Below are 57,671 nucleotides of genomic sequence, written 5' to 3' on the forward strand. Positions count from 1 at the left end.
CGGCGCCGGCCAGGTCGGCGGATCCCTGGCAGAAAGCCTGGCCTCGGAACGCAACGACATCGTTCTGGTGGACAGCGACGAGAAAACCCTGCGTGAACTGCGCGACCGCATTGACATAGGCGTGGTCACCGGCCACGCCTCGCACCCGGACATCCTGCAGGAAGCCGGCATCGAAGACGCCGACATCTTGGTAGCCGTCACCAACAACGACGAAACCAACATGGCCGCCTGCCAGATCGCCCACTCCCTGTTCCGCGTCACCACCAAAATCGCCCGCGTGCGCGCCTCCGCCTACCTCCAGTACCCGGAACTGTTCTCCACCGAATCGATTCCTATCGACGTCCTCATCAGCCCCGAGCAGATTGTCTCCGAATACATCGCGCGACTGATCGAACACCCCGGCGCCCTGCAGGTCCTCGATTTTGCCGACGGCCGCGTGCAGCTCGTCGCCGTGCGTGCCGTACAGGGCGGGCCACTGGTAGGCCACCAGTTGCGCTACCTGCGCGAACACATGCCCAAGGTGGATACCCGGGTCGCCGCCATCTACCGGCGCAACAGCCCCATCATTCCCCAGGGCTCCACCGTCATCGAGGCTGGTGACGAAGTCTTCTTTATCGCCGCCAAGCAGGACATCCGCGCCGTGATGAGCGAACTGCGCCGGCTCGAGCAGGGCTACAAGCGTATTACCATTGCCGGGGGCGGCAATATTGGCCTGCGCCTTGCGCACAAACTGGAAAATCGATACTCCGTCAAAATCATCGAACAGGACCACGACCGCTGTATCTTCCTCTCCGAAGAACTCAGCAACAGCATCGTGCTCCACGGCAGCGCCTCCGACCAGGACCTGCTGCTGGAAGAGAATATCGAGGACACTGACGTGTTCCTCGCCCTCACCAATGACGACGAAGCCAACATCATGTCGTCCCTGCTGGCCAAACGCCTCGGCACCCGCAAGGTAATGAGCCTGATCAACAACCGCGCCTACGTCGACCTGGTACAGGGGGGCGAAATCGACATCGCCATCTCTCCCCAGCAGAACACCATCGGCAGCCTGCTCACCCACGTGCGTCGCGGCGACATGGTCAATGTGCACCAGCTGCGCCGCGGCGCTGCCGAAGCCATTGAAGTCATCGCCCACGGCGACAAACGCACTTCAAAGGTTGTCGGGAGAAAAATCGAAGATATCGACCTGCCGGAAGGTGCAGCGATCGGTGCCATCGTGCGCGAACGGGATGGCGAGAGCCAGGTACTCATCGCCCACGACAATATCGTTGTCGAGTCCGACGATCACGTCATCGTGTTCCTGGTCGACCGCCGCCACACCCGCCACGTGGAACAGCTGTTCCAGGTCGGCTTCAGCTTTTTCTGACGGCGGGAAGCGAATAAATGCGATTTGCGGTCATAGCGCGGGTATTCGGCATACTGTTGACGGTGTTCAGCCTTACACTGCTGCCCCCCATCGGCGTATCCCTGTGGTACGAAGACGGTACTCACGTTGCGTTTACCGTGGCCTTCGGTATCACCCTGCTCACCGGCCTGTTTATGTGGCTGCCGGTACACGACCTCAAGCAGGACCTGCGCACCCGCGACGGCTTCGTGGTGACCTCCCTGTTCTGGCTGATTCTCGGCAGTTTCGGTGCCCTGCCACTGATTATTTCCACCCAGCCGGACCTGACCATAGTCAACGCCATTTTCGAGTCCATCTCCGGACTCACCACCACCGGCGCCACCACCATTGTCGGGCTGGATACCCTGCCCCCGGCGATACTGTATTACCGCCAGCAGTTACAGTGGTTTGGTGGTATCGGGGTAATTGTCATCGCACTCGCCATTTTGCCGATGCTGGGTATCGGGGGGATGCAGCTGTACAAGGCGGAAATGCCCGGCCCGGTCAAAGACACCAAGCTCACCCCGCGTATCGCAGAAACGGCGCGCGCCCTGTTCGTGATTTATATCGTGCTCACGATTCTGTGCGGTATCGGTTACTGGTGGGCCGGCATGAGTGTGTTCGACGCGGTGGGCCACGCCTTTTCCACCGTGGCCAACGGGGGCTTCTCCACCCACGACGCCAGTATGGGGTTTTACGCCCACAACAACGCGATCATGGCGATCGCCATCATTTTCATGCTGACCGCGGCAATCAACTTCGGCCTGCACTTTTACGCGCTCAGCAACAGGACCGTGCACCACTATTGGAAAGACTCTGAATTCCGCTTTTATGTACTGGTTACCCTTGGAGCCAGTGCCATCATCATCGGCTACCTGTACATGTCCGGCACTTTTGATATGCGCGGCAGCATGCTGCACGGTGCTTTTCAGGTAGTGTCGATCGGTACTACTGCCGGCTTCGGCTCGGAAAGCTTTGCCCTGTGGCCGGCGTTCCTGCCGTATATTCTTTTATTGCTGGGTATTATGGGCGCCTGTGCGGGTTCCACTTCCGGTGGTATCAAGGCGGTGCGGGTAATGCTGATTGTAAAATCCGGCCTGCGGGAATTGAACCGTCTGGTACACCCCAATGCCGTGGTGCCAATCAAGGTAAACCGCAAAATCGTCCCCGCGCGGGTTACCGATGCCGTGTGGGGATTTTTTGCGATTTATATCCTGTCGTTCTTCCTGCTCACCATTGTGGTGATGGCGACGGGCGAAGACTTTGTAACCTCGTTTTCCACCGTCGCCTCCTGCCTTAGCAATATCGGCCCCGCCCTGGGGGATGCCGCGGCGCACTACGGGGAGGTCAACGAAGTGGCCAAGTGCTTCCTGATTCTCGCGATGCTGATGGGACGACTGGAAATTTTCACTCTGCTGGTCCTGCTGACACCCGCGTTCTGGCGTCACTGAATTTTATTCAAGCAGGTCTTTCTCACCGCGGATGATATGCCAGTAGCGCGGAACGAATCTCACCAGCACCCAGATTTCCAGTAGTGCCCCTAACAGGGTCAACGCATCCAGTGTCTGCTCGAAAATCTTCTCCGCCCCGGATGTCTCTGGAAAGTACTCGATGGCAACCTGTTCCGCAAACCCCATCCCCAGCACCAGAAATGCGAGCGCCATGGCCGCTTTGGACAGCAATCCCGGCGCGATCATCACCTCTTTCTTCAACCACCAGAACAACACCGGCACCACACTCAGCTGGATTGAGAAACGGACAATTACCAGGGTGGTGTAGACCCCGCTGATCGATCCGTAGCTCCACAACAGAGGAATCAGGCACAGGATAAAAAGACGGTCTGCCACCGGGTCCAGCAGCGAGCCGAAATGGGTATGCCAGTGAAACCTGTGCGCCAACCAGCCGTCCAGCAAGTCACTCAACGCTGCCACGCAAAACACTATCAGCGCCATCAGGTTGTGGCCGGACAGGGACAACCAGAACATCACCGGTATCAGGATCACCCTGAACAGGGAAATCCCATTGGGCAAATGCCGCCACGGAGAGTTTACTCCGCCAGCCGGTGCAGGTTTTATCTTGTACTTTCTTCGGCTCATGGTACGTCGGTATCAATCCACGTACGTATGAGCTTAATAGATATTTGGCGGCACGACCGAACCGTGGCATTGGCCGCCACGGTGCTCGGTACCTTTGGTCGGTGCGCCCTATGGCGCCGGTCCAGCTGTGGCCCAAGACTCTGATCTGCGCAGTAAGACTGCAGCTACCCTAAAGATCACGAGTCATGAAATTGACTGCAAAGGTCGATAATTTTTTAACTTTTACGGCTACTTTCGTCTCAGCGTTTTTTGTATATGCGGCTCTTCCCATCGGGAATTTTTCGGAACCGTTTGTATTCCCACTGATACTGTTCCGGCGCTTCAGCAATGCAGGATTCGACACCGCGATTGAGAGCCGCGAGCGAAACTTTTACTTCTTCGCTGTAAATCGCCTGCTCCGCGGGTAACAGCACCAGCTCAAAGCCATCTGACACGCGTTTGGCAAAACCGAATACGACCTTGCAGCCGGTGCGCTGGATCAGGTTGTAGGCAAGGGTCATGGTGAGGGTGGGATGGCCAAAAAACGGGGCAAAGTCCCCCCCGGAAAGGTCCGGTTCCTGGTCCGGCAAGACACCGACGATGCCGCCGTCGCGCAGGGCTTTGAGCAGCGCGCGCACGCCGCGCACGTTGGTGGGCACCAGCTTCGCGCCGGTTTTCTCGCGGCCATCGCGGATGACAGGGTCCAGTGCTTCGATTTTTGGTGGCGCATACAGGCTGGTGGTGGGACCGACGGTGGCCAGAAACTGACCGAAAATTTCCCAGTTGCCGATATGGGGTGCGAGTACCAGTACTCCCTTACCCTCTTCTACCCCGTCCGTCAGCAGCTGCTGGTTGCGCACCCGCGCAATATGATCTTCGGCGTGACTCCAGGGCCTGCGCCACAGGGTCGCCATTTCGAAACCGGTGGTTACCGTACTGATGACGCTGGTGCGCGCCAGCTTTTCGCGTTCTTCAGCGGTCATTTCCGGGTAGCAATGCGCGATATTGATACGGCTCACGCGTAGCCCGTCTCCGCGGGCCCACACGGTGCCATATCCAGCCCACTTGCCCAGCCGGCGCGACCAGCTCAACGGCAGGCTACCAATCAGTTTCAGGGTGCCCGCAGCCAATTGCCCTTTGATATCCAAGCGTTACATCCTTCTCTGTGGGGCTGTTGCCCCGGAAACTCACTGTGAGCTCCAAATTCTTAGCAGATTGGCCGTTTTCTGGCCATCTATTTACCTTCAATGCCCGGTGCGCTGTTTAGCGTGCAACCCGCTGCCGCTATAATTGCGCCCCTTGTCTTTTCACCCAGCTGAAACCGGAGATTGTGGTGTCCGAGCAACAAACCAGCAGTTCTGCCCCCGCGCAGGACCTGAGCACCTTTCAGGGACTGATTTTTACCCTGCAAGAATACTGGGCGCGCCAAGGGTGCGTCATTCTACAGCCTCTGGATATGGAAGTGGGCGCCGGCACCTTTCATCCCGCCACCTTCCTGCGCGCCATCGGCCCGGAAACCTGGAATGCGGCCTATGTGCAGCCCTGCCGCCGCCCCACCGACGGTCGCTACGGTGAGAACCCCAACCGTCTGCAGCACTACTACCAGTACCAGGTGGTAATGAAGCCCTCCCCCAGCAATATCCAGGATTTGTACCTCGACAGCCTGCGCGCACTGGGGATTGATCCCGCGGTGCACGATATCCGCTTTGTAGAGGACAACTGGGAATCCCCGACCCTGGGTGCCTGGGGCCTCGGCTGGGAGGTGTGGCTGAACGGTATGGAAGTGACCCAGTTCACCTACTTCCAGCAGGTCGGCGGTATCGAGTGCTACCCGGTCACCGGTGAGATCACTTACGGTATTGAGCGTATCGCCATGTACCTGCAGGGCGTCGAATCCATCTACGACCTGGTGTGGACCCGCAATGCGGACGGCACCCCGGTCACCTACGGCGATGTCTTCCACCAGAATGAAGTGGAGATGTCCCACTACAATTTCGAACACGCCGATGTGGAGTTCCTGTTCGCCACCTTTGACCACTGCGAACGCGACAGCCAGCGACTCATCGATCTCGGCCTGCCCCTGCCCGCCTACGAGCAGGTAATGAAAGCTTCCCACGCCTTCAACCTGCTGGACGCGCGCCACGCAATTTCCGTCACCGAGCGCCAGCGTTTCATTCTGCGCGTACGCACTCTGGCGCGCGCAGTGGCTCAGGCCTATTTCGATGCGCGCAAGGCGCTCGGTTTCCCGCTTGCCGATGAGAAGGTTCGCAACGAAGTGCTGGCCCAGGCTGAAAAAGCCGAAAGCAAAGGCAAAGCGAAGAAGGAGAAGAAGTAATGGCTCAGGATTTTCTGGTTGAACTGGGCACCGAAGAGCTGCCCCCGAAAGCCCTGCATACACTGATGCAGGCCTTTGCCGACGGTATTGAAAAAGGCCTGAAAGACGCCGAACTGGATTTCGGTGCAGTCAAAGCGTACGCCAGCCCCCGCCGCCTCGCAGTTGCGGTCAGTGATCTGGCAGAGCAGCAGCAGGACAAGCAGGTCGAGAAACACGGCCCGGCCGTAGCCGCTGCCTTTGATAAGGACGGCAACCCCACCAAAGCAGCACAGGGTTTTGCCCGCGGCGCCGGCGTCAGCGTTGAAGAGCTGGCACGGGTACAGACCGACAAGGGCGAACGCCTGGCATTTATCAGCGAGCAGAAAGGCGAAGCGACCAAAAACCTGCTGGGTGATATTGTGGCCGGTTCCCTGGCGCAACTGCCGATTCCCAAGCGTATGCGCTGGGGCGCGCGCAAAGAGGAGTTTGTGCGTCCGGTGCACTGGCTGCTGATGCTGCTGGGCAATGAAGTTGTAGATGCAGAAGTCCTCGGCCTGAAGTCCGGCAACACCACGCGCGGACACCGCTTCCACTGCAACCAGGAATTGCCGGTTGTCTCCGCCAAAGATTACGTGCAGAAGCTGCGCGACCCCGGTTACGTCGTGGTCGATTTTGCCGAGCGCCGCGAAATGATTCGCGAACAGGTTCAGGCCGAGGCCAATAACGTCAACGGCGAAGCCGTGATCGACAACGATCTGCTGGACGAAGTAACCGCGCTGGTAGAGTGGCCGGTAGCACTGACCGGACGCTTCGAAAAGCGCTTCCTGGACGTGCCCGCCGAAGCACTGATCTCCTCCATGAAGGAGCACCAGAAATATTTCCACGTGGTGAATGAAGACGGCAACTTGCTGCCGTTCTTTGTCACTGTATCGAATATCGAAAGCACCGATGCCAAGCAGGTGATCGAGGGCAATGAGCGGGTAATCCGCCCGCGTCTGTCTGATGCCGCCTTCTTCTTTGATACCGACAAGAAAACCAGCCTCGAAGCGCGTCGCGAAAAGCTCAAGTCCATCGTATTCCAGCAGAAGCTGGGGACCGTGTACGACAAGACCGAACGCCTGGCAAAACTCGCCGCTGCAATTGCGGAAAAAATTGGCGGCGATACGGCACTGGCGCAACGCGCGGCGCAGCTGTGCAAATCCGACCTGGTCACCGAAATGGTGTTCGAGTTCGCGGATATGCAGGGCATCGCCGGCTACTACTACGCCGAGAACGATGGCGAGCCGCTGGACGTGGCCAAAGCGATGTACGAGCAGTACATGCCGAAGTTTGCCGGCGACCAGCTGCCGGTCAGTGAAACAGGCACTATCGTGGCCCTGGCCGATCGTATCGACACCCTGGTGGGTATCTTCGGTATCGGCCAGCCGCCCAGTGGTTCCCGCGATCCGTTTGCACTGCGTCGCGCCAGCCTGGGTGTATTGCGTATTCTGGTGGAGAAGAATATCGACCTGGATCTGCGCGAACTGCTCACCCTCGCCCGCGATGGCTACCCGCGCACCGCGCTGGCAGAACACGACACTGTGGTCGGCCAGACACTCGCGTACATGATCGAGCGTTTCCGCGCCCGCTACGAAGATGCCGGTATCAAGGCGGAAGTCTTCCTCGCGGTTTCCGCGCGCAAGCTGTCCCGTCCGCTGGATATCGACAACCGTGTGAAGGCCGTACACAGCTTCAGTCAACTGCCGGAGGCAGAAGCGCTCGCCGCCGCCAACAAGCGGGTATCCAATATTCTCGCGAAACTCGATGGCGATACGCCGAGCGAAGTCGACCAGGCGCTGCTGCAGGAAGATGCAGAAAAAGCCTTGTACCTGGCGATCCGCGATGCGGAGGAAGCGGTTGCACCGCTGTACGCCGAAGCGCGCTTTGAAGAAGGTCTTGCCGGCCTCTCCGGCCTGCGCGAAACCGTGGACAACTTCTTCGATGGTGTGATGGTAATGGCCGAAGACGAACAGCTGCGCAACAATCGCCTGGCATTGCTGGCACAGCTGCGCGCCCTGTTCCTCGAAGCCGCGGATATCTCCCTGCTGGCCCCCGCGAAGTAGTAGCTAACGCCATGGCCATCATCATTCTCGACCGCGACGGCGTCATCAATCACCAGTCCGGTGACCACGTGACCAGTGTCGACGAATGGACTCCTATCGCCGGGAGTATCGAGGCCATGGCGCGCCTCAGTCAGGCGGGCCACCAGTTGGTGATCGCCACCAATCAGAGTGGCCTCGCCCTGGGGCTGTTCGATCTCGACGACCTTGAAGCCATGCACGCAAAACTGCGTGCACTGGTGGAGGATGCCGGCGGCGAAGTGGCGGGAATTTTTTACTGCCCACACAGCGATGCAGATCACTGTCGCTGCCGCAAACCAAATACCGGCCTGCTGGATGCCATCGAGGCGGAATTCGATACCAGCCTGCACGACTGTTATTTCGTGGGTGACCAGCGCAAGGATCTGGAGTGCGCTGTCGCCAAAGGGTGTAAGCCCGCACTGGTACAGAGTGGACGCGGTGAGCAGACCCTGGCTTCACTGCTGGAAGACCCGGACCCCGGATTGGCCGCAACCGCAGTATTTGCAGACCTCTCTCAATTTGCGGACTTTGTGCTGCAATAGATCTACAGCTTTCTCCATTTTCGATTTGTTTCCTGTCATCGCGCGCACTTCATATTCGCCGGTGGCGCCCCCTTTTCTTTCCGGAGTTCCACCGTGCAACAACTGATTCTTAACCCCCGCGCCGAGCGTCGTCTCAAACTCGGGCACCTGTGGATTTACAGCAATGAAGTGGACACAGCGCGCAGCCCGCTCAAAGGTCTCGAGCCGGGCAGCCAGTGTGAGATTCTCGACAGCAAGGAGAAGAGCCTCGGCTATGCGCTGGTTAATCCCAACCAGCTGATCTGCGCGCGACTGGTTTCCCGCAAAGGGCCGTTTACCGGCAAGATGCTGAAGCGTCGCCTGGAAAGTGCGCTCGCCATGCGCGAGCGCTACTTCCCGCATCCCAGTTACCGGATGGTGTACGGGGATTCCGATGGCCTGCCCGGATTGGTGGTGGATCGGTTCGGCGATTATCTGGTGGTGCAGATCAGCAGCTGGGGCATGGAAAACCTGGTGCAGGAGATTGTCGATGCGCTGGTGACGCTGGTTAACCCTAAAGGCATTTTGCTGCGCAACGATCACCAGGGGCGCAAGGTGGAAGAGTTGCCTGACCTGTGTGAAGTGGCCCACGGCGAGGTACCAAAGATGGCGCCGTTCGAGGAAAACGGTGTGCCGTTGCTGGCACCGGTAAACGAGGGACAGAAGACCGGCTGGTTCTACGATCACCGCGAGAATCGCGCGCGCTTGAATCAATGGGTAAAGGGTCAGCGCGTGCTGGACCTGTTTTCCTATGCGGGCGGCTGGGGTGTGCAGGCACTCGCTCACGGCGCCCGGGAAGTCACCTGTGTGGATGCTTCTGGCCAGGCTCTGGACTGGTGCGACGAGAATGCGGCACTGAACAATCGCCAGGCTGACCTGATTACCATCCAGGGCAAAGCCGTGGATGCGATGAAGGAACTGATTACCGCCGGCGAGCGCTACGATGCCATCGTGCTGGACCCGCCCGCATTTATCAAACGTCGCAAAGACCAGAAATCCGGTGAGGCCGCCTATCGTCACATCAACGAGCTGGCACTGCGTCTGCTGGAAAAGAATGGCTTACTGGTGAGCGCTTCCTGCTCCATGCATCTGGAATCGGATACGCTGCTGGAGATCCTGCGCGGTGCGGGTCGCCATCTGGACAAGTCCATCAGTATTATTGGCAGCGGCGGCCAGGGCGCTGACCACCCGATACACCCCTCCATACCGGAAACCCGCTATCTGAAGGCGCATTTCGCACACCTCTCGGGGACGGTTACCGTTTAAAGAAGCCTGTTTGATATAGGCACAAAAAAAACCCGGCAATGCCGGGTTTTTTATTTTTGCGCGGTGGGGAAACCGATCAGAAGCGATAGGTCATACCGACCGAGGCAGTGCGCGGGCGGTTGGCACGGGCACCGTCCGGGGCGCGATTCACAATGGCCTGCTTGTCCAGCAGATTGTCGATCTTCAGGTAGCCAACAAAGTCGTCGGTGAAATCATAATGGGCGGCCGCATCCAGCACCCACAGGGATTCGGTGTAATCGGAACGGCTGGTCGCAGCGCGGTTACAACTGTTGTTTACACACATCTCATCCTGATAAGCCGCGGTCAGGTTGACCCGCCAGGCGGCGCCACTGTCGATTCCGGTAGTCAGGGCAAATACCTGTTCAGGCAGATAGGCAAAGTTGTCGCCCGCTGCGAGGCCACTTTGGCCGTCGCTTTCCAGGTATTCGTCGCTGTCCTTGCTGATTTCGGCGTCGGTCCAGGTATAACTCGCTGTCAGCGGAAGGGTCCAGCCGTTAGCAAGTACCCACTCCGACCCCAGGGAGGCCTCCAGGCCACGGATCTCGGATTCACCCAGGGCATAGTTACCACTCTCAGCACCGTTGGCACAGGGAGCCGCCACGGAGCAGTTCTGCACCGAGCTTTCGTAATCACTGAAGAAGGCGATCACTTCACCGCGCAGGGTGCCGCCTGTGAAACGCGCGCCCCACTCATAGTTGGTGGAGAGGTCGCCGGCTTCGCCGTCGCTGGAACCGCCACCGGGAGGCGCAAAGCCACGGTGAACACCAGCGAGCAGGGTCCAGTCGCCATTCAGCTGATAGGTCAGGCCCAGGCCCGGCAGCCACTCGCTCACCGAGTTGGATTTGCTGCTGCCCTTTTCGGTACGGTCGACGTCGTTGTAGCGCTGCTGTGCGGTGTTCACGTCCTCATATCGCAGGGTGGCGGTCACGGCCAGGGCATCGCTCATCTGTATCTGGTCGTAGATGAACAGGGATTTGGCGCTCGCATCCTCGATGCGGTTATTACTGGAACTTGGATCGACCACTTCCTTGAATACCAGCGTGCCGTTCACCTGGCTGTAGTTTTCCACCGGCTGGAAGCGATCAACCTCGTCCCAGTGGCGGCGCACACCGAATTCGAGCTCGTGCGCAATATCGCCGGTCTGCAGCGCCCAGTCGGCGCTCACCTGTACACCGCGGGATACGTAATTGCGGTTGTTGTGCTTGATACCGAAGTCGTAATCCTGAGTACCGTTGAGCACCGCCTGGGCATCGCTGTCGCCGTCGTTGGCGTCATTGATCAAACCACCGAGGCTGGTCTTGAACCAGTCGCGCTTGAACTTGTTGTAGTAAGCCTGGGTGTTTACGTTGAAGCTGTCACTGAGCGCAATGCTGTGGTTCAGCTGCACGGTACTGTGACGGTTCTGCATCTCATCCAGGGCACTGATACCGTAGCGACGGTTGGGATCCGCGGCGAAGTCCGCATCGGTGAGGCCCAGATAACTCATGCCGGACTCCTCTTCGGAGTACTGCAGCTTGATATCCAGTTGCTGGGCATATTCGGCGCCCTCGGCGGACTTCAGGCGCCCTTTTACCAGGTAATCTTCCTTGGCAATGTCGGCGCTGTCGGCGCGGTCGATATCGCGGAAGCCATCGGCCTGCTGTTGGTGGGTTTCAACCAGCCAGCCTGTGGTTTCGGTACTGCTGCCGTAATAGGTGTGCAGGCGGTTTTCACCGTACTGACCCGCTTCCAGCTGCACGCTACCGGCGCTGGCTTCGGGAATCGGGGTGCTCAGCATGTTGACCGCACCACCGACGGTGAAGGGGCCGTATTTCAGGGTGCCCGGGCCCTTGAGGACTTCGATACTGTTCAGGCGACCAGCGGTGGGGAAGTAATAGGCTTCCGGTGCAGAGTACGGAGCGGGAGCTACCAGCACGCCGTCTTCCATCAGTGAGATCTTGCTAGAGCGACCGCCGTCGGCACCGCGGATACCGATATTCGGACGCAGGCCATAGCCGTCTTCCTCGCGCAGATAGACACCCGGCACGCTGCGCATCATGCGGTTGATATCCACAAACTCGAATTTCTCGAGCTCTTCCGCGCTCACCAGGTGCGCGGAGCCCGGCAGTTTGTGCAGGGTCTGGGTATTCCCGAGTACGGATACGGTTTCCAGGGTATCTGCACTTTGGGTTGTGCTCTCTTGCGCCGCAAGCGCAGGGCTGGTCATCGCTATGGCCAGAGACAGGGAAATTGGGTGCAGTGCAAAACGGCGCACAAGGCTCTCCTTAGTCCGGGTAGTGTTGTTATGGAGGTTGTTAATGAGATTGATTATATTTCTTTATACAGATCGTGTCATGATCTGTAGTTGGTTTTTTCAGGTACGTCTGTGCCGTTTGGAGGGCTATTGCGTCGAGCCTAGGATTACCAGTTACATCTATCTGGTAGGTGGAGAATCTATGCTGAGACCGCTTCAGGAATCCGATATAGAGCGTCTGTCGCAACTCTGGTTGCACCTCGCATGCAGCAGTCACCCAAGCGTGCCGGTTAAATTCTGGATGGCGGAAGCGCGGGCACTGCGCAGACAGTTAACTACCCAGTATCGCGCCAGCCAGTCGTCTTCGACAGGCGTCAGTCACTGGGTCTATACCCGGCCGGGTAGTGATATTGCAGAGGGGCTTGTGACCATCACCGACAACCTGCACGTAGAAACCATCTTCGTATCCCCCGGAGAACAGGGGCGCGGTGTGGGCAGCGAGCTGATGGCACAGGCAAAATTTGGTCGCATACAGCTCGAGACACGGGTGCTGGAGGAAAACCTGCGGGGACGCTACTTCCTGCAACAACACGGCTTCGCTGAGACCGATCGAGCGTTCAACCAGGCCGCGAACCAGGATGAGATCGTGATGAATTGCCGTGTTGCCTGACGAAGCTCCCAGAAAGAAAAAAGCCCGATCAGTGAAAACTGATCGGGCTATCTATACGAGATAGATGTGAGCGCTTACATACTGCTTACCCTATCTCTCAACCGGGCTTGAAGTCTTAGACGTCCAGGTTTTCCACCGCCAGTGCATTGCTCTCGATGAATTCCCGACGGGGCTCCACCTGGTCTCCCATCAGGGTGGTGAAGATCTGGTCGGCAGCGATCGCATCTTCCACAGTAACCTGAAGCATGCGACGGCTTTCCGGATTCATAGTGGTCTCCCACAGCTGCTCCGGGTTCATCTCACCCAACCCCTTATAGCGCTGGATGCTGTAGCCGCGGCGACTTTCGTTCATCAGCCAGGCCAGTGCTTCCGGGAAGCTGCTTACCGGCTGACGTTTTTCACCGCGCTGGATAAAGGCACCCTCTTCCAGCAGATCCTGCATCTTTTCGCCCAGCTGACAGATAGAGCGGTACTCTGCAGATTCGAAGAATTCGTGGCTGACCGTGTAGCGACTGCTCACACCGTGAGCCACGATGTCGATGGTTGGCAGGAACAGGTTGCGCTCAGAATCTTCCGAGACGGTGACCGCATGGCGGCGGCCACCGCCCTCGCCTTCACTTTCCAGTAGCTCGTGCAGCTTCTGCGTCCATTCGCGCATATGCGCTTCCGACTGCAGCTCTTCCGGCTTCAGGCTCGGCAGATAGACCATACTCTGCAGTACTTCTTCCGGGTACAGACGGGACAGGCGGTCGATGGTAGCCATCACCCCGCGGTATTCCTTCACCAGGGATTCCAGCGCAGTGCCAGACAGTCCCGGTGCTTCCGGATTTACGTACAGGGTGGCGCTTTCCAGGGCGGCATTGGTCAGGAACTGGGTAAGTGCCGCCTCATCCTTCAGGTACTGCTCCTGCTTGCCCTTGCCGATTTTGTACAGTGGCGGCTGGGCAATAAACACGTGCCCGCGCTCGATCAGTTCCGGCATCTGGCGGAAGAAGAAGGTCAGTAGCAGGGTTCGGATATGTGCACCATCCACATCGGCGTCGGTCATGATGATGATGGAGTGATAGCGCAGCTTGTCCGGATTGAATTCGCTCTTGCCGATACCGCAACCCAGCGCGGTAATCAGGGTGCCGACTTCGGCACTGGACAACATCTTGTCGAAGCGGGCTTTTTCGACGTTCAGGATCTTACCCTTCAGTGGCAGGATCGCCTGGGTGCGGCGATCGCGCCCCTGCTTGGCAGAACCACCTGCGGAATCACCCTCCACCAGGTACAGTTCGGAAAGCGCGGGGTCTTTCTGCTGACAGTCCGCCAGCTTGCCGGGCAGGCCGGCGATATCCAGTGCGCCCTTGCGGCGGGTCATTTCCCGCGCCTTGCGCGCCGCTTCCCGGGCGCGTGCGGCGTCGATCATCTTGCCCACCACCGCCTTGGCTTCCTGCGGATTTTCCAACAGATAATCGTTGAAGGACTGCCCCATCTCCTGCTCAACCGCGGGCTTAACTTCCGAGGAGACCAGCTTGTCTTTGGTCTGGGAGGAGAATTTCGGATCCGGTACTTTTACCGAAATGATCGCGGTGAGCCCCTCGCGGGCGTCGTCACCGGTGGTGCTTACCTTGTCCTTTTTACCTACACCTTCTTTTTCGATGTAGTTATTCAGTCCACGGGTCAAAGCCGCGCGGAAACCAGCCAGGTGGGTACCACCATCGCGCTGGGGAATATTGTTGGTGTAGCAGTAGATATTTTCCTGGAAGGAGTCGTTCCACTGCAGCGCCACTTCGACTGCGATCCCGTCTTCGCGCTGGTTCTGGAAGTGCAGTACCTTGTTGATCGGGGTTTTGTTCTGGTTGAGGAATTCCACAAAGGCGCGCAGACCGCCTTCGTACTCGTAGACTTCCTCTTTACCGCTGCGTTCGTCGCGCAACACGATACGTACGCCGGAGTTCAGGAACGACAGTTCGCGCAGGCGCTTGGCCAGCTGTTCGAAGTGGAATTCGATATTGGTAAAGGTGTCTGCCGAGGGCTTGAAGTGCACCGTGGTACCGGTGGTATCGGAATCTCCAACAACGGCCAGAGGCGCTTCAGGAACACCGTGGCGGTAAACCTGCTCATGGATCTTGCCTCCGCGACGGATGGTGAGCTTTAACTCCGCCGACAGTGCGTTCACCACGGAAACCCCCACACCGTGCAGGCCGCCGGATACCTTGTAGGTATTGTCATCGAACTTACCGCCCGCGTGGAGTACGGTCATGATCACTTCGGCCGCGGAAACGCCCTCTTCCGGGTGCATTTCGGTGGGAATACCACGACCGTTATCGGAAACACTGACGGATTCGTCCGGGTGAATGATCACACGAATCTCGTCGCAATGCCCCGCCAGTGCTTCGTCGATGGAGTTATCCACCACCTCGAATACCATGTGGTGCAGGCCGGTGCCGTCATCGGTATCACCAATATACATCCCGGGGCGCTTGCGCACTGCATCAAGGCCCTTGAGCACCTTGATGCTACTGGAATCGTAGTTATTCTCTTCCGACATTCTGTTGCTCCGTTCACGCCCGGCGTGGTTGCCCGGCACTCTGAGTTTGAAATTCTTTTCAGTCTGACAATCGTTCTTTGCGCATACACATCGCACGCCCTGTCCGGCCTTACTCGCCTGCCCGACAGTGTTTAATTTTCCGCTGCAGTTACGACCCCATGTTCCACGTGGAACATCTTCGGCGCATTCCACGGCTCCGGCAGTTGTAGCCAGGGCCGCGCTGTGACGGAGTGTTCAATTCCCGTAACCAGAACCTGACTGGCACAGGCGCTTACCCAGTGGGCAAATAGCGCCTGATTCCCCTCATCAAGCTCTGACGGAAGATCATCTACCAGAAACACCGCCTTCTGCGCACCCTCGACCACCGAAGCCATTGCCGTACGCAACGCACAGACAGCCATCTTCTGCTGCCCCCGAGAGAGAACGGCATGGGCAGGCTGGCCGTGGATAACAAAGCGCAAATCCGCTCTGTGGGGGCCAACCCGGGTAAAACCCTGGGCAAGATCACCCTCTCGTGAAGCCTGCAAGGCCTCCCCCAGGCTCAACTCCTTCTTCCAGCCGCCTCTGTAGTGAAGCTGTAGCGCCCCGAACACTGACTCGGGTAGATCCAGCAACCGACGCTGGAACTGGACATTCAACCGCGAGAAAACCTCTCGGCGAAGCATGTCTACCGCCTCACCACTTTTGACCAGCTGTTGTTCCCATGGATCCAGGGATTTGGAGTCGATTTTACCACGACGAAGCAGTGCATTGCGCTGCTTCAATGCAGTCTGATAGACCTTCCACTGCAGAGCAAAGCCATGTTCCACGTGGAACACTGTCCAATCCAATAATTGCCGCCTAACCCCTGGACCACCGTCCAGCGCGGCAAAGCTTTCGCTGTTAATTACCTGTAACGGCAGGCAGGACGCCAGCTGGGAACTACTTTCCGCCGGCGATTGATTGATACGAATCCGGCCCTGCCCATCCCGACGCTTCTCAACACCCAGCGTTGTGCCACCAGCCAGGCGCGCAAAAACCGCCAATACATCGGCTTCGTGACGAATCACTGTCTGACTCTGCCGGGAGCGGAAAGAGCGGCCACTGGCGAGCATATGCACCGCCTCGAGCAGCGAGGTCTTGCCACTGCCATTGGCACCACAAAACAGGTTCACTGCCGGTGCCAGCTGCAAATCCACAGACACGATGTTTCGAAAGTTACTCAGGACCAATCTGTTCAGCGCCACAGCACGACTCCGCTGAAAAACACCGACAGACACATACGAAAAGACCGCCACCCTGTCTGGGTGGCGGTCTTTTGCGACAAACGGGATAACTTAAGGCAGAAGATCAAAATGATAAACCGACAAGCCCCTGGGTCAGCGACTGGATCAAAGCCGCATCGGCATAATCACGTACACAGAGTCGCCCTGCTCCGGCTGCTGCAGCAGCGCACTGCTGTTGGCATCTCCAAGGCCGATACGGATCTGATCGCTGTGAATCGCTGCAGTGACATCCAGCAGATAGCCCACATTGAATCCGATCTCCAGCGGATCCCCATGGTAATCAACCATCAGCTGCTCTTCCGCCTCTTCCTGTTCGGGGTTGTTGGCAACAATCTGCAACAGCCCTTCGGACAACTGCAGACGCACACCGCGGTACTTTTCATTGGACAGGATCGCGGCGCGCTGGAAGGCCTGGCGCAGCATCAGACGATCGGCAAATACTTCATTCCCGGTACCGCGCGGCAATACACGTTCGTAGTCCGGGAATTTGCCGTCCACCAGCTTGGATGTGAAAGTGAACGGACCGCTGTTAACGCGAATATGGTTGTTGCCGAGCACCACATCGGCACTCACATCGGTATCTTCCAGCAGTCGGGCCAGCTCAAGCACGCCCTTGCGCGGCACGATTGCCTGGATCGGCGCCTCAACGTTGAGACCCGGTGCATCCCGGTCACACAGCGCCAGGCGGTGACCGTCGGTAGCCACTGCGCGTAGCTGCTGCGGGCGACACTCCAGCAGCAGGCCATTCAGGTAATAGCGAACGTCCTGCTGCGCCATGGCAAAGCCGGTGGCTTCAATCAGGCGGCGGATCTCACGCTGGGAAATACTGAACCGGCTCTGCGCGGTGGTCTCTTCCTGATTCGGGAAATCACTGGCGGGCAGCGTGGACAGCTGAAAACGGCTGCGGCCGCTGCGCAGTACCAGGCGCTCACCGTCGCGCTCGAATTTGAGCTCGGAGCCGTCCGGCAGAGAGCGACAGATATCCAACAACTTGCGCGCGGGAACGGTAACCTCGCCCTCCATCTCGGCGGGCTGGTCCAACTGAAGTCGGCCAACGATCTCTACTTCCAGATCGGTACCGGTGAGCGAAAGCTCCTGCCCCTGCAGCTGCAGAAGCACATTGGCCAAAACCGGCAGGGTCTGACGTTTTTCAACCACACCCGCAACCAGTTGCAGCGGCTTTACCAGGGCATCGCGGCTAACGCTGAATTTCATAATTATTGCCTTGATCTTTGTTAGGTCATTTTTGTAATTCCGCTCCCCGCGCGGGGATCTGGAAAAATTCTAAATATATCAATAACTTCAGGTTGTCAGGGAACGGGTCAGCAGGCGCACATCCTCGCGGATATCGCCGTCAGACTCCTGCAGCTGCTTGATCTTCCGACACGCGTGCAACACCGTGGTGTGGTCGCGTCCGCCAAACGCATCACCAATTTCCGGCAGACTGTGGTTCGTCAGTTCCTTGGCGAGTGACATAGCCACTTGCCGTGGACGCGCTACAGAGCGACTGCGGCGCTTGGAAAGCAGATCCGCAACCTTGATCTTGTAGTATTCGGCAACCACACGCTGGATATTATCGATGCTGACCAGGCGATCCTGCAGCGCCAACAGGTCCTTCAACGCCTCGCGCACCAGAATATCGTCAATGGCGCGGCCGGTGAACTGCGCATTGGCAATCACTCGCCGCAATGCACCCTCGAGCTCTCGGACGTTGGAACGGATGCGCTGGGCGATAAAAAACGCAGAGTCATGCGGTAGGTCGACACCCACCTGCTCGGCCTTTTTCATCAAGATGGCAACGCGGGTTTCAAGCTCCGGCGGCTCCACCGCCACCGTCAATCCCCAGCCAAAACGCGACTTGAGGCGCTCCTCAAGGCCATCGATTTCCTTCGGGTAACGATCGCAGGTAAGAATGATCTGCTGGCCGCCCTCAAGCAGCGCATTGAAGGTATGGAAGAACTCCTCCTGGGAGCGCTCCTTGCCAGCGAAGAACTGGATATCGTCAATCAGCAGCGCGTCCACAGATCGGTAGTAACGCTTGAAATCACTGATCGCATTGAGCTGCAGCGCCTTCACCATATCGGCCACAAACCGCTCGGAGTGCAGGTATACCACCTTCGCATTGGGATTGCGGTCAACCAGCGCGTTACCCACGGCGTGCATAAGGTGGGTCTTGCCGAGGCCGACACCACCATAAATAAACAGCGGATTATAGGCGCCACCCGGGTTGTCAGAAATCTGCTGGGCAGCCGCCAGACCCAACTGGTTGGACTTACCCTCTACAAAAGACGCAAAGGTAAAACCGCGGTTAAGTGAACTGCCGTGCTTGATCGCACCTTCCACTTCCACCTTGCGCTGGCCGCCGCCCGTGTTCTGCGCCGGCGGAACAACTACTTCACTACCGGAATGCAGGTCTGCGGGCAAACGCTCCGCTGCGGTCAATGCGTCAGCACCCGCCTCCTCGGCCGCGAGATTGCGGGCGTCCGGGGAAACACCAGGTGCTCCGGCAGAGCCGCTGCGGGCAGAAGGTAGAGAGGAGCGGTGGTTGCGATCACCGTACCCGGAAGTGTGGCGCTCGGCGCTCTCGCCGCCGGTATTGCCGAACGCAAAACCCGGCGTACGCCCCGGCGGCACGCCGTCGTTGTGTTGAGTGCCACCGTGCGCGTTTCCACCGCCAAAAGATGATGCCCGCGCAACCGGCGGCGCTGCCGCAGGCTGGGGCTGATGATATCCCTGATGCTGCGGTGCATCCGCACCACCCAGGTTACGCCGGAAACGCGCGGTGCGGCGCTCCATGGCGACCACTTCTACAGGCAGGGAACGACCCGCAAACTGCTGCACGAGCTCGCGAATGCGATCGAGAAACTTGTCGCTTACCCAGTTGATAATAAAGCGATTGGGCGCCACCAGACGCAGCTCCCCCTCGGAACAGTCGTCACTGACGCGCAGCGGCCGAATCCAGGTATTGAATTGCTGTGGTGGCAATTCATCCTGCAAACAAGCAGCACACTGCTTCCAAACGGAATCAGACAAGGAACCCCCTAAAACACGGATCGAGGTGCGACTGCGCCCAAAAAGTGCCAGCAGAAAGCTGCCCCCGAAAACACCGGGCAGCACCTCAAAAGAAGGCGGGTAGTATATCGGTTGCTCCGCAGGTTATCCACAAATAACCGGAAAATGGGGACAACTTTTCGTACGGAAAGCCCTGTAATATCAAAGGCTTGAGCACAAAATAACCGGACAACGAGTCATAACGGAATCTAGTTATCCACAGCTATCTGTGGATAGCTTGGGGTAAACCGGTGAACTTCCACGAATACTGCAACCAATACAACAGCTTGTGAAAATAGCGTGCTTTTCTACCCGAGCTTGCACCCGCCTTCGACCGGAAAATGCCCCCCGAGTTTCCACTTCCTTCCTTATAATGGTGCCTCGCTGGATTGTACCGACACCACAGCCAAACGGTGCACAGATGGAAACAGCCCCTCCTGAGACGAACCGAACCCCGGTCGAGGAATTTCCTGCACAGGAATCCCCCAATTCCGTTGCTTTAGCTGGCTTGTTTCTATACAATCCGCCGCCTTCGCAGCGCATAGCCCGCTCCGAAGTCGGCCCATCAGGGCGTGCCGCAACGGGCTATTGCCGCAAGCGGCCCAGAATTACGCAAACTTCCAGGACATAACTCCGGGACATAACTCCAGGTAGTAACACCATGAAACGCACATTTCAGCCCAGCAACTTGAAGCGCAAGCGCAACCACGGTTTCCGTGCCCGTATGGCCACCAAGAACGGCCGCAAAGTACTGGCTCGTCGTCGCGCCAAAGGCCGCAAGGTTCTGTGCGCATAAGATTGCCGCTCTGCGAGCAACCTTATATTTGCCACTGAATCATCATGCAGTGCCCACGCAGCGACTTCGCATTCGCCAAGCCGCTGCGGCTGCTCAATGCGGCGCAGTATCGCGCCGTTTTTGATTCTGCGCCGGTTCGCGCCGCGCAGCCTCAATTCCTGATCCTCGCCCGCCCGAACGAGCTGGAGCATCCCAGGCTCGGCCTCGTCATTGCCAAAAAACACGTCCGCAACGCTACCGACCGCAATCGCATCAAGCGTATCGCTCGTGAAACTTTCCGCCTGCGCCAACACGACCTGTTCCCACTGGATGCCGTGATCCTCGCGCGCGCCGGTGCCGGTGAACTGGACAACGCGGCATTACACAAGATATTCGGCAAACTGTGGCGCAAGCTGGACCAGCGAGCGCGCAATCCGCAGCCGGATAATGGCGGATCCAACCGACCGCGCAACCAGCGCAGCGGTAAGAAACGCGGGGGGAGCGGCGGCAAGGCGCGTGCAACATCCTCACCGGGAGATCAACCGTGAAATGGCTGGCCATCAAGCTGATCCATTTATACCGTCTGATCGCCAGCCCCTGGGTGGGTAACCAGTGTCGCTTCTACCCCACCTGCTCCCGTTATGCTGAAGATGCATTAAAAACCCACGGATTCTGCAAAGGGGGTTATTTAACCCTGCGCCGCCTTATAAAATGCCACCCTTGGCATCCCGGCGGTCTGGACCATGTCCCCCCCGCTTCCAAAGAATCAAAAACTCCGGCGGCCGAATAATTTCCGCCACCGCAACAAGGCTATCGAAATAATGGATTGGCAACGCTACACGCTGGTCGGCGGCATCGCCGCGGTCCTCCTGGCCCTGATTTACCAATGGAACGCTTTCCAGGAGCAGCACACCCCCGCCCTCGACCAGAAAACCGTGGTGCACTCCCAGGCCCAGGGTTCCGAGACCCTGCCCAGCAGCCAGGCGCAAGCTGGTAGCAACGATGGCGAACTGCCCGACGGCGCCATTCCGGAAGTGGGATCCACCAGCCAGCCAAAACTGATCAGCGTCAATACTGACACCCTGAGCCTGCTGATCGATCCCAATGGCGGCGATATCGTCAAAGTCGCGCTGCGCAAATACTACGAAGAGATCGATACGCCGGACCGCCCCCTGATCCTGCTCAACCAGACCCGCAGCCACACCTATGTAGCTAAAAGCGGTCTGGTCGGCGGTAAGGGTAATTGCTCCGCAGGCCGTCCGGCGTTTACCAGTGACGCCAGCGAATACGCCCTGCAGGAGGGGAAAGACACCCTCACCGTCGATCTGAAGCAGACCCAGAACGGTATCGGCTTCACCAAGCGCTTTACCTTCAACCGCGGCGACTACCTGATCAAGGTTTCCTACCTGGTCGACAACGGCCGCGACAAGCCGCTGCTGGCCGGTATGTGCGGCGAGATCGTGCGCGACAGCCTGGAGCCCCCGGTGGATGTGGGCATCGGCATGTCCCCCTTCCTCGGCGCAGCACTGCACACCAGTGAGGAAAACTATTACAAGCAGGACTTTGAAGACATCAGCAAAAAGCCGACCACTGAAACCATTCAGGGCGGCTGGGTTGCCATGGTCCAGCACTACTTCCTGAGCGCCTGGGTACCCAATCAGCAGGAAAACAACACCTTTGCCCTGCAGCCCATCGGCAACGGCCTCTACAGCATGGGCTTTACCAGCCCGCAGTTGCGTATTGAGCCCGGTAAGCAGGGTACCGTGGAAGCTTCCTTCTACGCCGGCCCGAAAGACGTTTACCGCCTGGAAGAAATCTCTCCCTATCTGGACCTGACCGTGGACTACGGCTGGCTGTGGTGGCTGGCGAAACCCATGTTCCGGGTACTGAACTGGATCCACGATCACATCGTGGACAACTGGGGCTGGTCCATCATCCTGCTCACGGTGTTCATCAAGGCACTGCTGTTCCCGCTGTCTGCCGCCGGCCTCAAGTCCATGGCGCGCATGCGCAAGTTCGCGCCGCAGATGAAGAAACTGCAGGAGCAATACAAGGACAATCGCCAGAAGTTGGCGGAAGAGACCATGAAGCTGTACCGCCGGGAGAAGATCAACCCGGTGGGTGGCTGTCTGCCGATCCTGCTGCAGATGCCGGTATTTATCGGTCTCTACTGGATGCTGATGGAAACCGTCGAACTGCGCCATGCGCCGTGGATCGGCTGGATTCACGACCTGTCGGTGAAGGACCCCTATTTCATCCTGCCGGTGATCATGGGACTGTCCATGTGGTTTATGCAGAAGCTGAACCCGCAGCCCACGGACCCAACCCAGGCCAAGATCATGCAGCTGATGCCGGTGATGATGACCTTCTTCTTCCTGTGGTTCCCCGCCGGCATGGTCATCTACTGGATCGCGAACAACCTGATCACCATTGCCCAGACCTGGTTTATCAATAAGCAGGTCGAAGCGGCGGGCAAGTAGGACCGCAAATCTACCGAGGCAGAACGCCCCGGAAGTCACAAGAAAGTTAAGGGCCGCATTGCGCGGCCCTTCTTTTATCTGCAACAAATTTGAGAATTCTGGATAAACTCAGAGCATGTCCCAGCAAAGCCTCAGCAAAGAGACCATCGCCGCCGTCGCCACGCCTCCCGGACGCGGGGGAATCGGTGTGATTCGCCTGTCCGGTGCCCGAGCCCGGGAAATCGGTGAACAGCTCGCCGGTAAACCCTTCAAACCGCGCTTTGCCCACTATTGCGATTTTGCCCGCGGCGACCAGTTACTGGATCAGGGGCTGGCACTGTTCTTCCCCGGACCCAACTCATTTACCGGCGAAGACGTGGTAGAACTCCAGGGTCACGGCGGACCGGTGATCCTCGATACGCTGATGTCTGCGCTGATCGAAATGGGGGCGCGCCAGGCGCGGCCTGGAGAGTTCTCCGAGCGCGCTTTTCTCAATGACAAGATGGATCTGGCGCAAGCCGAGGCGGTGGCCGACCTGATTGACGCGGGAAGTGCACAGGCCGCACAGAATGCGCTGCGCTCCCTACAGGGTGTTTTCTCCGAAAAAATCGAAGAGTTATCCACCCAATTGACCGCTTTACGTATCTATGTCGAAGCATCGATCGATTTTCCGGAAGAAGAAATCGATTTTCTCGCCGATGGCAAGGTTGCCGCAGATATTGATGCCCTGCTGACGCAACTGGACACGGTCGATGCCCAGGCGCGCCAGGGCACCATCATGCGCGAGGGGATGCAGGTGGCAATCGCCGGTAAACCCAATGCCGGAAAGTCGAGCCTGCTCAATGCACTGGCGGGAAAAGACACGGCGATAGTGACCGACATCGCCGGCACCACCCGCGATGTGCTGCGCGAGCACATTCATATCGACGGTATGCCACTGCATATCGCGGACACAGCCGGCTTGAGGGAATCACCGGACCAGGTGGAGCAGATCGGGATGCAGCGGGCGTGGGATGAGATCCGCAGTGCCGACCGCGTACTGCTGGTGGTCGACGCCCGCGAACTCAACTCACTGGATCCGGAACAGGCCTGGCCGGACTTTACCCGCCAGCTGCCAGATGCGGAAAAGCTCACCCTGGTGGTCAACAAAATCGACCTCACCGAGTACAGCGCCGGTTTACAGGCACATAGCGACGGCATACCGATCATCGCGATCAGCGCCAAAACAGGCGCCGGTATCGAAGACCTGAAGCATCACCTGAAACAGTGCATGGGCTACCAGTCCGGCAACGAGGGGGCATTCAGCGCACGCCGGCGACACCTGGATGCCCTGGCGCGCGCGCGGGGGTTTATTCTCGAAGGCCGCGCGCAGCTCACTGCCAGCGGCGCCGGGGAACTGCTGGCGGAAGACCTGCGACAGGCACAACAGGCGCTGGGGGAGATTACCGGCGCCATGACTGCCGACGAACTACTCGGCAAAATCTTCGGCAGCTTCTGTATCGGCAAATAAACCCTGCCCCCCCCTTCCCTACCTGAAAAAAGACTGCGGGCAGCACCAAACCTGCCCGTACCCCCCGTCTAGCCCCCCGTCTAGCCCCCCGTCTAGCCCCCCGTCTAGCCCCCCGAATACCCATCAACGTCAGCAGAACCACTCAGTCGGCTGCCGACCGCAGCTGCCAATTTTGGCAATCCAGTTGTCCACATCAGGAATTTAGGTCGCGGCCCAGATTCCGACAACAGCCCTTCCCCGTACAAACCACAGGAGTTGCTCACAGCAATCCACAAGGTTATCCAGATGGACCACCTATCCAAGATCCCAACACAGCAAATTATCCCGTAAACCCACAGACTTATTCACAACCAAGAGAAATCAGCATGGTGTTTCGGTCGGTTGTGGACGAATCACTGGGAAAGTGGTCACAAAAAACGGTACGAATCCGGGGATAACCTGCAGAGTAGATCTAAAGTGGCAAAGTTATCCCGCCTGTCCACACCCGCGTACATGGGTTGTACCCCCGCAAAAGCAGGGGTTTAAGGGGTAGTTATCATTGATGTAAGTCACTGTTTTAAATACACTTTTTGAACCTATACAGCAAATCCACCCCCTCTAATAATTACATTAAATATAAACACGTACTTATACGTAAGGTATGTATAACTTTATTTATGTATTAAAGAGAAAGCAGAAAAGTAAATTTGCCGTGCCGCTTTTTTGCACAGCTGAAGGTGCCTATAATGTGCGGCCGAATTTTTGCCTGCCCCGGTGCAGTGCCCACAGGATTCACCCCCTACTGCGTGCCACAGGCCGCCAGAGCTCGACCCTATGGATTACCCCACACAATATGATGTGATCGTGATTGGCGGCGGACACGCCGGTACCGAAGCTTCCCTCGCCGCTGCGCGTATGGGCAGCCGTACCCTGCTGCTGACCCACAACATCGAGACCCTCGGTCAGATGTCGTGTAATCCCGCCATCGGTGGTATCGGCAAGAGCCACCTGGTGAAAGAAGTGGATGCCCTGGGGGGCGCCATGGCCACGGCCACAGACCTGGGCGGTATCCAGTTTCGCGTGCTCAATGCACGCAAAGGCCCGGCGGTGCGCGCCACCCGCGCCCAGGCTGACCGCGCCCTGTACCGCGCGGCGATCCGCAGCATCCTGGAGAATCAGCCCAACCTGGATATCTTCCAGCAGGCTGCCGACGATCTGATCGTGGAGAACGACCGTGTTACCGGGGTCGTGACCAATGCCGGCCTGCGCTTCCGCGGGAAATCGGTAGTGATCACCGCGGGAACCTTTCTCGGCGGTCGCATCCATATCGGACTCGACAACCACGCGGGTGGTCGGGCCGGAGATCCCCCCTCCATCGCCCTGGCGGAGCGCCTGCGCGCGCTGCCGTTCCGTGTGGAGCGTCTGAAGACAGGCACGCCGCCGCGTATCGATGCGCGCTCGGTGGACTTCTCCGGCCTCGAGGAGCAGTGGGGCGACGAGCCGCTGCCGGTGATGTCTTACCTCGGTCGCCGCGAGCAGCACCCGCGCCAGGTCTGCTGCTGGATTACCCATACCAACGAGCGCACGCACGAGATCATTCACGGCGGCCTCGACCGCTCCCCGATGTATTCCGGGGTGATCGAGGGCATCGGCCCGCGCTACTGCCCCTCCATCGAGGACAAGGTGCACCGCTTTGCCGACAAGAACAGCCACCAGATCTTTATCGAGCCCGAGGGATTGACCACCAACGAGCTGTATCCCAACGGCATCTCAACCAGCCTGCCGTTCGATGTGCAGATGGATCTGGTGCGTTCGATCAAGGGGTTCGAAAACGCACATATCACCCGCCCGGGCTACGCCATCGAATACGATTTCTTCGATCCGCGGGACCTGCGACCGTCGCTGGAAACCAAATTTATCCACGGCCTGTTCTTCGCCGGCCAGATCAATGGCACTACCGGCTACGAAGAAGCCGCAGCCCAGGGGCTGCTCGCGGGGGCCAATGCCGCACTGCTGGCCCAGGACAAAGACGCCTGGGCGCCGCGCCGCGACGAGGCCTATCTGGGGGTACTGGTGGACGACCTGATCACCAGTGGCACCAAGGAGCCCTATCGCATGTTCACCAGCCGCGCGGAGTACCGCCTGCTGCTGCGTGAAGACAACGCGGATCTGCGCCTTACCGAAAAGGGTCGCGAACTGGGGTTGGTGGACGACGTCCGCTGGCAGGCGTTCTGTGAAAAGCGCGAGTCCATGGAGCGCGAACAGCAGCGCCTCAAGGAGACCTGGATCCAGCCGGGCAGCGATGCCGCCAAGATTGTGGAGCAGAAGCTGCCGCAACCTCTGGCACGGGAGTACAGCCTGCAGGACCTACTGCGCCGCCCGGAACTGAACTACGGCGATGTGGCTGCGCTCAAGGGCGAGCCGGTTACGGATGAAAAAGTGGCCGAACAGGTGGAAATCGCGGCCAAGTACGCGGGTTATATCGATCGTCAGCGGGATGAGATCGAGCGCCTGCAAGCCTACGAAGACACGCCACTACCGGCGGATTTCGACTACGCGGCAGTTTCCGGGCTGTCCAACGAAGTGATCCAGAAACTGAGCGATGCGCGCCCGGATACCCTCGCCCGCGCGGGCCGGGTTCCCGGGGTGACCCCGGCCGCGGTGTCGCTGTTGCTGATTCAGCTGAAGAAGCGCGGCCTGTTGAGCCGCAAGAAGGCGGTCTGACGGTATGGAACAGTTTCGCCCCCGCCTGCAGCAGGCGGCAGAACAGTTAGCGCTGTCACTGACCACCGAGCAGCAGGACAAACTGCTGGCCTATCTGGATCTGTTTGCGCGCTGGAATGCGGCGTATAACCTCTCCGCGGTGCGGGATCCGTCGGAGATGCTCGAGCGCCATATCATCGACAGCCTGAGCGTGGTCAATCTGTGTGGTGTGAGCTCCGATGACTGTTCACCGCTGATCGATGTGGGCTCCGGTGGCGGCCTGCCGGGCATCCCACTGGCCATTATCCATCCGGAGCGTCCGATCAGCCTGCTCGACAGCAACGGCAAAAAGTCCCGCTTCCAGTTTCAGGTTGCCAGCCAGCTCAAGCTTGCCAATATCAACGTGGTGAACCAGCGGGTTGAGGCTTACCAGCCCGGGGAGGCCTATGCCGGAGTGGTATCGCGGGCATTTGCTTCGCTGCAGGACATGGTGGCCGGTAGTGAGCATTTACTAGCTCCGGGTGGCCGATTCTATGCGATGAAGGGCAAGATCCCGGAAGATGAGTTGAGTGCATTGCCAAAAGGCATTAAGGTCGAACAGCTGCACGCCCTGCAGGTGCCCGGCTGCGATGCCGAGCGCCATCTGATCGTCCTCGTACGCGAGGGTTGAGGCGGCGATTCGACGGAATCGCCACTGCAAACAATGTCTGGCGTGGCCAGATATCCGAATGAAATTCGACACCTGCGCACCGGGCCGATGTTCGCGAGTGCGCTTTTGCTGCCGCGCCTTCCGGTGACCCCGGCCCAGCGGCGAGCCCGGCCGGCCACAGGATACCGAGCCACCGGGAACAACAGGACCAGAACCTTGAGCAAGATTTTTGCGGTAGCCAACCAGAAAGGTGGCGTGGGTAAAACCACCACCTGCGTCAACCTGTCAGCCTCTCTCGTTGCCAGCAAGCGACGTGTGCTGCTGATCGACCTCGATCCCCAGGGCAATGCCACCATGGGCAGCGGTGTCGACAAGAGCGAGCTGCAGCTTTCCAGTTACGATGTGCTCGCCAGCCTGCTGCCGCCGCGCAAGGCGATCGTGACCACCTCCAGCGGGTTCGACCTGATGCCGGCAAATATCGACCTGTCTGCCGCCGAGGTGGAGCTGCTGGAAATGGATGGCCGCGAGTCACGCCTGCGCCAGGCGCTGGCGGAGATCAGCAACGACTACGACTACATCATCATCGACTGCCCGCCATCCCTGAACATGCTCACGGTCAACGCGCTGTGTGCCGCTGGTGGTGTGCTGATCCCGATGCAGTGCGAGTACTACGCACTGGAGGGACTCTCCTCCCTGATTGATACCATCACCCAGGTGCAGCAGGCCGCCAATCCGGACCTGCGCATCGAGGGTATCCTGCGCACCATGTACGATCCGCGCAACAGCCTCACCGGGGATGTTTCGGATCAGCTCAACGAATACTTTGGCGATCGCCTGTACCGCACCTGCATTCCGCGCAATGTGCGTCTGGCGGAAGCCCCCAGCTTCGGCAAGCCGGCGCTGGAATACGATCGCAACTCCAAGGGCGCCATCGCCTACCTGGCGCTCGCCGGCGAGATCACTCGTCGCCATGCCGCAGCTAACCAGAACAACAGCAATTCAAACAGTGGACCCCGTCCGGTAGCGGAAGCGGTATAAGACTGAGGTAGAAGACTTATGGCCGCGAAACGCAAAGGCCTCGGGAAAGGGCTTTCCCATCTGATCAGCAACAATGCCAGCGAGGCGATCGCCGTCGCCACTGGTGAGCGCAATGGCGATATCGTCGAGCGCGTCGACGGCGAGCTCAAAGAGCTGCCCATCGAATTTTTGCAGCGCGGCCGCTATCAGCCGCGCCGCGACTTCCCACAGGAATCCCTGCAGGAACTGGCTGACTCCATCCGCGCCCAGGGCATCATGCAGCCCATCGTCGTGCGCCCGATCGGCGAGCACAAGTACGAGATCATCGCCGGTGAGCGCCGCTGGCGCGCAGCCCAGCTGGCCGAACTGGACAAGGTTCCGGCATTGATCCGCGATGTGGCTGACGAAGCTGCCATCGCCATGGCGCTGATCGAAAACATCCAGCGCGAAGATCTCAACCCGGTCGAGGAGGCGGTTGCCCTCAAGCGCCTGCAGGACGAATTCGAGCTCACCCAGCAGCAGGTGGCGGAAGCGGTGGGCAAATCCCGCACCGCAGTGACCAACCTGTTGCGCCTGTTGAGCCTGACCGACGAAGTGCGTACCTTCCTCGAGCGCGGTGATATTGAAACCGGCCACGCCAAGGCTCTGTTGGGCTTGTCCGGTGATGGTCAGCGCGAAGCCGCCCGCCAGGTGGTGGATCGCGGCCTGACCGTACGCCAGACAGAGGCGCTGGTACGCCGTATCCAGGAGCAGGCCGGCAAGCCGAAGGCGAAGAAACCGGAAGTGGATCCGAATATTCGACGCCTCAGCGAGCGCCTGGCTGAAAAAATTGGCGTGCCGGTTGCCATCGATCACGGTGAAAAAGGCGCCGGCAAGCTGGTGCTCAAATACACCAGTCTCGATGAGCTGGACGGTATCCTCGCCCATCTGGGATACAGCGAGGACTGATTCGCCCGCTCTGCAACCGTTACAATTGCAACGGTTGCAGAATTTGTGCGCCAAGCTGGTGCGCTCACATGTCGCACAACCGATCCTCCCAAGGCGGACATTCCTGTAAATAGGTGAGTGTTCACTATCGCTTCGGGGGGTGACAAAAGAACGCGAAAGCCATACCAACTGACGATATTTGCCAGTTGAATCGGCTGGCCTGTTCCGACATAATTCGCACGCCCAAAATTTGGGCGGAGATCAAAATCCGGCCGGCCAGTTCCCGCCTATGCGTAATCCCCCGGTAGTAAAGATTTCGCTGATCCAGCTGGCAGCTGTTTTGCTGGCTGCGCTGGCGCTCGAACTGACGCTGGGGCGAGTGATTGCGCTCTCCGCCCTGCTCGGCGGCACCCTGTGTGTGCTGCCCAATCTGTATTTTGGATTGCGCGCCTTTGAGCTATTGAGCCCGGGCGGACGCAAATTGCGTGGAGCTCGCGCAAGTCAGCGCACGGTGGCGAGCTTCTACCGCGCTGAGACCGGCAAGTTTGTAATGACCCTGGCCGGGTTCGCGGCAGTGTTCGCCGCGGTAAAACCGCTGAACGCAGCGGTGCTGTTTATCAGCTACAGCTTGTGTGTGATTTTGCAATGGATTCTAGTGGCCCGCCTGCATGCAACGAGGCATTAAATAGCCGGCGGCCCGGAACCCCGAAGAGTGACTGCGCCAAAGATAGATGGCTGGCGCAGGCAGGGGTTCCTGAAAAAAGTTTTTTATCTTAAAACGTGTTGAGGAACTATGGCTGCCGAACAAACCGCGACGGGTTATATCCAGCACCACCTGCAAAATCTTGCTTACGGTAAACTTCCCGCGGGTTACACCCGTGCTGACGGGAGCGTACTCACTGAATCCACCTGGACTGTTGCGCACAGCAGTCAGGAAGCAGCCGACATGGGCTTCTGGGCGGTCCACCTGGACACGCTCGGATGGTCCATCGGTCTGGGCATGCTTTTCTGCTTCCTGTTCGCGCGCGCCGCAAAGAAAGCTACCGCCGGCGTACCGAGCGGTTTCCAGAGCTTTGTCGAGCTGATCGTCGATTTCGTCGACAAGGTCGTCAAGGACACCTTCCCTCACCGCAACAGCATGGTCGCGCCGATGGCCCTGACCATTTTCACCTGGGTGTTCCTGATGAACCTCATGGACCTGGTGCCGGTAGACTGGTTGCCGCTGGCCTTTGCCCACGGTACTTCTGCCATTACCGGTGTGGATCCGCATCACGTCTACTTCAAGGTAGTGCCGACTACCGATCTCAACGCCACTCTGGGTATGGCTCTGGCCGTATTCGCGCTGATGATTTTCTTCAGTGTGCGTGAGAAGGGCCTGATGGGCTTCGTCAAAGAGCTCACCCTGCACCCCTTCCACTCCGGCAAGTGGTACATCGATATTTTCCTGATCCCGTTCAACTTCCTGCTGGAAGCGGTGTCCCTGATTGCCAAGCCGGTCTCCCTGGGCCTGCGTTTGTTCGGCAACCTCTACGCCGGTGAAATGATCTTTATCCTGATCGCCATCGTGTTTGGTGTAGGTGTTCTCGGCTTTATCGGTGCCGGCCTGCTGCAGATGGGCTGGGCCATTTTCCACATCCTGGTGATTACCCTGCAGGCCTTCGTATTCATGGTGCTGACCACTGTGTACATGGCGATGGCGCACGACCGGGAAGAAGAGCACGCGCACGACCAGTAATGGTCGTGCCGGATGTAACGGTTTTGTCGGTTTACTGACTTTTTTCACTCACTTTTAACTTCAACAACTCTTTAACTTTACTTTGGAGAAAACAATGGAAGCATTAGGTCTGGTATACGTAGCTGCTGCACTGCTGATCGGTCTGGGCGCACTGGGTACTGCTATCGGTTTCGGCACCCTGGGTGGCAAACTGCTGGAAGGCTCTGCTCGTCAGCCGGAACAGGCCCCCGCTCTGCAGGGCAAAATGTTCCTGATGGCTGGTCTGCTCGACGCCGTACCGATGATCGGTGTTGGTATCGCTATGTACCTGATTTTCGCGGTTGCTCCTGGTCTGGCTGGTTAATTCCATCGTTCCAATTGCCCTTTAACCCATTTTTGAAAGAGCAAGAGGTGTCGGTGTGAATATCAACCTGACTCTGATCGGCCAGTCGATCACCTTTCTCGCCTTCGTATGGTTCTGCTGGAAGTTTGTCTGGCCGGCCCTGCTGGGTGTTATGCAAGAGCGTGAGCAAAAGATTGCTACCGGTCTGCAAGAAGCCGAGCGCGCGGAGAAAGATCTCGAACTGGCTCAGCGCAAAGCTGCCGAGCAACTGAAAGAAGCCAAGGCCCAGGCTGCAGAAATCATCGATGGCGCTAACAAGCGCGCCAATCAGATCGTTGATGAAGCCAAAGAAGCCGCGCGCAGCGAAGGCGATCGCCTGAAAGCTGCCGCCCAGGCGGAAATCGAGCAGGAAGTGAACCGTGCGAAAGAACAGCTTCGTTCGCGTGTCGCTAGCCTGTCTGTTGCCGGCGCCGAGAAAATTCTCTCGGTCAACATCGATGCCAAGGCACACGATGACCTGATCGAGAAACTGGCAGCCGAGCTGTAAGCGAGGAACCCATGGCGGAACTCAGCACTCTGGCCCGGCCCTACGCGAAAGCGGCCTTTGCCCACGCACAGCAAGCCTCCAACCTTTCCGGTTGGAGCGTTGCGTTGGCAACCGCAGCGGCGGTCAGCCAGAACGAAAAAGTTGGCGAGCTGTTGGATAACCCACAGCTGACCAGTGAAGTGCGCGCGGAAAAATTCCTGTCTGTTTGTGGCGACTTCGATGCGTCCCTGCAGAACTTCATCAAGCTGCTGGCGGAAAACCACCGCCTGCCGCTGCTGCCGGAAATTTCCGAACTGTTCGAAGACCTGAAGGCCCAGGCAGAAGCCACTCTCGAAGTGGAAGTTATTTCTGCCCGCCCGCTCAGCGACGAACAGTCCCAGCGCCTCACCCAGGCTCTCAGCAAGAAGTTTTCCCGCGAGGTGCACCTGCACAACGCGGTGGATGAAAACCTGCTGGGCGGCGCAATCATTCGCGCTGGTGACACGGTGATCGACGGTACCGTGCGCGGTCGACTGGCCAAACTCGCCGAGGCGATGAACTCCTAAATTATCGTCCCCTCTACCGTACGCGGTGGAGGGGAATTCGAGGAACAGAGCATGCAGCAACTGAATCCCTCTGAGATCAGTGAAATTATCAAGAGCCGCATCGACAATCTCGATGTGAGCACCGAGGCCCAGAACGAGGGCACCATTGTTTCCGTATCCGACGGTATCATCCGCATCCACGGCCTGGCCGACGTGATGTACGGTGAAATGATCGAGTTCGAGGGCGGCGTCACCGGTATGGCGCTGAACCTGGAGCGTGATTCCGTTGGTGCCATCGTACTGGGTGACTACAAGTCCCTGGCGGAAGGCCAGAAGTGCCGTTGCACCGGCCGCATCCTGGAGGCACCGGTTGGTCCGGAGCTGCTGGGTCGCGTGGTTGACGCACTGGGTAATCCGATCGACGGTAAAGGTCCGCTGAACAACAAGCTGACCGACGCGGTTGAGAAAGTAGCCCCCGGCGTAATTGCCCGTCAGTCCGTAGATCAGCCGGTACAGACCGGTCTGAAAGCGGTAGACACCATGATCCCGATCGGTCGTGGCCAGCGTGAGCTGATCATCGGCGACCGTCAGATCGGTAAAACTGCGGTTGCGATCGATGCGATCATCAACCAGAAAGGCACCGGCATTAAGTGTATCTACGTTGCCGTAGGCCAGAAGCAGTCTTCTATTGCCAACGTTGTGCGCAAGCTGGAAGAGCACGGCGCTATGGATCACACCATCGTGGTTGCCGCCGGCGCTGCCGACCCGGCTGCGATGCAGTTCCTGGCACCGTACGTAGGCTGCACCATGGGTGAGTACTTCCGCGACCGCGGTGAAGACGCCCTGATCATTTACGATGACCTGACCAAGCAGGCCTGGGCCTACCGTCAGATCTCCCTGCTGCTGAAGCGTCCTCCGGGCCGTGAAGCATACCCGGGTGACGTTTTCTACTTGCACTCCCGTCTGCTGGAGCGCGCCGCGCGTGTAAACGCCGAGTACGTAGAAAAGTTCACCAACGGTGAAGTGAAAGGCAAGACCGGCTCCCTGACCGCACTGCCGATCATCGAAACCCAGGCGGGTGACGTTTCCGCATTCGTACCGACCAACGTAATCTCCATTACCGATGGTCAGATCTTCCTGGAAACCGACCTGTTCAACTCCGGTGTACGTCCGGCAATCAACCCGGGTATCTCCGTATCCCGTGTTGGTGGTTCTGCCCAGACCAAGATCATCAAGAAGCTGTCCGGTGGTATCCGTACCGCGCTGGCTCAGTACCGCGAACTCGCGGCCTTCTCCCAGTTCGCTTCCGACCTGGACGAGGCTACCAAGGCCCAGCTGGACCACGGTGAGCGCGTTACCGAGCTGATGAAGCAGAAGCAGTACTCTCCGCTGTCTATCGCGGACATGGCTGTTTCCGTTTATGCCGCGGACAAGGGTTACCTGAACGACGTAGAAGTTAACAAGGTGCTGGACTTCGAATCCGCCCTGCTCGCTTACATGAACAGCGAACACGCAGAGCTGATGCAGCAAGTAAACAGCACCGGTAACTACAACGACGAAATCGACAGCGCCTTTAAGGCCGCGATCGAGAAATTCGTCGCTACTGGTAGCTGGTAAGTACCCGTGCGTAGAAGCCGGCCCGCAAGCCGGCTTCTACTGGTTAACTTCCGGCAAAAAGGTAACTGACTATGGCAGGCGGAAAAGAAGTACGCACAAAAATTGCCAGCATCAAGAGCACGCAAAAGATCACCTCGGCCATGGAAATGGTTGCGGCGAGCAAGATGCGCAAGGCTCAGGATCGCATGGCACTGGGGCGCCCTTACGCAAGCCGCATTCGCGCGGTGATTGGCCACGTGGCCAACGCCAACGCGGAATACCAGCACATCTACCTGCAGGAGCGCGAAGTTAAGCGCGTGGGGTACATCCTGGTATCCACCGACCGCGGTCTCTGTGGCGGCCTGAACATCAACGTGTTCAAGGCGGCTATCCGCGATATGCAGTCCTGGGATCAACAGGGCGTGGGCGTGGACATCTGCGCAGTTGGCAACAAAGCGGCCAGCTTCTTCAACAACATCGGCGGTAACGTCGTAGCAGCGGTGCGCGACCTGGGCGACCAGCCCCAGGCCAAGCAGCTGATCGGCTCCGTCAAGGTAATGCTCGATCGTTTCGCCAGTGGCGACATCGACCGTCTTTTCCTGGTGTCCAACGAATTCGTGAACACCATGACCCAGAAGCCGCAGATTCAGCAGCTGCTTCCGTTGAAAAAAGACGAAGACGAGCAACTGCAGCACGAGTGGGACTACCTGTACGAGCCGGAGCCGGTCGAGCTTCTCGACGGCCTGCTGACTCGCTACATCGAATCCCAGGTGTACCAGGCAGTAGTTGAAAACAAGGCCTGTGAACAGGCTGCACGTATGATTGCGATGAAGAGCGCCACCGACAACGCCGGTGAGCTGATCGACGCACTGCAGCTGGTTTACAACAAGGCGCGCCAGGCAGCGATTACCCAAGAGCTGTCTGAGATTGTTGGCGGCGCCGCGGCAGTCTGACCCTCGTCAGACACCCGCAGAAAGATTTGAACTTTGAGGATCGGGAAATGAGTAACGGGCAAATTGTGCAAGTTATCGGCGCGGTCATCGACGTGGAATTCCCGCGCGACGCCGTACCGAATGTATACGATGCACTCGTGGTAGAGGACAAGAACCTCACCATGGAAGTGCAGCAGCAGCTGGGCGACGGCATCGTGCGTGCCATCGCCATGGGTTCTTCCGAGGGTATCTCCCGCGGTCTGCCAGTAAAGAACACCGGTGCGCCGGTTTCCGTACCGGTAGGTACCGAGACCCTGGGCCGGATCATGGACGTACTGGGCAACCCTATCGACGAGTGTGGCCCTATCGGTGAGAAAGAGCGCGCCTCTATCCACCGCGCTGCGCCGACCTATGAAGAGCAGTCCAGCTCCACTGAACTGCTGGAGACCGGCATCAAGGTAATCGACCTGGTATGTCCGTTCGCCAAGGGTGGTAAAGTTGGTCTGTTCGGTGGTGCCGGTGTAGGTAAAACCGTAAACATGATGGAGCTCATCAACAACATCGCCACCGAGCACAGCGGTCTGTCCGTGTTCGCGGGTGTGGGTGAGCGTACTCGTGAAGGTAACGACTTCTACCACGAGATGCAGGAAGCCGGCGTTGTAAACGTCGAAGAGTTTTCCAAGTCCAAGGTAGCGATGGTTTACGGCCAGATGAATGAGCCGCCCGGCAACCGTCTGCGTGTAGCCCTGACCGGCCTGACCATGGCCGAGAAGTTCCGTGACGAAGGTCGTGACGTACTGCTGTTCGTCGATAACATCTACCGTTACACCCTGGCCGGTACCGAAGTATCCGCACTGCTCGGCCGTATGCCGTCTGCGGTAGGTTACCAGCCGACCCTGGCGGAAGAGATGGGCGTTCTGCAGGAGCGTATTACCTCCACCAAGACCGGCTCCATCACCTCTATCCAGGCGGTATACGTACCGGCGGATGACTTGACTGACCCGTCTCCGGCGACCACCTTCGCGCACCTGGACTCCACTGTAGTACTGAGTCGTGATATCGCTGCCAAGGGTATCTACCCGGCCGTTGACCCGCTGGATTCCACCTCCCGTCAGCTGGATCCGCTGGTAATCGGTCAGGAGCACTACGAGTGTGCCCGTGGCGTACAGAGCGTTCTGCAGCGCTACAAGGAGCTGAAGGACATCATCGCGATTCTGGGTATGGACGAGCTGTCTGAAGAAGACAAGCAGATCGTAGCCCGCGCGCGTAAGATCGAGCGCTTCCTGTCTCAGCCGTTCCACGTTGCGGAAGTATTTACCGGTGCACCGGGCAAATACGTTTCCCTGAAAGAAACCATCCGCGGTTTCCAGGGCATCCTGAACGGTGATTACGACCACCTGCCGGAGCAGGCCTTCTACATGGTCGGCACCATCGACGAAGCCGTCGAGAAAGCCAACAAGAAGTAAGGCACGCGTGTAGCGCCCAAATTTTTGGGCGCTATGAGGCAAACAGCTGAGAATGAGGTAGCCTTATGGCTATGACCGTACATTGCGACATCGTTAGCGCAGAGGAATCCCTCTTCTCCGGCCTGGTGAAGATGGTGATCGTCAGCGGCGTGGAAGGGGAACTCGGTATCTCCTACGGCCACGCACAGCTGCTGACCCATCTCAAGCCTGGCCCGGTTCGCATCATCAAAGATGATGGTGAGGAAGAGGTGCTGTTCCTGAGCGGTGGCTATGCCGAAATCCAGCCGAACATGGTTACCATCCTCGCCGATCTCGCCGAGCGCGAAATCGACGAAGATGCAGCCAGAAAAGCACGTGAAGAGGCGGAACACGCCCTGCGCAGTGCCCCGGCGGAAATCGACTACACCCGCGTTTCCGCGCAACTGGCCGAAGCCGAAGCGCGTCTGCGTACCCTGCAGGCAATCCGCAGGGCAGCCGGCAAATAATTCCCGCCACCGTGCTGGAATCGAAAAAAGCAGCTTCGGCTGCTTTTTTTTATTTCCGGCTGACAAAACTTCACAAAGCAAACCGCTCGCAACACACACTCACTTTGCGCCCTGTGTCGCAAAAGCAGAATCTGCTTGCCCTCTCAAGTGTCACAGACTCGTCGTTCGACTTTTCTCGCAACCACCTCCCCTGCCCTGAAGCCCCCGTCATGATGGGGATCACCCGCGGTAACCGGTGTAAATGACCAAAATTACCTGCGGTGTCTCTGTTACATAGTGTTACTCCGTGGTGAAAATACTTGTGCTCTATTTGAAGGCCTGGCGTCGCTCGGCAGTACCGCTAGAGCGGCCCTGAAATAAAAATAACCCAGTCAGGAGGCCTTCATGCCACTCGCGAAAATTTTCTCGCGCATATCCCTACTGGCGACGCTGACGGTCGCAGCTCTGCTGTCCGTCTCCGCGCACGCCATGAAAATCAAACAACAAAACCTGGAACAGCTGGTTGCCACTTCCGAGAGCATCATCATTGGTCAGGTGAGCAGTGTCACCGATGGTTTCCAGAACGGCGCGCCCTACACCGAAGTCACCATTCGCGTAGGCAGTGATGCAAAGGGCAAAGTCAAAGAAGACAGTGAATACACTTTCCGTCAGTTCGGCCTGATCAAGCCGCGCTCCATGGGTAACGGAAAAGTCTATCTGGGTGTTACCCCGGAAGGCTTCGCCAAGTGGAACGAGGGTGAGCAAGTCGTTGCATTCATGTACAAAAAAGCAGAAATGACCGGCTTCCAGACCACCACAGGTATGGCTCAGGGCAAGTTCATTGTGAGCAACGACAAAGCCACTAACGCCTTCAACAACCACGGCCTGTTTGAGGGCATGGACACGTCGAGCCTGTCCGCCGAAGAACAGAACATGGTTACCAATCCGGGCGCTATTAGTGCGGCCACTTTCGTTGGTCTGGTGGGCAAACTGGTTGAGGAGGGCAAATAATGAAAATGAAAAAGCTCAATATCGCGATGGCCCTGGCTCTCGCTTCCGCCGGTGCCCAGGCTGGTGGTCCGCTGTATATCCACGAGCCGACCATGCAGCCGTACAAGTGGGATACTTCCAAGGGGGATATTCCGGTATACACCGACGGCGGCCCAATGACCCCCACCGCCGACGGTGGCCAGGCGCCTGCGTTTACCGTGAACTACGATGGAACTGTTTTCCTGACCATCGAACAGGCCAATGCGGTTACCGCCAAGGCGATCGCCGAGTGGACCAATGTTGAAACCTCTACCCTGTCGATGACCATCCAGGGCACCATCGAACAGCAGACCGGTATCGCCGACGTCAACGAAACCAATGTTGGCGAAATCTACTCGAAGGAGAACGGCTACGGTTTCTGGGTCAACTACGACACCGATGGCCAGATTCTCGAACAGTATTTTGGTGTGCCGAAAAACCAGGTGCTGGGTATTGCCTTCCCCGAGTGGGCGGACGAAGAGACCGGTGAGATTACCGAAGCCACCGCGCTGATGAATGGCTGGTTTGTAGACGTCAGTGATACCGAGGGTGAAAAGGTGGCCGGTGTATTCACCCACGAGTTCGGTCACGCCATGAATATGTCGCACTCCCAGGCAAACGGACACTTCAGCTACATGGCCGCAGGCTATCGCCCTTACTACGACGGCGTACCCGGGTGTGACACTGCGAATGTGTTCAATGGTTCACAGGTTCCGTCCGCGGACACCATCGAAACCATGTTCCCGTTCATCAATGTACGCGGCGAGGCAGGACGTCAGCAGGCGAGCATCAGCGTACGCGATGACATCGTCAATATTTCCGACCTGTACCCCACCGACGCGTACAAAACCCAGTACGGTTCCATCACTGGCAAGCTGTATCTGAAAGACGGTGTCAGTGAATACTCCGGCATCAATATGGTGGCGCGTAACATCGACAACCCGATGTACGACGTGATCACCCAGCAGTCCGGCAACATGACCCAGGGTATGGTCGGTCCGGACGGCACCTTTACCATCAACGGTCTGCAGCCGGGCGCCCGCTACGTACTGTATACCGACACCATCAAGGCCGGCGGCTACCCCACTCGCCCGACCGCCATTGTGTCCGAGGCCGAGTACTGGAATGCCGGTGAAAGCACCAACCCGGGTGAGGACCGCGCCTGTAATTTCACCCCGATTACCGTCCAGGCCGGTGAAACCAAACAGACCGATATGTACTTTAACGGTTATCAGGATGGCATCCAGTACACACCACTGGTAGAAGCGTTTGTTACCGACCTGGCCAAAAACGGCAAGAAGGCCTTCGGTATCGTGGGCAACGGCATTCCGTTTGTTTATGACTCGGTACAGAAGAGCTATGCCTTGCACCCGAATGTGGATGTGCGTACCAACGGCGGCAAGATGAACAAAAATGCCACCAAGGCCGTGATTACTGCAGACCTGGATAATAACGGCATCCGCGAGCCGGCAATGTGGGACCTGCTTAGCCACAAACTAGAACCAATGCAGGATCTGAATGGCAACACCTGTGGTGGTTCTGGTTCACTGGGCACCCAGTCCGCAGCGGTGTGGGATATGGACGACAGTGGCGAAGTCATGGTCGGTCTTGGCTACAAGGATGTGGATGGCGACGGTATCTGCCAGCGCTCTGGTGCCGGTGAAATGGTGCCTGTCAAATGGGACAAGCACGGCAATATCGAGGAGCTTCCCTACGATCTCCCCGGTTTCGTGCAGTGGGTGCGCGCGGATCGCGTGTCCGGCGATGGCAGTGTGATCACCGGTTCCAGCACCTACAAGCAGGTGGCCTGGGTCAATGGTGAATTCCGCGATATCTACACCGAGTTCGGCGCCAAAAACGCCACCGCAATGACGCGCGACGGTGGCATCGTTGCGATCGACACCGATACCGGCGTCAAGCTGTGGAATACCAAGACCGATGAGCTGGAAGATCTGGGTGGCCTGACCTGGTGTGAGGATATGGACTACAACCATTTCTTCCTGGGTAATCTGTGCACCAACCCGATCTACGGTCCGGACTTCGTACAGAGCTATTTTGGCCCTATCCCGGTCATGCCCACCGACATGAACGACGACGGTTCAGTGATCGTCGGTCGCGCCGGCGGCTACTTCACCGGCTTTATCGGCGGGGTCTACCTGGAAGGTATCGGCTGGATCAACACCCGCGACTTCTTCGCCAAGCAGGGCGTGGTTGAGGCGTCCCAGTATCCGGCGGACAACCCGCTGGCACTGAGTGGCGACGGTTCGGAAATGATGGGTAACCTGGCTGGTGCCACCATTACTTTCGATATCAATATGGAAACCGCCTTCGTGTGTGAAAATGGGCGGGATCGAGAAGTCAGCTTCCCGAAACAGCTGATTGCCGAGGTCAAGAATGGCGCCGAATTCGGCCGCTGTGCACACCTCAACGACTGATTGACGTCAGTCACCTAAAGAAAAGCCCGCCTTCACGGCGGGCTTTTTTGTGCCCGAACAAAGCAGCTTAGGCTGCTTTTTTGTTGTCTATATGGTTTGCTAGCGAGCTGTAAATCTACTCTGCGCAATTTGGAGTCGAACGAGTGCAATCTTCTGATCAACCGGTAATCGGTCTCGCTCTGGGCAGCGGTGCTGCCAAAGGGTTTGCCCATATAGGTGTGCTCAAAGTACTGGATGAAATGGGTATTCGCCCGAGTGTTGTCGCGGGTACCTCCATGGGTGCATTTGTGGGTGCGGCCTACGCCGCAGGGTGCCTGGACAAGATGGAAGACTGGGTGCGTCAGCTGGATAACTGGAAAGTATTTTCCCTGCTGGATATCAACTGGTCGCTCAGCGGCGGCGTGATCGGTGGCATCAAACCATTTCGCACCTTTTTTGAGGACTTTGAGTTCACGGATATTGAGGAGCTTCCCCTGCCCTTCACTGCTGTGGCCACCGACCTGCACAGCGGCCAGGAAATCTGGCTGCAACAGGGCAACCTGCAGGATGCGGTCAGTGCCTCCTGCTCCATTCCGGGTCTGTTGTCGCCCAAATCCCTGGCGGGGCGTTGGCTGGTAGATGGCGCGGTGGTGAACCCTGTGCCGGTGGATGTGTGTCGTGCAATGGGCGCTACCACTGTAATCGCGGTGGATGTGACCGAAGATGCGGCGCCCCGTGGTAAGCGAGAACAGGGCGAGGTGCGCAGTGTCATCAGTACACGTTCTTCGTCTGCCGAGGAGTTGGCTCTGGAGGTCGAAAGCGAGGAGATCGCCCGCCTGGAGCCGGAGAATGATGCGCACAGCGAAGACCCTGGCGTTGCCAGCAGTTTTACCCGCCTGGTGGAACAGGGACGGGAACAGCTGAACAGCCTGCGCTCCCGTCGGGAGGCGCGGGCTACACCGCCCGGCATGTTCGACACCATGCGTCAGGCCATGGAGATTCTCGAGCGTCGCCACAAGCGCACGCGCATGATGGGATCGCCACCGGATGTACTGATCATGCCGAAAGTCGGTTCCATCGGCGGCAATGAATATGCCCGCGCCGGAGAGGCGATCGAGCTGGGGGAAACCGAAGCCCGTCGCTTGCGCACCTGGATAGAGGATATGGTGTACCGAAAGTGAACCGTCTCATTCGCGCACTGGCTGCCGCTGTCGCACTGATCTTGTCCCATTCCGCCGTAAGCGGTGACCGCGCATGGTTTGAATACCAGTCTGAAAATTTCACCGTTTATTCCGATGTGCCCGAGCCAAGGGTTAACGCGCTAATGCGCGACCTGGAGCGTTTTCGCCGCACCGCGCTCGCTTTTACCGGACTGGAGGAGATCCCGGAAAACCGCAACCTGCGGGTTTTCCATTTCCGCAATTCGGGCGAGTTCGAAAAATTTTCCGGCGATCGCAAAGTCGCCGGCTTTTACCGGGAAACCTGGCGGGGCCCGGTTATCTTTTCCCGCGATGGCGATCACGGGATTAGCGGTTCCGGGCTGATTTTTCACGAATATGTACACCACCTGATGCGCGAGCACAGTGGAATGACCTATCCGCGCTGGTATTCGGAAGGGTTCGCCGAGTTGCTGGCGAGCGCGGAGTTGCAAAAAAATTCGGTCGTGGTCGGCGGTATTCCCGAGTGGCGTCTGAGTGCCTGGGCCAGCGAGGAACCGCTCACCATCGAACAGCTTCTGCATCCGCCATCAATCAGTGCATCTGATGACGCTGGTAGTGGCCGTTACTGGAACAACTACTATGCCAGCGCCTGGCTGCTGACCCATTACCTGCAACTGGGGCACCATGCGGGACACCCGGATTACCGGGCAGCCAGTGAAAGTTACTTGAAGGCGGTCGCCGCCGGCGATGATCCGGTAAAAATCTTCGAAGAGCATTTCAATAAAAGTGTGCGGGAAATGCAGGCAGAAATACGTGCGTATATGCGCGATGACATCCTGCGTCACAAGCTGGACATTGCCGACTACTCCTATTCGATACCCCGTCGCGCCGTTACCGACAACGAACACCTGTTCCTGCTTGCGAGCGAGGCAATGGAATTTGGCCGAGTACAGTTGGCCATGGACTATCTGCAGCAGAGCAAAAAACACGATCTGGGCTGGCAGGAAAACCTCACCGCCATGGCGGTGCTGCGCGCTGAGCAGAAAGACTTCAAATTCGGCGAAAAGGTTGCGCAGGATATCGGTGAATATGGGATGGTCAGCCACCTTACCGCAGCAAACCTGGCCCGCTTTTACCTGCTGAGACTGCAGTCATTGACCCTGACCCGGCACTGGGATGACGACGACTACGCAGCGGCAAGAAAATACGCAAAAATCGCGGTGCAGGCGGGGCCGGACTATTTGCCGGCGTATCGCACCCTGTGGACCGTTTATCAATTAAAACGGGAAAGCGAGCCGGCACTGCAAATTATGCTGAGTGCCTATCAGCAGGAACCCAATCACCTCAACCTGAATGCGGCGATCGGGTTTTATCTCGCGCATCTCGATCGCCATGCCGAGGCGCGCGCGTATCTGGAGCGGGTAATTGCCTGGAGCCATTCCGATGAACTGCGTTCCCGCGCGCAAGATCTTCTACAGCCCGCCCGCTTCAGCAAAGACCAATAAAAAAACCCGCGATAACTCGCGGGTTTTTCGTTTGGGTACTGCTATCGATTGCGGATAGCGAAATCAGTGCACCCAGTGGTGACGCTGCTGCTTTTCCTGAATCGCTTCAGCGGTGGGCGTGGGCATGGCGCTCACCGGCAGGCGTTCATGGAAGAACGCCAGGCGCTCGTCTCCGTTCACTTCGTTCATGGTGGCTGCATCAAACACCTTGCCGTTGATCACGGTGTACTTCACCTGCTCGGACAGACGCAGGTTCTCCAGCGGGTTGCCATCCACCACGATGATATCCGCCAGTTTGCCGGCTTCCAGGCTGCCGATGTCTTTATCCATACCCAGGTAGCGAGCGCCGTCGATGGTGCCGGCGCGGAACGCCTCCCACGGGGTGAAACCCCCCTGCTCCATCATCCACAGCTCCCAGTGGGCGCCGAGGCCTTCACGCTGGCCGTGGGCACCGATATGTACAGTGACGCCTTTTTCGCGCAGCTGTTTAGCGTGGTGGGCCACGTCCACATGGTTGTAGTGGTGGTCCGGCGCCGTGGGGCGACGGATGGAACGGGGGTTGACGATAAAGTCCGGGGTGTAGCGCGTCAGGCGCTCGTTCTTCCACACCTCGGTGCGGTCGTACCAGTAGTGCTCACCGGAGAGACCGCCATAAGCCACCACAAAGGTCGGGGTGTAGCCGACGCTGGTCTGGCCCCACAGCTGTTCCACGTCGGAGTAGATATTGGCGATGGGCAGAGAGTGTTCTACCCCGGTGTGGCCATCCACAATCATATTCATGTTGTGCTGGTACTTACCGCCGCCTTCCGGAACCACCATCAAGCCGAGCTTGCGACCCGCTTCCAGCACCTGCTGGCGCTGCTCGCGACGCGGCTGGTTGTAGCTCTTTACGGAGATCGCGCCCATTTCCTTGAGGCGGCCCACATGGAACTCGGCGTCTTCGAGGCTGTTGATCTTGGCCTTGTAGCCGGGGCCCTTGGCACCGTAAAGGATGGTGCCGGTGGAGAAGATGCGCGGGCCATCGATGATGCCGGCCTTCTGCATTTCCGCGGCGGAGAAGATCTCGCTGCTGTCGTTGGATGGGTCGTGAATGGTGGTCACCCCGAACGCCAGGCTGGAATACAGGTTCCAGTTCTGCTGCGGGATGATTTCCTCGCGCCCCTGGGCGCCGTGGGCGTGAGCGTCAACGAGGCCCGGCAATACGGTCTTGCCGGTGACATCGATGCGCTGGGCGCCCGCGGGAATTTCCACCTCACCGGCGGAGCCCACTGCGACGATGCGGTTGCCGCGGAACAGCACCACGCCGTTTTCGATGACTTCCTGCGCGGTTTCCGCATCGCGCATGGTCACCACGGTGCCCCCGGTCAGGGCTACCAGTTTGCCGCTGTTGGCGAATTGCTGTTTGAAACCGAGGTCGATACCCTCACTGACCGGCTCCGGCAGCTGTTCCGGCGCGCCGGCGACAAAATCAAATGCTTCCTTGAGTTTGCGCTCGTACAGCTTGGGGCCGTGGGACCAGCCCAGGGTCTGGCTGTCGGCGGACCAGTGCAGGTTCTCGCCCGCCTGCTTGGACACCTGGGTGACCTTCACCGCGCTGGCTTTGGGACCGATGGACTCGGATTTGCCGGTGTGCATAAACGGTGCGGCAAACGCCTTGAAGTCCTGGGTGAAGGCCACCCAGCGCCCGTCCGGGGACAGGCGGAATGAGGTGATCTCGGCGCCATGCAGGTGCTCGCGCTCGTCCTTGCCGCGGGTGTCGACGCTCTTGAACACCCGTTTGCCACCGTCGCCGTAGATGTATTCGGAGAAATAGATGCGCTCGCCGTCGGCACCAAAATGCGGCTCGTAGCCGGATTTGGCGATGCGGCGCTGCCAGTCACCGCCTGCGTCCGCGAGGTAGATGCCCGGCTCCAGGGAGTATTCCGGGCTCAGCAGGTAACCACCGGTAAAGCGACGGAAGGCCACGGTTTCGCCATCCGGGGAGAAGCTCGGCTCCACATAAAGCCCGGGTTCGCGGGTGATGGTCTTACCGCGACCGTTGCGTGCGGACACCACACGCACCTGACCGAGGTCTTCATCGTCCCAGGTTACATAGGTGATCTGCTTGCCGTCCCGGGACCAGCTGGGAAAGAACTCAAAGTGCTCATCCTGACGGGTCAATCGGCGACGTTCGCCGCTGTTTGCGTCCTGAACGTAAATCTTGCCCAAAGCCTGGAAGGCAATCTGTTTGCCGTCTGGTGACTTCTGTGCCCAGCGGATCATCTTCACGTCGAATGCATCCGGGGCTACGTCTACCGGAAAACGCACCGCATCGGCGATTTTTTTCTCGGTCTTGATGTGTGCAACGATTTCCCGTGCGCCGCGCTCCAGGCTGCTGCCGTCCGCGTTGATACGCAGGAATTTACCGCCGCTCCACACGATCAGGGATTTTCCGTCGGGCATCCAGTCGTATTGCACATAGTTGCCGTGGGAGCCGAACGTTTCCTGCAGGTCGCGCTCGAGACCGGAGTAGATCGGCTTTTCCAGACCGCTGGTGAGGTCTTTTACAAACAGGGAGGTCTGGTCGTCCTGACGGCGGATAAACGCCAGTTGCTCGCCGTCGGGGGACGGAACCGGGGCGATGGCGCCGCCGGGGCCGGAGATAAAGGTCTCTTCCTTGCCGTCCTCCAGGTCGTAGCGGTTGATGGCAAAGATCTGCTGGGTGGAGTTCTTGTTGTACTCCCACACGGTCCCCGGGGTGGTGTCGATGGCGTAATAGATGTAGCGGCCGTCCGCGGAGAACACCGCATCGGAGATATTCTTCTGTGCAATATCGCCGCCGAGGCGCGCCTTGATCTGGCGGCCTTCACCCCCGCCGTAGTGGTACATCCAGATTTCGCCGGCGGGGATACTGCGGCCGGACATGAAGCCCTTGCGCGCCACCAGGTACTGGCCGTCGGGGCTGAAACTGGGGGCGTGTACCAGGTTTTCGCGCTCGGTGGTCAACTGGCGCAGGTTCTCGCCATTGCGGTCCATCAGCCAGATGTTGTCGGCGCCGTCGCGGTCGCTCACGAACACGATCGACTTGCCGTCGGGGCTGAAGCGCGGCTGGGTATTCCACGCGATTTCGCTGGTGATGGCCCTGGCTTCGCCGCCAGTTACCGGCATTTCGTAAATATCACCCAGCATATCGAAGATGATGGTTTTGCCATCGGGACTGATATCCAGGTTGCTCCAGGTGGTCTCGCGGGTATCCAGGGGAATGGATTTGAACTCGTAGGGTGGCTTGTTCACATCCCACTTGTCCGCCTCTTTTTTGGCGTCTTCCGCAACGGCGGCTAGGGGCAGGGTCAGGGCGAGACCCGCACCGCCGATCAGGCGCGCGAGTTTGCTGACCTTGGTCTTATCAATCATGAGTGGCTCCCTGGTATGGGGTTATCGTTATGATGTTGCAGACGCTTGTGGCGACCGCAGTGTGTATCTTTCGAATCAAACTACCCGAAAGGCCGCAAAAGGCAACGAATCTGCGCCGAATGGCGAAAACTTCGGGACTGGTGGGGAATCGGCGTACGGCGCAGTGTTGGGGGGTATCGGCACAGAATTTATCTCTGCCTTTCCGGGGGTAGACCCTGTGCGAGCCGCCGGAATAGACCGGCTAGACTGAGGGTTGAGGTGTTGCAATCGGGCACCCGTCAACTTCCGGTAAACCCATGAGCCACGCAGATCACCATGACCGCCCCAAGACCGATAGCAAGATTCTGCAGGAGCAAATGGATGAGAGCCTGAAAGAGTACGGGCGCAGCAACCGCTCCCTGTTTCTGTCGTCGCTCGCCGCGGGTCTGGAAATCGGCTTCAGTTTCTTTCTGATCGCCGCGTTTTACAGTCATTTCCACGGTTCTGTTTCACCGGAACTGATGTACCTGCTGGTGGCGATGAGTTATCCGATCGGTTTTATCCTGGTGATTATCGGTCGCGCCGACTTGTTTACCGAGCACACCACCCTCGCGATTTTGCCCGTCTTCGACGGGCGCAAATCGGTACCTGAATTGTTGCGCGTATGGGGCATCATCTATAGCGGAAACCTGGCGGGTGCCGCACTGTTCAGTTTGCTGTTTGTACAGTTTGTGGGGATGACCGAACGCTTTGATGAATCCGTGTTTGCTTATTACAGCGGAAAGATGATGGCGGACTACGGTGGTGGCCAATTCATGGGGGCTATCTTCGCCGGATGGTTGATGGGGTTGCTCGGCTGGATGGTGGCCTCTTCTACCGAAACTATCAGTCGCATTGTCGCGGTAGCCCTGATTACCTTTGTGATCGGGCTCGGTGGTCTCGCGCATTGTATTGCGGGTGCGGTGGCGATGTTCTGCGCCTGGTTTGCCGAGGGTACCGATGTAGGGTTTGCGGATGTCGCTACCTTTCTTGCGATTGCCACCGTCGGCAACACCATTGGCGGGGCGATATTTGTCGGTCGGGTGAAATACAGCTATATCGCCAACCACAGATAGCCCCGGGCATCGGGCTGCTGCAGCGGATCTAGCCGATGTAAGATGCATCGGTGGTGAATACCACGTCGAACTCCTGTTCAGCAACGAACTCCGCCATGCGCTCGGTGAGCTGTTCCCGCCAGGCATCCGCCTGCTCGATACCGGCACTGCGGTGCCCCTCACCCAGTAAAATACGCGCGTGCAAATACACCGAGCGACCGATCTTGGTGATGCTGAGCGACCATTCCTCCCCCGGGATATCGTGCATGGCATCGCGAAACGCGCGCCGGATTTTTCGCTGTACGTCGATCGGCGGTGCTGCCAGCAGGACTTCCATCAGGTTGCGGATCAGAATGCGCAGCGGAACCGGCAACATCACCATCACCATGATGATCACCATCCAAGAATCCACATATGGCAACTGGTCCCCCAGCGCTTCGCCAAACAGCCACACCAGGGTGAACGCGATAAGCACCACACCACTGAGCACGCCGTCCATCATCCAGGCAAACGCGTCTACTTCTATCAGCGTTGAGCCCGTGTGCCTGGCAATACGCCGCAGCACCAAAAAGACGGCGAGACAACCGCTACTGGCGATGGCGGCGTAAATCGTCGCTATTCCCGCATCCAGATTTCGCCCGTCCTGATACAGGGCGGCTATCGCCGAAGACAGTGCCATCACCATTACACCCAGTATCACCATGCTCTGGAGCACGTTGAAAGCGGGCTCAAAGCTGGCATAGCCGAACGGAAAGCGCCGGTCCGCACCGCGACGGATCAGTCGCGATACCACCAGCATCATCAGCGACATGACGAAGCTCACCAGTGAGAAAACACCGTCCAGAAAGATTGCTGTGGATCCGGTCCAGTGGGCGAAGCCGAAGCCCAGTGCCGCCATGAACAGACAGCCCACAATCGACAGCCATAAGCCGCGTGTTTCCATCGTTTCAATATTCCCGTTGCTAAGTGTCGTAGAAATAGGATCAGCGAAATTCTAGATGCGTTTTACCTATGCAACACGGCCTGTACTTGTGGAGTCGGGGTGAAGTGGCCACAATTCGCAGCCATTCTTAGTAAACAGCTGTTCGACCAGGTATTTCTATGGCCATCGATATCGTCATCCTCGCCGCCGGCAAAGGCACCCGTATGCGCTCTGACCTGCCCAAGGTGCTGCACCCCATTGGCGGTGTACCGATGCTGGGACGGGTGATTGATGCGGCAAAAGGACTCGGCGATGTCGCGATCACCGTGGTCATCGGCCACGGTGCGGATCTGGTGCGCGAGCGATTTGCCGACAGCGGCGTGCAGTTTGTGGAGCAGACCGAGCAGCTGGGTACCGGCCACGCGGTGGCCCAGGCGATTCCCAATTTCCGTCCGGGCAGCACGGTACTGGTGTTGTACGGCGATGTTCCTCTGGTGAAAACCGCAACCCTGCAGGACCTGCTAAAGGCCTCTGCGACTGGCCCTGCACTGCTGTCGGTGGTAATGGATGACCCCAGTGGCTATGGCCGCATCGTGCGCGACACCGTCAACGCGGTGCAGGCAATCGTGGAAGAAAAGGACGCCGATGACGCTACCCGCACCATCCGCGAAATCAACACCGGTATCCTCGCTGCCCCCGGCGACCTGCTCGCCCAGTGGCTGCCGGAACTCTCCAACGACAACGCCCAGGGCGAGTACTACCTGACCGACGTGGTAGCGCGCTCGGTAAGCGAGAATATTGCGGTTGCCGGCGTTATCGCCGAAGATCCCGACGAAGTTGCCGGCGTAAACAGCCGCGCCCAGCAGGCAGAGCTGGAACGTGCGCTGCAGCGGGAGCAGGCAGAGGCACTGATGGCTGCCGGGGTGACGCTGCTGGATCCGGCGCGTATCGATATCCGCGGCCAGCTGGAATGCGACAGCGATGTAAGTATCGATATCAACTGTATTTTCGAGGGCCAGGTGAAGCTCGGCGCCGGTGTCAAAATCGGCCCCAACTGCCTGCTGAAGAACTGTGCACTGGCGGCGGGTACGGTGCTGGAAGCCAATTCGATTGTGGAAGACGCGGTAGTGGGTGAAGCCTGTACCGTGGGACCTTTCGCCCGTCTGCGCCCGGGTACCGAGCTCGCAGACGGTGCCAAGGTGGGGAACTTCGTTGAGACCAAGAAGGCGAAAATCGGTCTCGGCAGCAAGGTAAACCACCTCTCCTACATCGGCGATGCGGAGGTGGGTGAAGGCGTCAATATTGGTGCCGGCACCATTACCTGCAACTACGACGGCGTAAATAAATCCAAGACCACCATCGGCGATGGCGCCTTTATCGGTTCCAACTCCGCCCTGGTCGCCCCGGTGGAAATTGGCGCCGGGGCTACCATCGGTGCCGGTTCAACCATCACCCGTGAAGTGAGTGCTGACGAACTGGCTGTGGCCCGAGGTAAGCAGCGCAATATCAGTGGCTGGCAGCGGCCTACCAAGAAGTCTTGAGTTCCTTGGCCTGGGTGCTTTGAAGCTATCTGGGTGGCGGTGGGGCACCGGAACTTTGACAAAACGGACCCCGTAACGTCCTGCCAGCAAAGAACCCCCAACTACACTAAAAGCATCGGAATCCAGGGAACCCAAGCCGATGCTCAAACCTCGCCTGCAGCTCCAGGCTTCCTTCGATATCGCCCGCCTGCAATTTATCGACCGGCAGGGGCAGGCCACACAGCCACTGCCGGAATTCGCCACTCCCGACTGGCTGACCTACTGCCTGCGCCAGATGCAGCTCGCCCGTCTGGTGGACGATCGCGCGGTTAAGCTCCAGCGAACCGGTCGTCTCGGCACCTATCCCTCGTCCCTTGGTCAGGAAGCGATTGGCGTTGCCACTGCCAACGCCATGACGGCAGAGGACGTTTACTGTCCCTACTACCGGGAAACCGGTGCCTTCCTTGAACGCGGTGTGCTGATCGAGGAAATCCTCGCCAACTGGGGCGGCGACGAGCGCGGCCAGCATTTCACACACGTCCCCGGGGATCTCCCCATCTGTATACCCATCGCGACCCAGGCACTGCATGCGGCCGGCGTCGCATTTGCCCTGAAATATCGCCAGCAGACAAGGAATCAGCCGCTTCAGGTTGCCGTCGCCAGCTCCGGTGAGGGCGCCACCTCCAAGGGGGATTTCTACGAGGCCATGAACCTTGCCGGCGCCTGGCAGCTGCCGGTGGTGTTTGTGGTCAACAACAACCAGTGGGCCATTTCCGTGCCCCGCGCCGCGCAGACTGGCACCCAGACCATCGCCCAGAAAGCCGTGGCCGCTGGCATTCCGGCACTACAGGTGGACGGCAACGATGTTGCCGCTGTCGCCTGGGCGGTGCGGGACGCTATCGCCCGGGCTCGTCAGGGCGAAGGCCCGGCGTTGATTGAGGCGATGAGTTACCGTCTGTGCGACCACACCACCGCCGATGACGCCAGTCGCTATCGCAGCGCACAGGAACTGGAGGACGCCTGGCAGTGGGAGCCGATCAAGCGATTGGATACCTATTTGCGCGCCCAGGACCTGTGGAGCGATGCTAAACAGCAGGACCTGGATCGGGAGCTGGCGCAGATCATGGAGGCCGCGCTGGATCGCTGGGAAACCCGCGACCGGGAACCGGCCACAGCCATCTTCGACCACCTGTATGCCCAGTTGCCGGCCGCGTTTTACGAGCAGTACGACCAGCTGCGCGACGAGCAGGTGCGAACTGCTAACCGGGGGAATTAGATGGGAGAGGAAAGTAAGCCGATCACTCTGGTGGAGGCGGTCACCCTGGCGCTGGCCCACGAGCTGGAGCGGGACGGCGATGTTGTGGTGTTCGGTCAGGATATTGGTGCCAACGGTGGCGTATTCCGGGCAACGGACGGTTTACAGCACCGATTTGGAAGCGAGCGGGTGCTGGATACCCCGCTCGCGGAAACCATGATTGCCGGTATTGCCGTGGGCATGGCTACCCAGGGCCTCCGGCCGGTCGCCGAGTTCCAGTTTATGGGTTTTATCTACCCCGGCCTCGACCATATCCTCAATCACGCTGCGCGCATGCGCAACCGCACCCGCGGTCGCCTGTCCTGTCCTGTTGTGTATCGCGCGCCCTACGGCGGTGGTATCCACGCGCCGGAGCATCACTCCGAGAGCACCGAGGCCTTGTTTGCTCATATCCCCGGCTTGCGCGTTGTGGTGCCCTCCTCCCCGGCGCGGGCCTACGGATTGCTGCTGGCCGCGATACGCGATCCCGATCCGGTGCTGTTTCTCGAGCCCAAACGCATCTACCGCGCGGCGAAGCAACCAGTGCCGGACAACGGCGAGGCGCTGCCACTGGACTGCGCCTTTACCCTGCGCGAGGGCAGTGACCTCACCCTGATTGCCTGGGGCGCCAGTGTGCGGGAAACCCTCGCTGCTGCGGAGCAACTGTCCAGCGAGGGTATTGAGGCGGAGGTCATCGACCCCGCTACCCTCAAGCCCCTGGATATTCACACCATCATCGACTCCCTGGAAAAGACGCACCGCTGTGTCGTGGTGCACGAGGCCGCGCGCTTCGGCGGGCTCGGCGCGGAGATCGCGGCGCAGGTTCAGGAATACGCCTTCGACCTGCTGGAGGCACCGGTCCAGCGGGTAACCGGCTACGACACCGTGATGCCCTATTACCAGTTGGAAAACACTTACCTGCCCGGTGTAGAGCGAATTCTGGCCGGCGCTCGCGCCGCGCTGAACTATGCGCGGGAGGGAGAGTGATGAAGATCTTCCGGTTGCCCGACCTGGGCGAGGGACTGCCCGATGCGGTCATCCGCGAATGGCATGTGGATGAGGGAGACACCGTCAAGGCAGACCAGGTTCTGGTCAGCGTGGAAACCGCCAAGGCACTGGTAGAAGTCCCCTCGCCGTTTGCCGGCACCGTACAAACCCTGTTCGCCGCCGAGGGTGAGACACTGGAAACAGGGCAGCCGCTGATCGGTTTTGCGGAAGCCGAGTCGGATACCGACGAGATACCGGCAGACCGAAAGTCTTCGGCAGAGCCCGCCGGCGATAGCGGTACCGTCGTTGGCAAGATTGAGCAGGGCAGCGAAGCCCTCGCCGTCGAGCAGCGTCCCACCACCATACGTCCCCGCTGCGCTACCCCGGCGGTGCGCGCCCTGGCCCGCCGCCTCGGTGTCGATCTGGATAGTTTGCATCCCTCCGGCGCCCGCTTTAACGAGGCGGAAGTCCGCGCTGCCGCCCGCGGCGAAACCCTGCCAAGATGGAGCGAAAAACCGGCTAAAAGTAGCGAAAAATCGCCAAAAGAAGCTGAAGTGGCCCCGTCTACCCCCGCGTCGGCAGATATCGCCCCCGCCCGCCGGGCCATGACCATTGCCATGAACCGCGCCCGCGACCAGGTCTGCCCCATGACCCTGTTCGACGAGGTGGATATCTCCGATTGGCCCAAAAGCACCAGCACCACCCTGCGCCTGCTCAAAGCTATCGCCCACGCCGCCGCGGAAGAGCCGAATCTGAATGCCCATTTTGAAAACGAGACCCTTGAACCGAAAACCCCGGTGAACGTGGGCCTGGCGGTAGATGCTCCCAAGGGCCTGTTCGTCCCGGTACTGCAAGACGTTGGCGCCCAGTCTGACGAAGCCATACTGGAGACCATCACCCGCTTCAAGCAACAGGCCGGAGAAGGCGCCATTCCGCAGATAGACCTCCAGGGCGCCACCATCCACCTCTCCAACTTCGGCAGCCTCGCCGGCCGTTTCGCCACCCCGATCGTCGTGCCACCCCTGGTATGCATTGTCGGCGCCGGCCGCGCGCACAAGGCGGTGCTTCCCCACAAAGGCAAGGCGCGGGTGCGCAAACTGCTGCCACTGTCCATCACCGCCGACCACCGCGCCGTTACCGGCGGCGAACTGGCGAGATTCCTGAAGGCACTGAAGAAATACCTGGAAACCGCCTCGTAGTGAGATGCGTTTCTCCAAATTCGGGTTGTGATATTAAATTTCGGTTTGCTATTCTTAAGTTACGAATCGAAACTTAAGCAGCCATGTCCAAACGCAACACCCAACAGCGCCGCCATCAGATACTGCAGCAGATCAACGAAGCCGGCGAAGCCAGTGTCGAAGCACTGGCACGCCAGTTCGAAACCTCAGAAGTTACGATCCGAAAGGATCTGGCGGCGATGGAAGACAGCGGCCTGCTGCTGCGCCGCCACGGCGGTGCCATCCCCCTGCCCCGGGAACTGGTTGCCGAGGACCCGCTCTCTATCACCAAGCGTGCCATTGGCCGCGCCGCCGCCGGACTGATCCGCGACCACAACCGCATCGTCATCGACTACGGCCGCACCACCACCGGACTGATCACCGAGCTCGACAAAAAACGCGGCCTGGTGGTCATGACCAATTCCCTGCACGTTGCCAACCAGCTGCGGGAACTGGAAAACGAACCCACCCTGCTAATGACCGGCGGCACCTGGGATCCCCACTTTGAAGCCTTTCAGGGACAGGTCGCTGAACAGGTGCTGCGCGGCTACGACTTCGACCAGGCGTTTATCGGTGCCGACGGTATCGACCTCGAGCGCGGCACCTGCACATTCAACGAGCAGATCGGTCTGTCGCGGGTGATGGCTGACGTTGCCCGCGAAGTCATCGTGATGGCGGAGTCGAGCAAAGTCGGAAGAAGAATCCCTAACCTGGAACTGAGCTGGGAGATGTTTGGCACCCTGGTGACCGACAGCGGAATTGACGACAAGGTTTGCGCGCAGCTGGAAAACCGAGGCCTGCGCGTAATCTGTGCGGAAGTGAACTAAAGAACGATACGCAGCGTGTAAAACACACAGCAGCATGACGAGAAGGTACCGATACCGGCCCAAGTCCGGTAGTCCGAAACAAAAGAGGTCAAAGAAAATGTGTGGAATCGTAGGCGCTTTGGGCCAACGCAATGTAACCGGAATCCTGTTGGAAGGCCTGCGCCGACTGGAATACCGTGGCTATGACTCCGCCGGCGTGTGCCTCGTCAACGGCGACGGCAAACTGCAGCTGCGCAAAACCCAGGGCAAGGTCGCGGATCTCGAGTCCGCTCTCGACGACAGCCCCACCGCCGGCCAGCTGGGTATCGCACACACCCGCTGGGCCACCCACGGCGTTCCGTCGGATAAAAACTCCCACCCGCATACGTCCGGCGACATCGCCCTGGTGCACAACGGCATCATCGAAAACTACCAGGAACTGCGCGAAGCGCTGATCGCAAAAGGCTACGAGTTTCAATCCGAAACCGACACCGAAGTCGTCGTCCACCTGATCAACGATCTCAGTAAAGACGGCCGCGATCTACTGCAGGCCGTCACTGCCGCCACCCAACAACTCCACGGAGCCTACGCCCTCGGGGTTGTCTGTTCCACCGAACCCGAGCGACTGGTTTGTGCGCGCCTGGGGAGCCCACTGGTTATTGGTGTCGGCATCGAGGAAAACTTCATTGCCTCCGACCCCATGGCCCTGCAACAGGTCACCGACCGCTTTATCTTTTTAGAGGAAGGCGACATCGCCGAAGTCACCCGCGACGGCATCGCCGTATGGGACAAAACCGGTGAAGAAGTCAGCCGCCCGGTCAACAAACTGCAGGGCGGCCACGACGCTGCAGACAAAGGCCGCTACCGCCACTATATGCAGAAGGAAATCTTCGAGCAGCCCAAAGTAGTCGAAGCCACCATGGCCGGCCGCATCGGTGAACACTCCGTACTGTCCCAGGCCCTCGGCACCGCCGCCAACGAAATCCTGCCCCAGGTTAAACAGGTACAGATCGTCGCCTGTGGCACCAGCTACCATGCCGGTCTCGTCGCCCGCTACTGGATCGAAGACTGGGCCGGTGTCCCCTGCTCCGTCGAAGTCGCCAGTGAAATCCGCTACCGCAAAACCGCGGTGCGCCCGGGTACCCTGTTTGTCACCATCTCCCAGTCCGGGGAAACTGCAGACACGCTGGCTGCTTTGCGTCAGGCCAAGGAGCTGGGTTACCTCGCGTCCATGACCATCTGCAACGTCCCCAACAGCTCACTGGTACGGGAGTCTGAACTACAACTGATGACCGAAGCCGGCCCCGAAATCGGCGTCGCCTCCACCAAAGCATTTACCACTCAATTGGTTGCCCTGCAGCTGTTCTGTATCGCCCTTGCCAAAGCCAATGGCATGACCAGCGAACGCGAAGCAGAACTGGTAAGCGCCCTGCACCAGCTGCCGGAGCTGATGAAAAAATTCACCGGCCTGGATGCACTGGTAAAAGTCACCAGCGAAGCCTTCGCAGAAAAAAATCACGCACTGTTTTTGGGGCGCGGCGTCGAATATCCAATCGCACTGGAGGGTGCGCTGAAGCTGAAGGAAATTTCCTATATCCACGCCGAGGCCTATCCGGCAGGCGAACTCAAACACGGCCCACTGGCGTTAGTAGATGCGGATATGCCGGTTATCGTCGTGGCGCCAAATGATGAGCTTCTGGAAAAACTGAAATCTAATCTGCAGGAAGTGCGCGCGCGGGGGGGAGAGCTGTTTGTTTTCGCCAGCCCCGAAGCTGGATTTAAAAGTGAATCGGGTCTGACCGTGGTCGAAGTGCCGGATGCGCCGGAAAGCCTGCAACCGATTCTGTACACCGTACCGCTGCAGTTATTGAGCTATCACGTCGCACTATTGAAAGGCACCGACGTGGATCAGCCGAGAAATCTGGCTAAATCAGTAACCGTAGAATAATTCGGAAATCAATAAACCTTCCCGCAGCCTATAAACGGATTAACCTCTGGGCTGCGGAAGGTTTGACAAAAAGCTGCATTACACCGAATTATAAAAAATATTCTGATAATCCAATCTTTGTCTGCTTCCCCACCTTTTCAAATAACACAATAGTGCCAACTGATTTCACCGGATCGAGAATCCGAAAATAAAAATCTCTATTTTTATCGGCACACCTGTACCAATAAAAACAGAGAAAGCCAAATTGAAATAAAATAAAATAAAAAATAAAAGATTAAATGCGCGCCATTAATTTTTCATATCTCTTAGATTTCCTGACGCAAACATTCTTTTATGGCGCGAAAATCTGTTAAGGTCGCCAACTATTTTCTGCGTCGCCCAAAAATGGCGGAAATAAAACGCGAATAAATACCACCGGGCTGGAAGCTCAATCGTCAATCATATGGAGAGTGCTATGCCGCGCGCTTTATTCTTATTGCTCATTCTGTTTTTTATCGCTCCCAATTCCTGGGCGGCTGACGGCCGTGCGGATTACGACGTCGATGACGATGGTCTGATCGAAATTAATGATTGGGCAGATTTGAACGAGGTGCGCAACAGCCTAGATGGCTCAGCGCTCTATGGCAGTAGTGCCGGCTGCCCTGTAGATGGCTGTGTTGGTTTTGAACTGACTACGGATCTGGATTTCGATACCAACGGTGATGGTGCACTTGATGGCAGTGATACCTACTGGAACGGCGGTGAAGGCTGGCAACCGATTGGTAGCAGTTCGAGCGATGCATTTAGCGGGGTATTTCACGGCAATGGTCACCTTGTTCGCAACCTGATGACCGCACGACCGGACGTGAACAGCCAGGGTTTGTTTGGCGCTATGGTAGACGCCACGGTGCAAGAACTTGGCCTATCCGGACCGTTGATGCATATCCAGGGCAACTCTATGGTGGGCGGACTGGTAGGTTATGCACAGGGAAGTCAGATTACCGCAACTTTTGTCAGCGGTTACATTGATGGCAAGGGAAATAGCGTTGGTGGTTTGGTTGGCTCCGCATTGGGAACCAACATTGTTGCCAGTTATGTCACGGGGCTCGTGAACGGGGAAGGAGACAGGGAGATAGCCGGTTTGGTGGGATACCGCCTGGCGGGCGATGTTATCGCCAGCCTGTCCACCGCGTACATGCAGAGTAGCGTGATTGGCGGCTTGGTCGGCTACAGTTTTTCGGGCGATGCTGCCGATACCTATGTGAGTTACTGGGCGACGGATGCATCGGGTCAAAACATCAGTTATGGGGGCATCCGAGCC

46 protein-coding genes (2 of these 46 running past the window's edge) are annotated in these 57,671 nt (G+C 58.5%); 37 read left to right on the forward strand and 9 right to left on the reverse strand.

What is annotated here, in order from left to right; translation table 11 throughout:
• Together trkA and HUW35_RS06440 are read left to right on the forward strand one after the other, a co-directional pair.
• A protein-coding gene (trkA, locus tag HUW35_RS06435; RefSeq protein WP_181254778.1) for a Trk system potassium transporter TrkA crosses the window boundary here: on the forward strand, window positions 1–1,369 show its 3' portion. It extends 17 nt beyond the left edge of the window; only the last 1,369 of its 1,386 coding nucleotides appear in the window; its start codon lies off the left edge, out of view; its stop codon occupies window positions 1,367–1,369.
• A gap of 17 nt (window positions 1,370–1,386) precedes the next feature.
• Window positions 1,387–2,838, forward strand: a complete 1,452-nt coding sequence (locus HUW35_RS06440; RefSeq protein WP_181254779.1) for a TrkH family potassium uptake protein — start codon at window positions 1,387–1,389, stop codon at window positions 2,836–2,838.
• Window positions 2,839–2,841: 3 nt separating this feature from the next.
• On the opposite strand, the gene HUW35_RS06445 is transcribed toward HUW35_RS06440, so the two are convergent.
• Both HUW35_RS06445 and HUW35_RS06450 read right to left on the reverse strand, forming a co-directional pair.
• Entirely contained in the window at window positions 2,842–3,483 is a 642-nt protein-coding gene (locus tag HUW35_RS06445; protein ID WP_181254780.1) for a CDP-alcohol phosphatidyltransferase family protein, read from the reverse strand.
• Between the two features lie 239 nt (window positions 3,484–3,722).
• Window positions 3,723–4,610, reverse strand: a complete 888-nt coding sequence (locus HUW35_RS06450) for a lysophospholipid acyltransferase family protein (protein WP_181254781.1) — start codon at window positions 4,608–4,610, stop codon at window positions 3,723–3,725.
• Window positions 4,611–4,795: 185 nt separating this feature from the next.
• On the opposite strand from HUW35_RS06450, the gene glyQ reads away from it, so the two are divergent.
• Genes glyQ through HUW35_RS06470 form a run of 4 tightly spaced genes read left to right on the forward strand, consistent with a single transcriptional unit; the run spans window position 4,796 to window position 9,722 of the window.
• Window positions 4,796–5,797, forward strand: a complete 1,002-nt coding sequence (gene glyQ / locus HUW35_RS06455) for a glycine--tRNA ligase subunit alpha (protein ID WP_181254782.1) — start codon at window positions 4,796–4,798, stop codon at window positions 5,795–5,797.
• A complete protein-coding gene (gene glyS, locus HUW35_RS06460) occupies window positions 5,797–7,878 on the forward strand; it encodes a glycine--tRNA ligase subunit beta (protein ID WP_181254783.1) in 2,082 nt (693 codons plus the stop codon). Before glyQ ends, glyS begins: the two co-directional genes overlap by 1 nt.
• 11 nt (window positions 7,879–7,889) lie before the next feature.
• A complete protein-coding gene (gene gmhB, locus HUW35_RS06465) occupies window positions 7,890–8,438 on the forward strand; it encodes a D-glycero-beta-D-manno-heptose 1,7-bisphosphate 7-phosphatase (RefSeq protein ID WP_181254784.1) in 549 nt (182 codons plus the stop codon).
• A 51-nt stretch (window positions 8,439–8,489) separates the two neighbouring features.
• Window positions 8,490–9,722 carry a class I SAM-dependent rRNA methyltransferase gene (locus HUW35_RS06470; protein ID WP_370464616.1) on the forward strand — a complete coding sequence of 411 codons (1,233 nt, stop codon included), beginning with the start codon at window positions 8,490–8,492 and terminating at the stop codon, window positions 9,720–9,722.
• A gap of 76 nt (window positions 9,723–9,798) precedes the next feature.
• Here the strand turns inward: HUW35_RS06470 and HUW35_RS06475 are convergent, their stop codons facing one another.
• Complete coding sequence (locus tag HUW35_RS06475; RefSeq protein ID WP_181254786.1) at window positions 9,799–11,997, reverse strand: TonB-dependent receptor domain-containing protein; 2,199 nt, start codon at window positions 11,995–11,997, stop codon at window positions 9,799–9,801.
• Window positions 11,998–12,178: 181 nt separating this feature from the next.
• On the opposite strand from HUW35_RS06475, the gene HUW35_RS06480 reads away from it, so the two are divergent.
• Entirely contained in the window at window positions 12,179–12,646 is a 468-nt protein-coding gene (locus tag HUW35_RS06480; protein WP_181254787.1) for a GNAT family N-acetyltransferase, read from the forward strand.
• Window positions 12,647–12,761: 115 nt separating this feature from the next.
• Here the strand turns inward: HUW35_RS06480 and gyrB are convergent, their stop codons facing one another.
• The 4 genes from gyrB to dnaA all read right to left on the reverse strand — a co-directional run bounded on the left by gyrB (window position 12,762) and on the right by dnaA (window position 19,480).
• A complete protein-coding gene (gene gyrB, locus HUW35_RS06485) occupies window positions 12,762–15,182 on the reverse strand; it encodes a DNA topoisomerase (ATP-hydrolyzing) subunit B (protein ID WP_181254788.1) in 2,421 nt (806 codons plus the stop codon).
• Window positions 15,183–15,313: 131 nt separating this feature from the next.
• Window positions 15,314–16,408 (reverse strand): DNA replication/repair protein RecF, encoded by a 1,095-nt coding sequence (gene recF, locus HUW35_RS06490; protein ID WP_181254789.1) that lies wholly within the window; start codon window positions 16,406–16,408, stop codon window positions 15,314–15,316.
• Window positions 16,409–16,552: 144 nt separating this feature from the next.
• Window positions 16,553–17,662 (reverse strand): DNA polymerase III subunit beta, encoded by a 1,110-nt coding sequence (gene dnaN, locus HUW35_RS06495; protein ID WP_078085403.1) that lies wholly within the window; start codon window positions 17,660–17,662, stop codon window positions 16,553–16,555.
• An 87-nt stretch (window positions 17,663–17,749) separates the two neighbouring features.
• Window positions 17,750–19,480: a chromosomal replication initiator protein DnaA gene (gene dnaA / locus HUW35_RS06500; protein WP_181254790.1), complete on the reverse strand. Its 1,731-nt coding sequence runs from the start codon at window positions 19,478–19,480 to the stop codon at window positions 17,750–17,752.
• A gap of 679 nt (window positions 19,481–20,159) precedes the next feature.
• Here dnaA and rpmH point away from each other — a divergent pair.
• From rpmH to HUW35_RS06610, 22 genes are all read left to right on the forward strand, one after another.
• Window positions 20,160–20,294, forward strand: coding sequence for a 50S ribosomal protein L34 (gene rpmH / locus HUW35_RS06505; RefSeq protein WP_078085405.1), 135 nt, complete (start codon window positions 20,160–20,162; stop codon window positions 20,292–20,294).
• Window positions 20,295–20,338: 44 nt separating this feature from the next.
• Window positions 20,339–20,821 carry a ribonuclease P protein component gene (gene rnpA, locus HUW35_RS06510; protein ID WP_181254791.1) on the forward strand — a complete coding sequence of 161 codons (483 nt, stop codon included), beginning with the start codon at window positions 20,339–20,341 and terminating at the stop codon, window positions 20,819–20,821.
• Window positions 20,818–21,063, forward strand: coding sequence for a membrane protein insertion efficiency factor YidD (yidD, locus tag HUW35_RS06515; RefSeq protein ID WP_181254792.1), 246 nt, complete (start codon window positions 20,818–20,820; stop codon window positions 21,061–21,063). The genes rnpA and yidD overlap by 4 nt, the downstream gene beginning before the upstream one ends.
• 31 nt (window positions 21,064–21,094) lie before the next feature.
• On the forward strand, window positions 21,095–22,753 hold the full coding sequence (gene yidC, locus HUW35_RS06520) for a membrane protein insertase YidC (protein ID WP_181254793.1): 1,659 nt from the start codon (window positions 21,095–21,097) through the stop codon (window positions 22,751–22,753).
• Between the two features lie 115 nt (window positions 22,754–22,868).
• Complete coding sequence (gene mnmE, locus HUW35_RS06525) at window positions 22,869–24,242, forward strand: tRNA uridine-5-carboxymethylaminomethyl(34) synthesis GTPase MnmE (RefSeq protein WP_181254794.1); 1,374 nt, start codon at window positions 22,869–22,871, stop codon at window positions 24,240–24,242.
• A gap of 813 nt (window positions 24,243–25,055) precedes the next feature.
• Complete coding sequence (gene mnmG, locus HUW35_RS06530; protein WP_181254795.1) at window positions 25,056–26,945, forward strand: tRNA uridine-5-carboxymethylaminomethyl(34) synthesis enzyme MnmG; 1,890 nt, start codon at window positions 25,056–25,058, stop codon at window positions 26,943–26,945.
• 4 nt (window positions 26,946–26,949) lie between these two features.
• The gene (gene rsmG / locus HUW35_RS06535; protein ID WP_181254796.1) at window positions 26,950–27,594 is read left to right on the forward strand and encodes a 16S rRNA (guanine(527)-N(7))-methyltransferase RsmG; all 645 of its coding nucleotides are present in this window, start codon (window positions 26,950–26,952) and stop codon (window positions 27,592–27,594) included.
• 195 nt (window positions 27,595–27,789) lie between these two features.
• Window positions 27,790–28,611: a ParA family protein gene (locus tag HUW35_RS06540; RefSeq protein ID WP_181254797.1), complete on the forward strand. Its 822-nt coding sequence runs from the start codon at window positions 27,790–27,792 to the stop codon at window positions 28,609–28,611.
• A gap of 18 nt (window positions 28,612–28,629) precedes the next feature.
• On the forward strand, window positions 28,630–29,538 hold the full coding sequence (locus HUW35_RS06545) for a ParB/RepB/Spo0J family partition protein (protein ID WP_181254798.1): 909 nt from the start codon (window positions 28,630–28,632) through the stop codon (window positions 29,536–29,538).
• A 178-nt stretch (window positions 29,539–29,716) separates the two neighbouring features.
• Window positions 29,717–30,202 carry an ATP synthase subunit I gene (locus HUW35_RS06550; protein WP_255463527.1) on the forward strand — a complete coding sequence of 162 codons (486 nt, stop codon included), beginning with the start codon at window positions 29,717–29,719 and terminating at the stop codon, window positions 30,200–30,202.
• Between the two features lie 108 nt (window positions 30,203–30,310).
• Window positions 30,311–31,252: a F0F1 ATP synthase subunit A gene (gene atpB / locus HUW35_RS06555; protein WP_181254799.1), complete on the forward strand. Its 942-nt coding sequence runs from the start codon at window positions 30,311–30,313 to the stop codon at window positions 31,250–31,252.
• Between the two features lie 94 nt (window positions 31,253–31,346).
• Window positions 31,347–31,595: a F0F1 ATP synthase subunit C gene (atpE, locus tag HUW35_RS06560; RefSeq protein WP_010131056.1), complete on the forward strand. Its 249-nt coding sequence runs from the start codon at window positions 31,347–31,349 to the stop codon at window positions 31,593–31,595.
• Between the two features lie 55 nt (window positions 31,596–31,650).
• The gene (locus HUW35_RS06565; protein ID WP_181254800.1) at window positions 31,651–32,121 is read left to right on the forward strand and encodes a F0F1 ATP synthase subunit B; all 471 of its coding nucleotides are present in this window, start codon (window positions 31,651–31,653) and stop codon (window positions 32,119–32,121) included.
• Window positions 32,122–32,132: 11 nt separating this feature from the next.
• Window positions 32,133–32,666 (forward strand): F0F1 ATP synthase subunit delta, encoded by a 534-nt coding sequence (locus HUW35_RS06570; RefSeq protein ID WP_181254801.1) that lies wholly within the window; start codon window positions 32,133–32,135, stop codon window positions 32,664–32,666.
• 51 nt (window positions 32,667–32,717) lie between these two features.
• Complete coding sequence (gene atpA, locus HUW35_RS06575; RefSeq protein WP_181254802.1) at window positions 32,718–34,262, forward strand: F0F1 ATP synthase subunit alpha; 1,545 nt, start codon at window positions 32,718–32,720, stop codon at window positions 34,260–34,262.
• A gap of 71 nt (window positions 34,263–34,333) precedes the next feature.
• The gene (gene atpG, locus HUW35_RS06580) at window positions 34,334–35,194 is read left to right on the forward strand and encodes a F0F1 ATP synthase subunit gamma (protein ID WP_181254803.1); all 861 of its coding nucleotides are present in this window, start codon (window positions 34,334–34,336) and stop codon (window positions 35,192–35,194) included.
• A gap of 47 nt (window positions 35,195–35,241) precedes the next feature.
• Window positions 35,242–36,639, forward strand: a complete 1,398-nt coding sequence (gene atpD / locus HUW35_RS06585; protein WP_181254804.1) for a F0F1 ATP synthase subunit beta — start codon at window positions 35,242–35,244, stop codon at window positions 36,637–36,639.
• Window positions 36,640–36,704: 65 nt separating this feature from the next.
• Window positions 36,705–37,124 carry a F0F1 ATP synthase subunit epsilon gene (locus HUW35_RS06590; protein WP_181254805.1) on the forward strand — a complete coding sequence of 140 codons (420 nt, stop codon included), beginning with the start codon at window positions 36,705–36,707 and terminating at the stop codon, window positions 37,122–37,124.
• Between the two features lie 384 nt (window positions 37,125–37,508).
• Window positions 37,509–38,114 (forward strand): hypothetical protein, encoded by a 606-nt coding sequence (locus HUW35_RS06595; protein WP_181254806.1) that lies wholly within the window; start codon window positions 37,509–37,511, stop codon window positions 38,112–38,114.
• Entirely contained in the window at window positions 38,114–40,567 is a 2,454-nt protein-coding gene (locus HUW35_RS06600; RefSeq protein WP_181254807.1) for a hypothetical protein, read from the forward strand. Before HUW35_RS06595 ends, HUW35_RS06600 begins: the two co-directional genes overlap by 1 nt.
• 143 nt (window positions 40,568–40,710) lie before the next feature.
• The gene (locus tag HUW35_RS06605; protein WP_181254808.1) at window positions 40,711–41,727 is read left to right on the forward strand and encodes a patatin-like phospholipase family protein; all 1,017 of its coding nucleotides are present in this window, start codon (window positions 40,711–40,713) and stop codon (window positions 41,725–41,727) included.
• On the forward strand, window positions 41,724–43,211 hold the full coding sequence (locus HUW35_RS06610) for a lipopolysaccharide assembly protein LapB (RefSeq protein WP_181254809.1): 1,488 nt from the start codon (window positions 41,724–41,726) through the stop codon (window positions 43,209–43,211). Before HUW35_RS06605 ends, HUW35_RS06610 begins: the two co-directional genes overlap by 4 nt.
• Window positions 43,212–43,274: 63 nt before the next feature.
• Here the strand turns inward: HUW35_RS06610 and HUW35_RS06615 are convergent, their stop codons facing one another.
• Window positions 43,275–46,604 carry an amidohydrolase family protein gene (locus HUW35_RS06615; protein ID WP_181254810.1) on the reverse strand — a complete coding sequence of 1,110 codons (3,330 nt, stop codon included), beginning with the start codon at window positions 46,602–46,604 and terminating at the stop codon, window positions 43,275–43,277.
• A gap of 296 nt (window positions 46,605–46,900) precedes the next feature.
• Between HUW35_RS06615 and HUW35_RS06620 the strand changes: the two genes are divergently transcribed.
• Entirely contained in the window at window positions 46,901–47,698 is a 798-nt protein-coding gene (locus tag HUW35_RS06620; RefSeq protein WP_181254811.1) for a formate/nitrite transporter family protein, read from the forward strand.
• Window positions 47,699–47,726: 28 nt separating this feature from the next.
• Here the strand turns inward: HUW35_RS06620 and HUW35_RS06625 are convergent, their stop codons facing one another.
• The gene (locus HUW35_RS06625; protein WP_181254812.1) at window positions 47,727–48,620 is read right to left on the reverse strand and encodes a cation diffusion facilitator family transporter; all 894 of its coding nucleotides are present in this window, start codon (window positions 48,618–48,620) and stop codon (window positions 47,727–47,729) included.
• A 158-nt stretch (window positions 48,621–48,778) separates the two neighbouring features.
• Here HUW35_RS06625 and glmU point away from each other — a divergent pair, with 158 nt between their 5' ends.
• The 7 genes from glmU to HUW35_RS06660 all read left to right on the forward strand — a co-directional run.
• On the forward strand, window positions 48,779–50,140 hold the full coding sequence (glmU, locus tag HUW35_RS06630; RefSeq protein WP_181254813.1) for a bifunctional UDP-N-acetylglucosamine diphosphorylase/glucosamine-1-phosphate N-acetyltransferase GlmU: 1,362 nt from the start codon (window positions 48,779–48,781) through the stop codon (window positions 50,138–50,140).
• A gap of 139 nt (window positions 50,141–50,279) precedes the next feature.
• The gene (gene pdhA / locus HUW35_RS06635) at window positions 50,280–51,395 is read left to right on the forward strand and encodes a pyruvate dehydrogenase (acetyl-transferring) E1 component subunit alpha (protein ID WP_181254814.1); all 1,116 of its coding nucleotides are present in this window, start codon (window positions 50,280–50,282) and stop codon (window positions 51,393–51,395) included.
• A complete protein-coding gene (locus HUW35_RS06640) occupies window positions 51,396–52,400 on the forward strand; it encodes an alpha-ketoacid dehydrogenase subunit beta (protein WP_181254815.1) in 1,005 nt (334 codons plus the stop codon). It begins immediately after the preceding gene.
• Window positions 52,400–53,599 (forward strand): dihydrolipoamide acetyltransferase family protein, encoded by a 1,200-nt coding sequence (locus tag HUW35_RS06645; protein ID WP_181255594.1) that lies wholly within the window; start codon window positions 52,400–52,402, stop codon window positions 53,597–53,599. The genes HUW35_RS06640 and HUW35_RS06645 overlap by 1 nt, the downstream gene beginning before the upstream one ends.
• A gap of 83 nt (window positions 53,600–53,682) precedes the next feature.
• Window positions 53,683–54,444, forward strand: coding sequence for a DeoR/GlpR family DNA-binding transcription regulator (locus HUW35_RS06650; protein ID WP_181254816.1), 762 nt, complete (start codon window positions 53,683–53,685; stop codon window positions 54,442–54,444).
• Window positions 54,445–54,541: 97 nt separating this feature from the next.
• Window positions 54,542–56,371, forward strand: a complete 1,830-nt coding sequence (gene glmS, locus HUW35_RS06655) for a glutamine--fructose-6-phosphate transaminase (isomerizing) (protein ID WP_181254817.1) — start codon at window positions 54,542–54,544, stop codon at window positions 56,369–56,371.
• A 454-nt stretch (window positions 56,372–56,825) separates the two neighbouring features.
• A protein-coding gene (locus HUW35_RS06660; protein WP_181254818.1) for a GlyGly-CTERM sorting domain-containing protein crosses the window boundary here: on the forward strand, window positions 56,826–57,671 show its 5' portion. Its footprint extends 2,310 nt past the window's final position; only the first 846 of its 3,156 coding nucleotides appear in the window; it begins with the start codon at window positions 56,826–56,828; its stop codon lies beyond the right edge, outside the window.

This window comes from Microbulbifer sp. YPW1, from assembly GCF_013367775.1.
In the GTDB taxonomy this organism is placed as follows: domain Bacteria; phylum Pseudomonadota; class Gammaproteobacteria; order Pseudomonadales; family Cellvibrionaceae; genus Microbulbifer.

Bases quoted from the DNA above. Each gene is read 5' to 3' on its own strand.
- gyrB (WP_181254788.1), bottom strand. From the start codon at position 15,182: ATGTCGGAAGAGAATAACTACGATTCCAGTAGCATCAAGGTGCTCAAG.
- HUW35_RS06600 (WP_181254807.1), top strand. From the start codon at position 38,114: ATGAAAATGAAAAAGCTCAATATCGCGATGGCCCTGGCTCTCGCTTCC.
- mnmG (WP_181254795.1), top strand. From the start codon at position 25,056: ATGGATTACCCCACACAATATGATGTGATCGTGATTGGCGGCGGACAC.
- HUW35_RS06570 (WP_181254801.1), top strand. From the start codon at position 32,133: ATGGCGGAACTCAGCACTCTGGCCCGGCCCTACGCGAAAGCGGCCTTT.
- HUW35_RS06615 (WP_181254810.1), bottom strand. From the start codon at position 46,604: ATGATTGATAAGACCAAGGTCAGCAAACTCGCGCGCCTGATCGGCGGT.
- HUW35_RS06645 (WP_181255594.1), top strand. From the start codon at position 52,400: ATGAAGATCTTCCGGTTGCCCGACCTGGGCGAGGGACTGCCCGATGCG.
- yidC (WP_181254793.1), top strand. From the start codon at position 21,095: ATGGATTGGCAACGCTACACGCTGGTCGGCGGCATCGCCGCGGTCCTC.
- rnpA (WP_181254791.1), top strand. From the start codon at position 20,339: ATGCAGTGCCCACGCAGCGACTTCGCATTCGCCAAGCCGCTGCGGCTG.
- HUW35_RS06625 (WP_181254812.1), bottom strand. From the start codon at position 48,620: ATGGAAACACGCGGCTTATGGCTGTCGATTGTGGGCTGTCTGTTCATG.
- mnmE (WP_181254794.1), top strand. From the start codon at position 22,869: ATGTCCCAGCAAAGCCTCAGCAAAGAGACCATCGCCGCCGTCGCCACG.
- atpD (WP_181254804.1), top strand. From the start codon at position 35,242: ATGAGTAACGGGCAAATTGTGCAAGTTATCGGCGCGGTCATCGACGTG.
- glmU (WP_181254813.1), top strand. From the start codon at position 48,779: ATGGCCATCGATATCGTCATCCTCGCCGCCGGCAAAGGCACCCGTATG.
- dnaN (WP_078085403.1), bottom strand. From the start codon at position 17,662: ATGAAATTCAGCGTTAGCCGCGATGCCCTGGTAAAGCCGCTGCAACTG.
- atpE (WP_010131056.1), top strand. From the start codon at position 31,347: ATGGAAGCATTAGGTCTGGTATACGTAGCTGCTGCACTGCTGATCGGT.
- HUW35_RS06545 (WP_181254798.1), top strand. From the start codon at position 28,630: ATGGCCGCGAAACGCAAAGGCCTCGGGAAAGGGCTTTCCCATCTGATC.
- HUW35_RS06440 (WP_181254779.1), top strand. From the start codon at position 1,387: ATGCGATTTGCGGTCATAGCGCGGGTATTCGGCATACTGTTGACGGTG.
- atpB (WP_181254799.1), top strand. From the start codon at position 30,311: ATGGCTGCCGAACAAACCGCGACGGGTTATATCCAGCACCACCTGCAA.
- HUW35_RS06620 (WP_181254811.1), top strand. From the start codon at position 46,901: ATGAGCCACGCAGATCACCATGACCGCCCCAAGACCGATAGCAAGATT.
- rsmG (WP_181254796.1), top strand. From the start codon at position 26,950: ATGGAACAGTTTCGCCCCCGCCTGCAGCAGGCGGCAGAACAGTTAGCG.
- rpmH (WP_078085405.1), top strand. From the start codon at position 20,160: ATGAAACGCACATTTCAGCCCAGCAACTTGAAGCGCAAGCGCAACCAC.
- atpA (WP_181254802.1), top strand. From the start codon at position 32,718: ATGCAGCAACTGAATCCCTCTGAGATCAGTGAAATTATCAAGAGCCGC.
- HUW35_RS06480 (WP_181254787.1), top strand. From the start codon at position 12,179: ATGCTGAGACCGCTTCAGGAATCCGATATAGAGCGTCTGTCGCAACTC.
- HUW35_RS06595 (WP_181254806.1), top strand. From the start codon at position 37,509: ATGCCACTCGCGAAAATTTTCTCGCGCATATCCCTACTGGCGACGCTG.
- gmhB (WP_181254784.1), top strand. From the start codon at position 7,890: ATGGCCATCATCATTCTCGACCGCGACGGCGTCATCAATCACCAGTCC.
- atpG (WP_181254803.1), top strand. From the start codon at position 34,334: ATGGCAGGCGGAAAAGAAGTACGCACAAAAATTGCCAGCATCAAGAGC.
- HUW35_RS06650 (WP_181254816.1), top strand. From the start codon at position 53,683: ATGTCCAAACGCAACACCCAACAGCGCCGCCATCAGATACTGCAGCAG.
- HUW35_RS06590 (WP_181254805.1), top strand. From the start codon at position 36,705: ATGGCTATGACCGTACATTGCGACATCGTTAGCGCAGAGGAATCCCTC.
- glmS (WP_181254817.1), top strand. From the start codon at position 54,542: ATGTGTGGAATCGTAGGCGCTTTGGGCCAACGCAATGTAACCGGAATC.
- glyS (WP_181254783.1), top strand. From the start codon at position 5,797: ATGGCTCAGGATTTTCTGGTTGAACTGGGCACCGAAGAGCTGCCCCCG.
- HUW35_RS06445 (WP_181254780.1), bottom strand. From the start codon at position 3,483: ATGAGCCGAAGAAAGTACAAGATAAAACCTGCACCGGCTGGCGGAGTA.
- HUW35_RS06640 (WP_181254815.1), top strand. From the start codon at position 51,396: ATGGGAGAGGAAAGTAAGCCGATCACTCTGGTGGAGGCGGTCACCCTG.
- pdhA (WP_181254814.1), top strand. From the start codon at position 50,280: ATGCTCAAACCTCGCCTGCAGCTCCAGGCTTCCTTCGATATCGCCCGC.